Consider the following 57,671-nt stretch of genomic DNA (forward strand, 5'->3'; position numbering starts at 1 on the left):
CGGCGATCGTGCGCACCGAGGCCGCCCGGATCCCGTCCCGGCGGACCACGCGCCACAGCGCTTCGGCGATCTCCTCGCGGCGGGCGGCGTGGTCGACGATCTTCGGCATGTAGTCCTTTTTAGCACAGCTGTGTTAGCCTCGTTTTACAACACGGTCGTACTTAAAAACTCGGGAGGGGAACACCGTGCTGCTTGCTGTCATCGCCGCGTGTGAGATCGGGTTCTGGGTCCTGCTCGTCGCAGGCCTGGCGGCCCGCTACCTGCTCCGGCTGCCGAAGATCGGTCTGGTGCTCCTGGCCGGCGTGCCGCTGGTCGACGTCGTGATGCTGGTCGCGAGCGTCGTCGACATCCAGCGGGGAGCGGAGCCGTCGTTCAAGCACTCGCTGGCCGCGATCTTCATCGGCGTCAGCGTCGGCTTCGGCCACCAGACCTTGAAGTGGGCGGACAAGTGGGCCGCGCACTACATGGCAGGCGCCCCGCGTCCGGTCAAGCCGCCGAAGAAGGGTCCGGAGCGTGCCCGCCGGGAGCGCGCCGGCTGGTTCCGGCACCTGCTCGCGTACGTCGTCGCCGTCGGCATCATGATCGGCCTCGGCCTGCTCTCCGGCCGCGGGTACGACGCCGCGCTCGGGCCGGCCTGGACCTGGACGATCGTGCTGGTGATCGACGCGATCGTGTCCTTCAGCTACTCCTTCGAGGGCGACGAGGCGCCGGACCGGGAGAAGGAGTCCGTCTGAGGTCCCGGCGTACGCCTCGTGGTCGTCGTACATTGCGTTCATGACGACGACGGGGCGTATCTGGACCTGGCTGACCGTGACAGTGGTCCTGGCGGGCATCGTGATCCAGTTGCCGCTGTCGGCGCAGAACGAGGAGGGCTTCTTCTCCACCGCGCCCGAACGCCTGTTCAACGTGTTCGCGTACTTCACGATCCAGTCGAACCTGTTGCTCGGCGGTACGGTGCTCGTGCTCGCGCTGTGGCCGGACCGGATCCGGGGCGCGGTGTTCAAGACACTGCGGCTCAACGGTGTGCTGTGCATCGCGGTGACCGGCATCGTCTATCACGCGGTGCTGGCCGGGCTGGACGAGCTGAGCGGGTGGGCCTGGGTGTCGAACTTCCTGCTGCACACTGCCGCCCCGATTGCCGGTGTCCTCGGCTGGCTCTTGTTCGGGCCGCGTGGTCAGACCGACTGGCGGATCGTCGGGTGGTCGATCGTGTACCCGTTGCTGTGGCTCGCGTTCACGCTGATCCGCGGCGAGTTCGTGCACTTCTACCCGTACCCGTTCGTGAACGTCGACGAGCACGGGTACGGGCGGGTGCTACTGAACTGTCTGCTGGTGGCGGTACTGTTCCTGGCTCTGGCGGCGGGGGCGACCACCCTCGACCGCCGGTTGCGCCGGAAGACAACCGTCGAAAGGTAGACCCGTGCTGGTGACCTCGCGATCGTACGCCGAGTACGAAGCGATGTTCGACCTGGTGGAACTCCCCGAGTCCGTGCTCGACTGCTGTGCGGGCGGTGCCGGCTTCACGGCCGAGGCTGCCGCCCGTGGTGTGGACGCGATCGCCGCCGATCCGGCGTACGAGCTGGACCATGCCGAGCTCGTCGACAGCGTCCGGCGCAGCCTGCCGGCGACGTCGGGCATCGTCGACGAGCATGCGGGGAGCTTCGTCTGGCACTGGTACGGGTCGCCGGAGCGGAAGGACCAGTACCGGATCGAGGCGGCCGACCGGTTCCTGCAGGACGTCGAGGCGGCGCCGGAGCGGTACGTCGCCGCGGGCCTGCCGGACCTGCCGTTCGGGGATCGCCGGTTCGAGATGGTGCTGTGCTCACATCTGTTGTTCACCTGGTCCGGCAAGTACGACCGGGACTGGCACGAGGCCGCGTTGCGCGAGCTGATCAGGGTCAGCAACTCCGAGGTGCGGATCTTCCCGCTGGTGCAACAGGGTGCCGGGGCAACGATCCCGTGGCTGCCGGAACTGCTGGAGTCCCTCGACGGCGTCACCTACGAGATCCGCAAGGTGCCCTACGAGTTCCAGGTCGGCGCCGACCAGATGCTGGTCATCACGCGCAGCTGAACTCTGGTGCTTCCCACCCATCGCGCTCACGGATGAGTGCGCCACTGACCCGTCACGATGGGCGGGAAGCGGTCCAGTGGGCCGGACGAACGTGGGAGGACGGTCTACCGTCGCCCGCCCGGCCGGGTCCGGCTCAGCGCAGGTACTTACCGCAGACCGGCCATGGGGACGCGCCGCGCTGCGCGTAGAGCTTCTTCGCGCGCATCAGCTGCTCACCCGCGGAGGCCTTCGCCGGGTTGCCGGAGCCGCCGACGCTACGCCAGGTCCGCAGGTCGAACTGGAACAGCCCGTAGTAACCGGCCGGGTTCACAGCGCGCGGGTTGCCGCTGGACTCACAGTTCGCGACCTTCGCCCAGGCGCCGCTCAGGTTGGCCTTGCCGCTGCTCTTCGGGCGGTCCTCGGACCGGCTGGTCTTCGCCTTGCGCTCCGGCTTCGAGCTCTTCTTCGTCTCGGCCTTCTCGGCCTTCTTCTGGGTGGTCCGCGGCGCCGGGTCGGCGGCGGCCTTCTGCACCCCGTCGAGCGTGAGGGTCTGCCCGATCAGGATGAGGTTCGGGTCCTTCAGGTTGTTGATCCGGGCCAGCTCGTGCCAGTCGGCGCCGTTGGCCTGGGCGATCTCGGAGAGGGTGTCGCCGGACTTGACCTTGTAGTCGGTCGCGAACGCCGAAGCGGCGCCGGCGGCGGTGATACCGGCTCCCAGACCGGCGATGGAGATGGTTCGGGCCACCCGGCGAGTGCTTCGCCGGGCGCGCGCATGTCGGGCCTTGGACATCTGGAAAGCGCTCCTCGTGAGCTTGGGCATGGTGGAACGCACCGTGCAGGGGGAGGCACCCGGACGCGTCGCCGACCAGGTCACGGGACAGCGTCCGAATGGTCACGCCACGGTAACGACGCGACCTGAGTCATCCTGTGTGAGGATCGCCCGAAACGCAAGACCAATCCGTGATCTGCCCCGAAGTTTTTCCGGAGCCTGAACTTCCGAAAGCCCAACAACAGAACGGTTTCCGGGCCGCGACACGCCGAGCTGTACGCCTGGGAACCGATCAGTTTTTCAGCGCTTGAACCAGCGTTCCGGGACCAGTCGAACGGTCAGTTCGCGGATGGTCTCCCGGTCGTCCTCCGGCCACGACTCCCAGACCCCCCGGGCCCACTTGAGCAGTGCCGCTTCGACCTCGTCGACGCCGCCCGCGGTGAGCACGTCGTACGCCGTCACCTCGCCGACGCGGGCCGGCGGGACGAGGCGCGGCCAGTCGGCGTACGAGTTCGCCATGATCCCGTGCGCGGTGCGGACGTCGATGTTGCCCGAGCCGCGTTCGAAGAACATGTAGAGACCGTTCAGCGCGAACACCGGCCCGATCCGCGGCGCGGCCGGGGCGACGTGCTGTGCGCCGTACGCGTCGATCCGCAGCTGGTGCAGGTATCCGAGCCGGGCCGCGTGCTGCACCTCGAAGCCGAGCAGCTCCCCGGCGACCTCCGCGCACGCGCCGGACGCGTTGTACTTCGGCGTACCGGGCCACTGTGAAAGCGGCAGGACGGCGCCACAGCCGGGGCAGGTCGTGGATTCGTGCGTGCCATTCGGAGCGTTCACTCGTTGATCGAAACACGGGCAACCGCCGTCCGGCAGCTGGATTTCACCGCTGGGGGTGGTGCGGCGACAGACGGTGATGGGGGCAGAAGCGGTGATCCGAGTGGCTCTCGGCCATCGCGGCACGTTGGTGCGTGGTGCACTGGCCGCGGTGCTGGCAAGGGAGAACGACCTGGACGTGGTGGCCGAGCTGGACCGCTCGGAGGACGTCCTCCAGGTGGCGGGGCGACGTCCGGAGGTGTTCCTGCTCGACCCGCAGTTGCCCGGCCGGATCCGGATCGAGGAGCTCTGCCGCAAGCTCGCGGGGCGCGGCGTGCTGGTGCTGATCGACCATGAGGCGATCGCCGCGACCAGCTTGGCGCTGGTGAAGCAGGCGCCGCGGATCGGCCTGATCGCGACCGACGCGACGACCGAGCAACTGGTGCAGGCCGTGCGCGACGTCGCGAAGGGGCTGCCCGTGGTCGACGTCCGGCTGGCGGTGGCCGCGCTGAAGGCAGGCGACAACCCGCTCACCGACCGGGAGTGCGAAGTACTGCGCCAGGTCACCACCGGCGCGACCGCACAGGAGGTCGCCCGGACTCTCAGCCTGAGCGCGGGCACCGTGCGGAACTACTTGTCCAGGATCCTCGCCAAGACCGGCTCTCGGAGCCGGATCGAGGCGATCCGGAAGGCTCAGGACGCGGGCTGGATCTGAGGGCCGGGTGTCCAGTTGCCGTGCAGGTCGCGGTACATCCGGGACGTGCGCATCAACGTGGCGTGTGTCCCGAGGGTGGCCTTGTTGCCGTCGAGAACGAGGATCCGCCTGGCCCGCAGCGCCGAGCTGATCCGGTGCGCGATGACGACCAGCGTCCCCTCGCGCTTGGCGAAGGCTTCCTCGGCCTGGCGCTCGGCCTCCGCGTCGAGGAAGCAGGTCGCCTCGTCGAGCACGACGAGCGGCGCGGGCGACAGGTAGGCGCGGACCAGCGCGAGCAACTGCTTCTCGCCGGCGGAGAGCTCGCCCGGACGGACCGTGGCGTGCAGGCCGCCGAGACGTTCGACGAACTGCTCGGCGCCGACGGTCTTCGCGGCGAGCTCCAGCTGATGATCTGTTGCGTCAGGCAACAAATAGGCGAGGTTGTCGCGCACGGTGCCGCTGAAGACGTACGCCTCCTGCGGAATCAGGACCCGGGTCTGCGCGAGCCGCTCGACGCTGACATCGGCCGGCGGAACACCGCCGAGCTGCAAATGACCGTCGGTCGGAGTCAGCATGCCGCAGACCAGCCCGGCCAGCGTCGACTTGCCGATACCGCTAGGGCCGACGACGGCGAGGTGTTCGCCTTCGGGGATCGTGAGTTCGAGCTTGTCGAGCACGGGCTCGGCCTTGGGGCCGTACGCGAAGGTCAGTCCGCGCAGCCGGACCTGATAGCCATTGAGTACGTCGACGGTGCGCGGCGCGTCGGTCGGGGTCGACGTGTCGAGGATCCGGCCGAGCGTGATGACGTAGCGCAGACCGCTGTCGCCGAGGGCGTTCATCACCGTGTTCAGCGCCGGTTGGAGGCCGATCAGGACATAGGTCAGTCCGCCGAGCAACGTACCTGTGCTGACGCCGCGGCCCACCAACCACGGTCCGGTCGCGAGCAGGATCAGCAGCGGCAACCAGCCGCCCACGGCGAAGCACATCGTCCGTAGCGCGGAGACCTTCGCCAGTGCGCGTTCCGCTGCCGCATGCGCCTCGATCGGCACGCCGGCCAGCCATTCGGCGTACTCCTCGGTCCCGGAGGCGCTGATGTCGCGGACGCCGCCGAACACCATCCCGGCCGAGGCCGCGAGGTCCTCGTCCGCAGTCAGTGACGCACGCACGCGGTCCGCCGCCATCCCGAGCACCGCGAGCGACAACGCGAACCCCAGCAGGAACGGCGGTACGACGAAGGCGGCGACGAGCGGAGCGAGCGACAGCAACCCGGTCAGGACGCCGAACAGCGTGACCGCGAAACTGCGCAGCACGAGGACCAGGCCCGCGAACGTGTCCCGGACGATCTCGACCTGCCGGTTCAGACGGGCGACGGCGCCGTCGTCCGCGGTCCGGAGCGCGCCACCGACGACCCGCCGGACCAGATCGTCCCGCAACGGCTCGACCAGCTCCCCGAGCCGCCCGTACACCTGACGCGCGCCGGCCGCGCCCAGACCGGCGGTCGCGACCAGCCCGCCCAGCCAGGCGATTCCCTGCCACGCATGACCACCGAGAAAGCTGTCCGTCGCCCGCGCCACCGCGATCCCGTACACCGCCGTCGGCAGAATCTCCGGAACCGACCACCCGATCAACCCGACCGCGGCCCGCTTCCGCAGCGCAGCAGCGCCGTACGACAGCTCGCGTTTCACCCGAAAACGGCCCTGTACGACGTGTTGTGCCAGAGGTCGGCGTGGGGGGCGATGGCGCGGACCTGGCCGTGGTCGAGCCAGATGACCAGGTCGGCGCGGGCCGCGGTGGCCGGGCGGTGGGTGACGATCAGGCGGGTGCGGCGGTTCCGGTCCTCGGTGAGGGTGCGGCTGATCTGGCGCTCGGTGGCGGTGTCCAGGCTCGACGTGGCGTCGTCGAGGACCAGGAGCCGGCGGGCCGGCCAAGCCCGGGCCAGGCCGAGGCGCTGCCGTTCGCCGCCGGACATCGGTGCCTTGCGCAACGAAGTGAGGTACCCGTCGGGCAGCCGGCTGACGAAGTCGTGGGCATGTGTGGCACGGGCGGCCGCGAGCGTGCGGACCGGGCTGACCGCGTGCGGGTCGATCGCCTCGCCGATCGTCCGGCCGACCAGCTGCGGGCGCTCGAACGCACACCCGACCGCGCTCCGCAGCGCATGCCGGCTGACGGCCTGCAACGGTACGCCGTCCAGCGAGACCTGGCCGGTCGACGGATCCCGCAGCCGCGCCGCGACCGCCGCGAGCACGGACTTTCCGGCGCCGCTCGGGCCGACGACCGCGACCGTCAGGCCACCGGGGAGCTCGAGACTCACGTTGTCCAGCAGGACGTTCCCGTCGGCGACCACGCTGACACCGTCGAACGTCAGCTGCCCGGGGCCGGACGGCAGCGTCAACGTACCGTGCGCGACGGGCTCGACCGCGATCACCTCGGCGGACCGCCGGACGCCGGCCTTGGCGCGGGCGAGCTCGCCGAGCACGCTGGTCAGGTTGCCGAGACCGGCCCCGAGCACGGCGTACTGCGAGGCGGCGAACAGCTCTCCCGCGGTGATGTCGCCGCCGACGAGCTGGATGCCGCCGACGGCCAGGACCGCGACCAGGACGAGCGGGCCGACAACCGCGGCCTGCGCGCCGGAGCGGGCCAGGATCCGCCAGGTGACGACGCCGTTGCGGTGCAGCTCGGGCATCAGCCCGAGGATGCGGCGCTCCTCGCGCTCCGTCGTACCGGCGGCGGTGATCGTGCGGATGCCGGTGAGCGCCTCCGACAGCAGCGCGGCGATCCGGCCCTGGGTCTCCTGATACGCCAGGCTGACGTCGGCGGTCCGCTTGGCGAAGGTCCAGAGCACGAGGACCACGAGCAGGACGCCGCCGAAGAACGCGGCCGCCAGCCACGGGTCGATCACGGCCAGCAGGACGAGGCTGCCGAGCGGGGGAGCGACCGCCGCGATCGCGGTCACCGCGGCCGGCCCGGCCTGGGCGGCGTCGGTCGCATTGGCCGAGACGCGGGTGACGAGGTCGCCGGTCTCGAAGTCGCGCGTGCCGCCGGGGCCGCCGCGGACGACGTGCCGGACCAGCCGGTGGCGGAGCCAGGACGTGGTCTCGGCGACGCAGGCCGCGCCCGCGAACGCGTCGATGATGCTGGCCGCGATGCCGAGCCCGATGAGCGACGCCGCGACGACCAGCCAGCGCGGGTACCCGGCGCCGGCCACGATCGAGTCGACCGAACGCCCGAGGACCGCCGGAAGCGCGAGTGTGACGGCGCTGCCGATGAGCGCGTTGACCCCGATCAGCGGCAACCAGCCCCGCCCGCGCTTGGCCACCTCCTTGAAGGTGATCATCGGCGGAGACCGGTCTGGTCCGCGACGAACGCGAGCATGTCGGCGGCGAGGCTGATGCCGCCGGTGGTGTGCCCGGCGTCCGGCTCGAACCTCAGCAGGACCGGTCGACTGCCGGCCGTCGCGTGTTGCAGCGCCGCGCACAGTTTCCTTGCGTGCAAGGGATCCACGCGGGTGTCGTTCCCGAAGGCTGTCAGCAGGACGGCCGGGTACTTCACGCCGTCGGCGACGCGGTGGTACGGCGAGTAGGAGAGCAGGGTCTCGAAGTCGTCTGCGTCCTGCACCGTGCCGTACTCCGTGGTCCAGCGCTCGCCCAGCCCGGTGAGCTCGTAGCGGATCATGTCGGTCAGCGGGGCCGAGCAGACCGCGGCGGCGAACAGCTCTGGGCGTTGGGTGAGCGCGGCCGCCGTCAGCAGGCCGCCGTTGGACTCGCCGCAGATGGCGAGCTGGTCGGCGGTGGTCCAACCGTCGGCGATCAGGTGCTCGGCGGCGGCGATGAAGTCGTCGAAGACGTCCTGCTTGTGGTGGCGCGTTCCGGCGTGGTGCGAGCTGCCGTCGCCGCGAACGGTCGCCGTCACGAAGGTCCCGCCTGCTTCGACCCAGGCCAGCGTGAAGGCGGAGTACGCCGGCGTGAGCGACTGCCCGAATCCGCCGTATCCGTAGAGGATCGTCGGACGCGGCCCCGGCTCGCCGATCACCTGTAGCTCGACACCTGTTCTGGTCGTCAGCCGGCGCATCGTGGCTTCCCGCGCAGCGACGTCTCCAGTGGTGGTGCGGGTGCTCGCGTCGTAGCAGTAGACGGCCGGCGGCGTCACGCTGTCCGTGTAACTGAACCAGGCCCGGTTGCCGTGGGCCGTCAACGCACCCACTGACCCGCTGCCGGGGAGGTCCAGGATCGTTTGCAGCCGGCCGCTCTCCCGGTCGTGCACGGTGATCTCGTTGGTCGTGCTGACCAGGACCACGTCGTCGAGGATCGCCAGGCCGGTCAGCGGCTTGTCCGGGCGGAGGTAGTCGTGCCAGACCGTCGGCTCGGTCGGGTCGCCGACGCAGATCCGCCCGGCGGGCGAGTCCTGCGCGGTGACGACGTACAGACGGCCGTCCGGACCCACTGACATGATCGTCGTCGCGTCCTGCGGCAGATGCCGCGGCGGTGCGTCGGTGGTCAGGTCGGCGAGCCACACGTCGGTCGCGGTACAGATCGTCAGCCAGCGGCCGTCGGCGCTGATCTCCAGGCCGTACGACGCCTCCGCGGCGAGGACCGTGACGTCGTCGGGGTCACCCAGGCGGTGACGGCGCACCTGCCGCAAGCGCACGTAGTAGAAGGTGTTTCCGTCGGGGAGCCACGTGACGGGCGAGTAGCGGCAGCCGTCGATCGGCCCGTCGACCACCTGGCCGCTCGCGATGTCCAGGACGCTCAGCGACGAGCGCTCGTCACCGCCGCGGGACAGCTGGAACGCCAGCTTCGTGCCGTCCGGCGAGGGCTGCCAGGCGTCGAGCGTGGTCAGGCCGGTCGGGTCGAGCTGCTTCGGATCGATCAGCGGCGTCTCGTCGACGTACAGGACGGCGTGCTGCTGCCCGGCCGCGCGGCGCAGCGTGAAGCAGCGGTCTCCGCGCCAGTCGGGCGTGGACACGCTGCTGACGTCCGACAACCGCCGGACGTGGTTCTTCCAGCCGAACCGGCTGGTCAGCGACGCGGCGTACGTCAGCCAGAGCTCGTCCTGGTCCCGCAGCCATCGCTCGGTCTGCGCGGCCGTGGAGTCCTCGAGCCAGCGGTACGGATCCGCGACATCATTACCGTGCACCTGCTCCACGAGCGTCAGACGCTCGGCGCATGGATAAGACTGCACGGGTCGATCACCTCACTCCCCTTGTCCCACCAACACAACGAGCAGGCAGGCCCGGGGCTACAGGTCGGCCCTGGGTGGGTCACCACCCAGGGCCTCACTACCTGGCAATACAGGTGCCGTATCAGTGGCAGAGCAGCAGGCTCAGGTTGCTCGGGGTCTGCGAAGCGCAGCCCAGCACGGTCAGCGTGGAGCCGCCGTGGTGGTGGCCGCCGTGGCCGTAACCCGGGGTCTCCAGACCTTGAAGGTCGAGAAGTGCCATGTTTTTACACCTCCTTCGGTGCGGTTCGTCGGGATGGGGACTCGGACCACTGGGGAGGTCCGAGGAACGGGAGGGACACCGGCGCGTCGTGCAGCGCCGTGCCCAGGGCCAGCAGGACGCCGGCCGATCCGGTCGCCAGGTCCATCGAGAGACGGAGCAACTGGTTGCCCGGGAACGCGAGACCGCCCTCGAACGGCATCGCGTGCCAGCCGAGACCCTGCACCAGGTCGTCGACCTGGTCTTGGAGCGCGGCAGCAGCGAGGAGAATCCCGGCGCGGCCCATGAACAGCCCTGGCTGGACGTAGTAGTCGCAGTGGGTGACCCGCTTGAGCTCCTGCAGTTGCGCGCTCAGCTCGTCGGACGGACGGTGGCGCAGGTAGCGCTCGAGGACGAGTGCGATGCCGACGGATCCCTCTTCCAGGTAGGGGAGGGTTCGCCAGCCCTGGTTGACCTGGCGCATCCCGTCCTCGGTGAGCACGGTGCGCTTCAGGTCCTGCCGGATCGCGATCTCCGCGAGATCGAGCAGTCCGGTGTCACCGAGCTGCTCGAAGGCGTTCAGGAACAGCAGCGCCGGGCCGGACGAGCCGTACATCAGGCCGGCACGTGCGTGCTGCCCGCCGCTGATCTCCGGTACGTCGGTCTCCAGCCGGTCGGCGACCAGGTCGAGGACCCGGACCGCCTTCGCCCGGAGCGCCGGCTCGGTGTCGAAGTGCAGCAGGTTCAGGCCGATGCCGGCGAGGCCGGAGTGCAGCCCGAGCTCGCGGGAGCTCCAGTCGTCGGCGAGAGTGCGGTCGACCAGGTCCAGCGCGTCCTGCCGGTAGCCCAGCTCGTCGAGGACATGGGCGACGCCGTGCAGACCGTCGTACAGCCCGGGGCCCGTCGCGGTGCTGACGGCTTGCTTGCGCAGCCAGTCGTCGTACTCCGGGAAACGGCCGGCTCCGGTCTTGGCCAGCGCGTACAGGACGCCGGCCGCACCGGTCGCGAGGTCGATGCCGCCGCCGTCGCGGAACTGCGCGATGTCGCCGGGGAACAGCCGGTCGGTGCGCTCCGGTGTCGCGCTCGCGACGATCGCCTTGGTGAGCGCCTCACGTACGTCGGTCCAGCCGGCCCGGCCAGGGAGTGCGATGCCGTCCAGCTCGTTGGTCGCGTCGGCGCCGACGATCGTACGCACCGCGTCATCGAGGGTGTCGCGCGCCACGGGGAACGTCTCGGCGATCATGTCCGCGAGCTGGAACGCCTTACCAGGATGGAGATTCAGCAGGATCGTTGCCTGCGGCGCGTAGACGCCGAGCGCGATACAGGCCAGGGCATACCGGTCGACGTCGACGCCTTGCCGGTCCTGCGGAGCGGCGTACCCGGGATGGGCGAGCGTCGAGCGGGCCCGGTCCTCGGCCCTGGTCGCGACCTCGAAGTCGATCAGCGTGAGCTCGCCGTTCACGTCGAGGAGCAGGTTGTCCGGGTGCAGGTCGCAGAACACGACACCGCGCTCGTGCAACTGCCCGACGGCCTCGCCGACCTTGGCGATCATCGCGGTCGCCCACTCGGCGTACCTGGCCTTTTGGGCCTCGGTTGCGTCCGGGTGCGTCAGCGGATACCGCCGGACCAGCTCGCGTTGCAGTGACACCGAGTCGATGTGCTCCTGCACGAGGAAGTGGTGGTCGCCGAGCTGGAGGTAGTCGTGCGTCCTCGGTACGGCGTCCAGGCCGGCGAGCTGCTCGAGGATGTCGCGCTCGTGGGCGATCCGCGCGACCGCGTCCCGCCCGGACATGTCGAGCCCGGCGTACGGACGGCCCTCCTTGAGGACGACGCGGTCGCCGGTCTCGTTGTGGTGGCCGAGGTACACACCGCCGCCGTTGGAGAACTGGATGACGCCGTCGATCGTGTATGCGAGGTCGTTGGTGGTGACCGCGTTGCGTGCGTCGAGATGCGGCTGCAGGAAGTCAGGCAACTGGACCCACGGCGGCGTGACGAAGGTCGGGCCGCGATGGTCCGGCACGAGGGTGCCGTTGGCGTCCTCGATCGCGAGCACGCGCTCGCCGGTCGGCGAGAGGCAGTGCCTGCTGACGAAGGCGCCGTACCGCACGAACAGCGGGCCGTCGGCGTAGCGCAGATCGCTCAGGATGTAAGGGCCTTCGACGCCCTGGAGGACCTCGTTCAGCTCCTTCAGCACCAGCTCGAGCTGGGCCTCGTCGGTCGGGTAGATCGTCACCAGCTTGCCGCTCGACCCGCGGGGAGCGGCCTTGGAGTTGACCATCACCAGGACGGCCTCGTTGCGCAGGTACTTGAACGCGATGCCGCGCGGGACGCAGTACTCCCACACGGCGTCGAGCGTCCGCTCGACGTCCTGGAGCCGTGCCGAGACGTGAACCTTCCAGCCCTGCAGGGGGAGCTGGAGATTCTCCGGCGCGTAGTGCATCCACTGCTCGCCCGGCACGTGCCGCCACCCGCCTGGCACCGGCCGCTGGGTGATCGCGAAATCCGGATGCTGGGCACCACGGTTGGCCGGCGTCTCGTAGAACCGCCGATCCGCAAGGCAGTAGAACTCGTAGCTCTCGTGCATGACTGTCCGACCCCCCTTTCCGTTGGTGCCCGCCACATCTTGGGCGCCCGGAGCAGGATCGGCGTAGTGCACGATGTCATCACTCTCGTGTGAAGAACCCACACACTACGAGTGAGTAGGTAAACACTCTTCGTTACAGTACTGCGCACCGCGAGCGTGAATCGCCCCGTAACACCATGTCAATCCACGACAACCCCATCACGGCCCGTAACCTCAGCGGCTGTGCCTCGTGCGAGGTCGGTCCGCACGGCCTCGGCAGACATAGGCCGACGGCGTTTGACCCTGGCAAGCGTCGTGGTCGCTTGGCAGACTGGACTGCCCTGACCAGCACGCAGAACTGGGGACATGCGATGAAGGTCGATGGCGTTCGACTGCCAAGCGCTGCGCTCGACTACGAGTGGCACGTTCTGGATCACGACGACGAGGTGCACCGACTCGATCCGCGGCGTCCGGCTCTGGCCCTCTGCGGCCAACGATGGGTCGAGCCGTGGTGGGAAGCAGACTGGTCGCCGGACAACTATCCGCGGTGCAGCGGATGTCGGCGCATCAGATGCGCGCTGGACTACGAGTGGTTTGTTCTGGCGCACGACGACGTCGTCCATCAGTTGAATTCGAACAAGCCAGGACACGCACTGTGCGGTACCCCCCTGACGGCGCCTTGGTGGGAGGACGACTGGCGTCCGGCCAATTACCCGAGCTGTGACGCCTGTACTAGCAAGGCGCGACGCCTGAAGTCAGATGACGACGAGGCGCGCACTCCTGCGCTGTATGCGTCGCGACGAGTCGTTCGGCGGCTCCAGAACGCCAAGCCCATAACACCTGTGGTTCAGAAGAAGGCCAAGCGTCCCAAAGAGCTGACAACCGCCCAGCGCTGGCGCATGGCGGTCGAAGCCGACCGCCAGAGTTCGCGTTCCCAGCGGAGCGTCAGTATCAGGACTGTCAGCGGTGGACTGCCGAGCCTGGGCCGAAGACGTTGAAAGAGCGCGCGGAGCGCAGCTACCGGCTCTACACCGGATAGGTGTGGACCTCGGTGGCTTTGAGGGTGGTGTGGAGGGGTTGGCCGGGGGTGAGGTGGAGGTCGGCGACCGCGGCGGTGGTGATGTCGGCGAGGAGGTCGGCGGGGCCGGCGGGGGCCGCGTTCAGGCGGACGCGCACGGTGTGGGCGTGCTGCTCGATGCCGGTGACGACGGCGGGCCAGGTGTTGCGGGGGCTGCCGGACGGGTGCTCGGGGTACAAGCTGACGGCTGCGGGTGGGAAGGCCACGTGCACCGGACCGGTCGCCGGTTCGGCGAGGGTGATCATGCCGCCCTCTGTGAGGGTGACTGTGGTGCCGGATGCGTTGCCGCGGTAGAGGTTGAGGCCGACCAGTTGAGCTACGTAGTCGGTGCGCGGGCGATGGGCGACCTCGGTGGGCTTGCCTTCCTGGACGACCTGACCGTTCTCGATGATGATCAGGCGGTCGGCCAGGACCATGGCGTCCAGCGGGTCGTGCGTCACGAGCAGCGTGCGCCCTTCGAAGCGCCTAAGGTGCTGACCCAGTTCGGCGCGGACGTGCAGAGTCGTGCTCGCGTCCAGGGCGGCGAGCGGTTCGTCGAGCAAGAGGAGCTCAGGGTCCGTGGCCAGTGCTCGCGCCAGGGCGACCCGCTGAGCCTGGCCGCCGGACAGCGCGCGGGGACGAGTACGGGCGTACTGCGACAGGCCGACGGTGTCGAGCCAACGCGCAGCCTCCACCCGGGCGGTCTGTTTCTCGACACCGCGGGCGCGCAGTCCGAAGGCCACGTTCTCCAAGCAGCTCAAGTGGTTGAAGAGCAGATAGTCCTGGAACACGACCCCGATCGGCCGGCGGTCCGGCGTACGAAAGATGCCCGGCGGCTCGTCCCACACTGTGGAGTCCAGGGCGATACGGCCGCTGTCCAGCGCGAGCAGTCCGGCGATCGCACGCAGCGCTGTGGTCTTCCCAGCGCCGTTGGGCCCGAGCAGCGCGACGACCTCGCCCGGCTCGACCGTCAGGTCCAGCGCGAGACCGAAGGAGCCGCGGCGCACCCGTAGGTCGGCGTACAGGGTCACCGCAGTCCACCGATCCAGCGCTCGCGAAGAGAAGCCAGTACGACGACAGAAACGAGCAGGAGCACCAGACTCAGTACGACAGCCACGTCAGGGTCTGTCTCCAGCGCCAGGTACACGGCCAGCGGCATTGTGGTCGTACGGCCGGGGAAGTTGCCCGCGAACGTGATGGTGGCGCCGAACTCGCCCAGTGCGCGCGCCCAGCACAGAACCGTGCCGGCAACGATCCCTGGTGCGATCGAAGGAAGCGTGACGCGCCGGAAGGTGGTCCACCGTCCAGCACCGAGTGTTGCGGCTGCCTCCTCGTACCGCGGGTCGGCGGCACGCAGTGCGCCCTCGACGGAGATCACCAGGAACGGCATGGCCACGAACGCCTCGGCGACGACCACACCGGCGGTCGTGAACGGCAACGAGATGCCGAACCAGGCATCGAGGTGCTGACCGATCAGACCTCGCCGCCCGAGGACCAGCAGCAGCGCAACACCGCCGACCACTGGCGGCAGCACCAGTGGAACCGTCACCAACGCCCGGATCACGCTCCGGCCGGGCAGTCCGCCACGAGCGAGGAGCCATGCGAGCGGGACGCCCAGCAGCAAACACACAACAGTCGCAGCAGTCGCGCAGACCAATGACAGCCTCAGCGCCTGCCACACCTCAGCGCTGAACAGCTGCCCCGGCAGCGTCGACCAAGGGGCTTTGGCGAGCAGGCCGATCAACGGAACGACCAGGAACGCCAACCCGAGCAGTGCAGGCAGCAAGAGCACGAGAGGGACGCGCCCGCTCGTACTCCTGCTCCGACGACTCATGGCGCGTCGAAGCCCGCCGCGGTCAGCACGGCCTTGCCCTTGTCGGACAGCACATACTCCACGAAGGCCTTGGCCCCGTCCGGGTTCGGAGCCTCGGACAACGTGGCGATGGGGTACTCGTTGACGGCCTCCGCCGACTCCGGGAACTCGATGCCCTCGACCTTGTCCTTGGCGGACAGTACGTCGGTCTTGTACACGAGCGCCGCGTCGACCTCACCGAGACCGACCTTGGTGAGCGCCGCCTTCACGTCCTGCTCGAGGCTGTCGGGCTGTGCGGTGATCCCGACGGCCTTGAACACCTTCTCCGCAGCCGCTCCGCACGGGACCTGCGCGGCGCAGATCGCGATCTTCTTGTCCTTGTCCGCGAAGTCCTTGATCCCGGTGATCCCGCCCGGGTTGCCCTTCGGCACGGCGATCTCCAGCGTGTTCTTCACGAAGGTCGTCGGCGTGCCCTTGTCCTTCACGTCGTCCATGTTCTTCGGCGCCGCCGAGGCGAACACGTCCGCGGGCGCGCCCTCGTTGATCTGCTTCGCCAGCGCCGAGCTGCCCGCGAAGTTGAAGTGCACCTTCACGCCGGGGTGCGCGGCCTCGAAGTCCTTGCCGAGCTGGGTGAACGTGCCGGTCAGGGAAGCGGCGGCGAACACCTCGACGGTCCCGGACACCGTCGGCGTCGCCGAGTTGCCCGACGATGACGACGCGGCCGGAGTGTCCTCGCCGCACCCTGCCAGGGCGAGCGCGGCGACAGCGGCGAGGACGGCGAACGCGGTACGGCGGACCATCAGGCCTCCGGGATCTCGACGACGACATGGGTGGACTTGATGGAGGCGACGGCCACGACGCCGGGCTCCAGACCGAGCTCGTCCGCGGCCTCACGACTCATCAGCGAGACGACGCGGAAGGGCCCGGCCTGCATCTCGACCTGGGCCATCACGCCGTCCTTGAGAACCCGGGTGACGATGCCCCGCATCCGGTTCCGCGCCGAGGCCGCGGCCGTGTGACCCGGCTCCGGGGAGTCGGCCAGCTCCTGGGCGAACGCGGCGAGCGCCTGCCCGTCGACGGCCATCCGCCCGCTCGCCTGTTTCGACGCCAACCGGCCCTGCTCGATCCAGCGCCGCACCGTGTCGTCGCTGACGCCCAAGAGCGCGGCTGCCTCGCTGATCCGCAAATTCGGCACGAGAGAAAGCGTACCGCCGTAGATGCGGATTGATGCCAGCTTTTCCACAGTCAGAGAACGGTGACGGAAAGTAGCGGCGATTCCTCGTAAGTTAGAGGACATGAGCACATCGGCGATGCGGGACTACTTGGACGGGCCGCACAAGGCGGCGCGGGACGTCGTGCGGGCCGGCTTGGCCGCGCACGCCGACCTGGGTGAGCTGGCGGTGCGGCTGCCGCGCGACGAGTACCGGGACCGGATCCTGGACCTGTTGCTGGAGTCGGCCGCGGACGGGCTGCCCGGGCGCGGCTACCCGAAGGAGTACGGCGGAGAGGCGGACCTGGGCGGGTTCATCGCGGCCTTCGAGATGCTGGCCTTCGGTGACCTGTCGCTGATGGTCAAGGCCGGTGTGCAGTTCGGCCTGTTCGCCGGCGCGATCCTGCACCTCGGGACGAAGAGACATCACGAGCGATACCTGGCGGACGCGATCAGCGGGCGGCTGCTCGGCTGCTTCGCGATGACCGAGACCGGTCACGGGTCGAACGTGCAGGCCCTTGGGACGACGGCGACGTACGACGAGGCGACCGAGGAGTTCGTCGTGCACACGCCGACCGCGGCGGCGCGCAAGGACTACATCGGCAACGCGGCGCGCCATGGGCGGATGGCGGCCGTGTTCGCGCAGTTGGTCGTCGGCGGGCAGCGTCATGGGGTGCACTGCCTAATGGTGCCGATCCGGGGCGCGGACGGTTCGGCACTGCCGGGCGTGACGTTGTCGGACTGCGGTCCGAAGCTCGGGCTGAACGGCGTCGACAACGGGCGGATCGTCTTCGACCAGGTCCGCGTCCCGCGGGACGCCCTGCTCGACCGCTACGCCCAGGTCGATGCTGACAGCAACTACACCAGTGCGATCGAGAATCCGGACCGCCGGTTCTTCACGATGCTCGGCACGTTGGTGCAGGGCCGGGTCTCGGTCGGCGGCGCCGCGATCAACGCGAGCAAGGTCGCCCTGACGATCGCGATCAGGTATGCCGCGCAGCGGCGCCAGTTCGGCGCACCGGGAAGCGACGAGGAGGCGCTCCTGCTCGACTACCGGATGCATCAGCGCAGACTGCTGCCGCTGCTCGCGCGGACGTATGCGCTGCACTTCGCGCAGGCCGACCTGGTGGAGGAGTTCGTCCGGGTGTTCAGCGACGACCGGGACGAGCACGACCGGCGCGCCCTGGAGGCGCAGGCGGCCGGGACGAAGGCGCTCGGGACGTGGCATGCGACCGAGGCGATCCAGATGTGCCGGGAGGCCTGCGGCGGCGCGGGTTATCTGGCCGAGAACCGGTTGGCGACGCTGAAGGCGGACACCGATGTGTTCACCACCTTCGAGGGCGACAACACGGTCCTGCTGCAGCTGGTCGCGAAGGGCCTGTTGACGGACTACCGCGAGTCCTTCGGCAAGCTGGACCCATTAAGCACCGCGCGGTTCGTCGCCGCGCAGGCCGTGGAGATCGCAGTCGAGAAGGCGGCGCTGCGACCGTTGATCGAGCGGCTGCGCGACGCCGTACCGAATCGCAGCGACACCGCCGACCCCGACGCGGGGTTGCGCGACGACGCGTACCACTCGGGCCTGCTGCGGTTCCGGGAGGAGCACATGCTGTCCGGGGTGGCGCGGCGGTTGAAGGCGGGGATCGATGCGGGGGACGAGCCGTTCGACGTCTTCAACCGGTGCCAGGACCATGTGATCGCCGCCGGCCGCGCCCATGTGGACCGGGTCGTGCTCGAAGCGTTCCAGTCCGCGGTGCGGAATGCGCCGGACGAGATCCGGCCGCGCCTGCAGGAGCTGTACGACCTGCACGCGCTGGCCACGATCGAGGCGGAGCGTGCGTGGTATCTCGAGCACGGGCGGCTGTCGCCCGGCCGGTCGAAGGCGATCACCGCGCTGGTCAACGAGCTGTGCGCGGCCGTCCGGCCGGCGGCGGTGGAGCTCGTCGACGCGTTCGGAGTACCGGGCTCGGCAGTGGAGGTGCCCATGGTTGTACCGTCACAGCATGAGTGAGCCGATCGAACCCGCCTCGGCCGCCGAGGCCGCCCGTGAACTCGCCCGGGTGCTCCTGGAGCAGGCTGACGCTCTGGATCTGCACGACCTGCGGGCCACCGGCGCGATCGAGAACGTCCGGGTCCAGGCCCGGGCGCTCGCGGACGCCGTCCACGAACGAGGCTGGGGCGACATCTTCCTCGGGATCGACTCGTACGACCCCGACGAGCTGGACGACCTGCCGCTGGGACCGGACGACTTCGACGACCCGGCGGACTACCGGGAGATCGTCGAGGGCAGCCCGCTGGACGACCTCGAGGAGCTCGACGAGCCGCTGGTCCCGGAGAACGGGGTCCGGCTCAGCTACCAGGCGCGCTACGACTACGTGGTGACGGACCCGGACGCCTTCGTGCAGTACGTGCGCAGCCGCGCGGACGAGGCGCAGAACGACGAGGTCATCGACGACATCGAGGACGCGCAGTCGGCCTTCGAGCTGCTCTGCTACCTCGACGGGCTGGGCTCGAAGGAGTACGAGTCGTTCGGGCTCGTCCCGGGCGGCGGCGAGGAGTCGCACAAGGTCGTCCAGTTCTCCCTGTGGGACCTGGACCCGACGCGTCGCGACGACACCTACCCGTACTAGAAGGTCTGCACGCACCAGAAAGCTGCCCGCTGTACCGGTCCCCAGCAGCACCGGTACAGCAAGGCAGCCTCCAGAAAGAAACGCCGACCGTGCCGGGCGTTGGTCGCCACCTCACTGGCGACCAACACCCCACCGACACGGCCGGCGTCCTGCTGTTGCCCCGAGAGGGCAGTGGCCCGAAGGAGGGCGGACCCGCGTCTCATTCCGTGACCGGCAGGGGAGGTACAGTCCGGTCGCGGACGGGAGTGCTGCGGGAACCACCTGGACCTTGCGCCGGCGACCCGTCCGTCGCCGACAACTGAACGTTGTCACGGCGCCCGGCGTACCGGGAATCCTCGGGTTCAAACATTTGCATTGCCTTTGAAGTAAGCAACGCTCAGTAAAACTTCCTTCACTTTCCGTGCAGATGTTGCCTGCCGCAACAACTAACCAGTTGTCAAGACTCGTTGCTGGGCTGGACAAGCCGCCGGCCCGGCGAGTCGTCAGGCCAGTTCGAGCTCCGTGGCCGGGCGGGCAGGGACGTCACCGTACGTCGTGGTGCGCTGGCGCGCCGGGCGGCCGGCGGCGGTCGCCATCGCGGTCAGTTCGGCGATCGACTTGCGGCTGCCGTGCTTGGATCCGGCCATCCGGCTGATGGTCTCCTCCATCAGCGTGCCGCCGATGTCGTTGACGCCGCCGTTCAGGACGGCGACGCAGCCGTCGACGCCGAGCTTCACCCACGAGCACTGGATGTTGTCGATGCGGCCGTGCAGCATGATCCGCGCCATCGCGTGCACCGCGCGGTTCTCGTCGTACGTCGGGCCCGGCCGCGCCACGCCGGCCAGGTAGATCGGCGAGTTCTGGTGGATGAACGGCAGCAGGACGAACTCGGTGAAGCCGCCGGTCTCGTCCTGGACGGCGGCGATCGTGCGCAGGTGCTGGACCCAGTGGTGCGGCGCGTCGACGTGGCCGTACATCATCGTCGAGCTGGACGGCAGGCCGACCTTGTGCGCGGTGCTGATCACCTCGATCCAGCTTGCCGTCGGCAACTTTCCCTTGGTGAGGATCCAGCGGACGTCGTCGTCGAGGATCTCGGCCGCGGTGCCGGGGATGCTGTCCAGCCCGGCCTCCTTCACCGAGATCAGGAACTCCTCGATGGACAGACCGGTCCGCACCGAGCCGTTCACGATCTCCATCGGCGAGTAGGCGTGGACGTGCATGTCCGGCACCCGGTCCTTGACCGCGCGGACGAGATCGGCGTACGCCGTACCCGGCAGGTCCGGGTGGATACCGCCCTGCATGCAGACCTCGGTCGCGCCGATCACCCAGGCTTCCTCGGCGCGCTGGCCGACCTCGTCCATCGACAGCGAGTAGGCGTCGGCGTCGGTGCGTCGCTGCGCGAACGCGCAGAACCGGCAGCCGGTGTAGCAGACGTTGGTGAAGTTGATGTTCCGGTTCACGACATAGGTCACGTCGTCGCCGACCGTTGCCTTCCGCAAGTCGTCGGCGATCCGCGCGAGCTGGTCCAGCGCCGGCCCGGTCACAGTCATCAACGTCAACGCCTGCGCATCCGACAACCCCGCCGGGTCACGCTCAGCAGCGGCCAAGGCCGCCTTCACATCGGCAGCGATCCGCTCAGGTGCGGTCGAGCCAGGCACCTCGCCGATGCCTGGCGTGGTTGCCGGCGCTTCGGCGGCGCGGCGTTCGGCGACCTGTTCGCGGAGGACGTCCCAGTCGCCGTAGGCGGCGTCGAAGTCGGAGCGGGTCTCCGTGCGCCGGCCCTCGGTGTCGATCGCGGTGTGCAGGTCGGTGCGGCCGACGCTGTCCCACCCGCCGTCGGGCTCCTGCCACGGGAGACCAGCCGGCTTCGCGTCCTCGTTCGCCAGACCGGTGGCCGGGTCGACGAGCGCCTCGACGTGCGAGATCAGCCGCGGATCGAGCCAGGGCTCCCGCAGGTACTCCGGATGCGCGGTGAGCCGCTCGCGCAGCACGAACCCGGCATCGGCGGTCACCTTCGCGAGGTCGTCGATCTGCGGCCACGGCCGCTCCGGGTTCACGTGGTCGGGCGTCAGCGGCGAGACCCCGCCGAAGTCGTCAACACCCGCGTCCAGCAGCGCCCGGCACTCCGCCAGATCGACCAGGTTCGGCGGCGCCTGGACGCGAACCCGCGGCCCGAGCACGATCCGCGTCGCGGCGATCGCGGCCAGCCACTCGTCCAGCGGTACGTCGGCGTCGTTGCGCATCGCGGTGTCCGGCTTCACCCGGAAACCCTGGATGATCACTTCCTGGATGCCGTTGTACTGCCTGGCGATTTTCCGCAGCGCGAAGATCGAGTCGGAACGTTCCGTCAACGTTTCCCCGATGCCGATCAGCAGCCCGGTCGTGAACGGCACGTTCGAGCGCCCGGCGTCCTCGAGCACCCGGAGCCGGACCGCCGGGTCCTTGTCCGGCGATCCGAAGTGCGGCTGGCCCTTCTCCTCGAACAGCCGCCGTGACGTGGTCTCCAGCATCATCCCCATGCTCGGCGCGACCGGCTTCAACCGCTGCAGGTCCTGCCACGACATCACGCCCGGGTTCAGGTGCGGCAGCAGGCCGGTCTCCTCGAGGACCCGGATCGCCATCGCCCGGACGTAGTCGAGCGTGCTGTCGTACCCGGCCTCGTCGAGCCACGTCCGCGCCGCGTCCCACCGTTCTTCCGGTGCGTCGCCGAGCGTGAACAGCGCTTCCTTGCAGCCCAGTGCGGCACCCTGCCGCGCGATTTCCAGCACCTCGTCCGGCGACAGGTACGGCGCGTGCACCCGGCCGGGCGTGGTCGCGAACGTGCAGTAGTGACAGCGATCCCGGCACAGCCGCGTCAGCGGGATGAAGACCTTCTTCGAGAACGTGATGATCCCGGGCCGGCCGGCATCGGCCAGGCCCTGGTCGCGGACCCGGGCCGCGGTCGCCATCAGCGCGGTCAGTGCGTCACCGCTCGCGCCGAGCAGCACCTCCACCTCCGCCGGGTCGAGGGTCTTGCCGTCATCCGCGCGCTTCAGCGCGCGCCGCATCGCTGTCGTCAGTTCTGAGGGGGCCACGAGATCCGAGCCTAAGTCGCGGAAAACGCTGGATCCCGCGATTCCGGAGAGCAAAATCAATCCGTACGAACGTCCTGATAGTTTGCTGTTCGTGCAGGTCAGGCGGGGTGTCGACGGGCGCCGGGTGCGCGGTGAGCAGCGCCGCGGCGAGCTGCTCGCGGCGACGCTGACCGTGATCGAACGCGACGGAGTCGCAGGTGTGAGCCATCGCGCGGTGGCCGCCGTGGCGGACGTGTCGATTGCGTCGATCACCTATCACTTTCCGACACTGGACGACCTGCTGGTCGCCGCGTTGCAGTCGGCCGCCGAGGACCTCGCCGCCGAGCTGCACGGCCGCGGGAGCGAGCTGGGCGCGCGGCCGGCCGACGAGCTGGCCAGGCTGATCGAGCACAGCGTCGTACGGCGCCGTGGGCGGACTCTGGCGCTGTACGAGCTGTACCTGTTCGCGGCCCGGCGGCCGGATCTGCGGGAGACGGCCGGGGCGTGGTTGGAGCCGCTGACGGAAATCGCCCGCGCCTTCACGGCGGATCCGCAAAAGGCGAGACTCCTGGTGGCCGCGCTCGACGGTCTGCTGATGCAGGCCCTGATCGGTGCCCGCGACCTGGACCAGGCGGACGTCGCCGCGTTATTGGAGGTGCTGAGGTAGCCGGTGCCGAGTAGGGTCGCGAAGGAACTCGCCATCAGGGAGGTCCCTCGGTGTCAGAGCCACCAGTGCAGCCCTTGTTCGCGTCCGCGGTCCGCGCCGCCCGGAAACTGCAGGAACTCGGCGATCCGCTACCCGCCGACGCTGTCACCCAACTGTCCAAGCTCGAGAGCAGTTCGCTGAGCGAGGCCGAGCGCCGCAGCCAGCTCGAGACCCTACTGCGGCCGTTCGTCCTGGTGGACGTGTCGATCGACGAGCAGGGCATGGCGCTGAGCACGCCCGGTGCCGCGCCGCCACGCCTGGTCCAGCACGGCTGGCGGAGTTTCCTCGTACGGGTGGCGAATCCGCACCGCATCGAGGCTGAGCTGGCGACGTGGGACGGCGGCACGTACGGACTGATCGACCACCAGAGCCACTCGGCCCGGATCGCGCTGCACGACACGTTGACGGTCGTCCCGCGGATCAAGCACGCGTGGCTGGACACGAAGCTCGCCGCGCCCGGTGAACTGTCCGGCCTCGAGGTCGAGTACAAGGTCATCAGCCTCTACGCCCGCGACGACGGTGTTCGGTCGGGTGGAGTGATGCTGTTCGCGGCGGACGAGCACAACCACAGGAGTCTGAGCCGGTCGCCGCTGCGAATCGCCGGTCAGCGGACGGGCTTCGAGGTGCGCGAGTACGGCGCTTCGTTCGAGTTCGACTGCGCGCCGGCGCGAGAGATCCAGCTCGACATCCGCGAGCCCGACGGCCGCAGCTGTATGGCCGCGATCACCATCCAGGACGGGCAAGGTCGCTCGTACCCGTCGAAGGCGATGCGTCTGGCGCCGGACATGTTCTTCCACGAACACGTTTACCGGGCGACCGGCGAGGTGGTCCGGCTGCCCGAAGGCAAGTACCGGGTTTCCGCGATCCGCGGGCCCGAGTACCGGCCGGTGCTGCTGGACACCGAGGTCGGCACGGAAACAGACAGCATTCCGATCACACTCGACCGCTGGGTCGATCCGGCGAGCCGCGGGTACTACTCCGGCGACCCGCACATCCATGCCGGCGGATGCTCGCACTACAACGTCCCCAGCGAAGGCGTCACGCCCGAGACGATGATCCGGCATGTCCGCGGCGAAGGACTGTGGCTCGGCAGCGTGCTCACCTGGGCGCCGTGCTACTACCACCAGAAGCAGTTCTTCAGCGGTGAGTCGATCAGCCCGGCGGCCGATCTGGAGTACCCGGAGATGCAAGCCGCACAGGGCATGACGTGGACGCCCAGGCCGACGGACCGCGACGGCGAGAGCGCCCTGCGGTACGACGTCGAGGTATCAGGCTTTCCGTCCAGCCATTCCGGTCACGTGATCCTGCTCGGGCTGTCCGACCAGGACTACCCAGAGACGTCGCTGATCGAGGATTGGCCGTCGTGGAACCTGCCCGTCATGCGCTGGGGCAAGGCGCAGAACGCCCTGGTCGGGTACGCGCACTGCGGGCTCGGTCTGGCGGTCGGCACCGAAGAGCTGCCCAACTACGTCGTGCCGTCGTTCCAGAGCATCGGCTCGAACGAGATCGTCGTCGACGTACCGCTCGGGGCCGCCGACTTCCAGTGCGGCGCCGAGTTCGCGCCCGCGTCCGAGCTGAACATCTGGTACCACCTGCTGAGCGTCGGCTATCGCACGTTGATGCTCGGCGAGACCGACTACCCGTGCATCTACGACGAGGGCCCCGGAGTCGGCCGCACGTATGTGCGACTGACCGATCCGCCGTCGGGCCCGCAGGCGATCGAGGCCTGGATCGCCGGACTCCGCGAGAAAGCGTCCTACTTCGGTGACGGCCGCAGTCACGTCTTCGATCTGGTGGTCGACGGTGACGTCGGTCGCGAGCATCCGCTGGACGCGCCCGGGCAGGTGCGGGTCAGCGCGACCGTGGCCGCCTGGCTGCCCGAGCAGCCGCCGCCACCGCCGGCGGGGCGTCCGGCGTACAGCGCGCCGGTCGGCTGGCACCTCGAGCGCGCCCGGATCGGTACGTCGCGCTCGGTCGTCGTCGAGCTGGTGGTGAACGGCTTCGCGGTGGCGTCCCAGGAAGTGGTTGCCGACGGCACCGAGCAGGAGGTCGCCTTCGACGTGACGGTGGAACGCTCGTCCTGGCTGGCGTTGCGGATCCTGCGGAGCGTGCACACCCAGCCGGTCTTCCTCGAGGTCGGCGGCCAGCCGGTCCGGGCGTCACGCCGCAGCGCGCAGTGGCTGCACGACTGCGTCGACCAGCTGTGGAAGGCGAAGTCCGGGTTCATTCGGGAGAGCGAGCGGGACGCGGCGCGGCAGGCGTACGACGAGGCGCAGGCCGTCTACCTGTCACGGCTCGAGGAATGCGAGGTCGACTGATGACTCACCACGCACCTGCAATCGGGTGTTGCGGGCCGGTGGAGACCAACGCGCCGATCGCGGTCACGATCAATCCGGAGGCGCGGGTGAATGTTGCCCGCAGCGGCGCGCCGATCGGCACCTTGACGCCGGGTGAGTGGCACCCGATCGCCGTGACGGTCGTCAATGACGGCTTCGTCACCGGGCCGTTGGTTGTCGAGTCCGAACCGGTCAGCGGGCTCCAGCTCGAGGTGCCGGCACACGAGCTGACCGGGGAGCATCGACAAGAAACCGTGTTCCGGGTTCGGCTCGACGCGCCGACCGTGGTCGACGTGACACTGACCTTCCGGGCTCTCGGCGCGCTCGGCGGCCTGGCCAACCACAGCACCGTCGATCTGCTGCTGTCGGCCAGGTAGCGCCCGAGCTACCCGAGGTCGGGTGCTGGAGCCCGGGCGCGGCGGCGTCCGGGCCGGTTGGCTGGGTGCATGCTGAGGTTGTCTGTCGGGGCATTGCGGACCAGGTGGCAGCTGTTCGCCGGTGCGGTGGTCGCTGTCGCGCTCGGGGTCGGCTTGGTGCTGTCCGGGCTGCAGATGCTGGCTGCGACGGATCGGCCGGTGCTGCCCGCGGGGTTGTCGGCGTTCGAGCGGGCGAAGGTTCGCGAAGGGTACGTCGGAGCCGCGACGCTGCTCGGAATGTCGGTGATGCTGGCCGTTTTCCTGAGCGTTTTCATCGTGAGCACGACGTTCGGGTTCATGACCGTGCAACGGCGGCGCGAGTTCGGGCTGTTGCGGCTGGTCGGGGCGCAGCGCGGATACCTCTGTCTCATGGTCGTGACCGAGGCCGGCCTGCTCGGGGCCGTCGGCAGCGTGGCCGGGGTGCCGGTGGGGGTGCTGGCGACCTGGGCGCAGTCGTGGTTGCTCGTCCGGCTGGGGATGTTGCCGGAGTGGTTCGAGGCGCCCTGGGATCAGGGCCCGATGTGGGCGGCGATGATCGTCGGCGTCGGCACCGCGCTGGCCGGCGTGCTCGCCGCGGCCTGGCGGGCGTCGCGGTTCAACGCACTCGAGGCGATCGTCGAGGGACAGGCCGCGCGGCGGGTGATGACGCGATGGCGGTGGTTCTGGGGGTTGTCGGCCGCGTCCGGCACGGTGCTGCTGATGATCGCGGCGCAGGCGGCGCGGGATCTCGTGGCCGGACTGATGATCGGGCTGGTGGTGATGATCAGCGGGGCCGTGGCGCTGAGCCAGTTGAGCCCGGTCGTGGTCCCGCTGGCCGGCCGGCTGCCCGCGATGGTTGTCCGAGGCAACGTGATCGCCGACCTCGCGCGGGCCGGCGTGCTGCACGCCGTACGGCGGAGCGCGGCGACCGCGGCGCCGCTGATCGTGCTCGTCGGACTGGTCGTCGGGCTGTGGGGCACGTTCGGGTCGCTGGCGAAGGCGGTTGGGGTCGAGCAGCAGCGGTTGATCACGGCCGATGTCGTCGCGGATCACGCGGTGCCGCCGGGGCCTGGGATCACGGCCGCCTCGGTGCAGACCGCCGTACCGATCGCCGTCACACGTTTTCGGAAAACGGTGTACTCCGAGGCGATCGGGATCGACCCGGTGGCGTACCAGCAAACCCACGAACTGCGGCCGCGGAAGGGATCGCTGGACCGGCTGGCCGGACGGACGATCGCGATCGGGCCCGGAATGGCGGCCGAGGGCTACAAGCTGGGATCGACCCTCAAGGTTGCGCTGGGCAACAGAACGGTCGCGGTGAAGGTCGTCGCGATCATGCCCGAGACGCTCGACGTGAGCGAGAACTTCTTCATCCCGCGGGGGCTGCTGCCGGCCGGCGGCCGGACCGAGACCCTGGTGAAGCTCGCACCTGGCGCCATGATGGACGGCCAGACCGTCGAGCAATGGGCGCAGGCGCGCGGTGAGGCGCAGCAGCGGAGCAACTCCGGGCTGTTCGCCGCGCTCATGGGGCTGGCGGGGATCTTCACCGCGGTCGCGGTCGTCAACGCCGTGGTGATGTCGACGGCCGACCGGCGGCAGGAGTTCAGGTTGTCGCGGCTGGCCGGGCTGACACGAGGGCAGGTCGTGACGGTGGCCCTGGTGGAGTCGGTGACAGTCGTGGTGGTCGGCGTACTGCTTGGATCATTGGTCGCCGCGGCGGCACTCGCGGGGATCGCCGCAGGGCCTTACGGCCTGGCAGCGTTGGTGATTCCGTGGCAGTTGCTCGGCCTGATCTTCGTGTCGGCGTTGGCCGTTGTCGGGATCGCGGCAGCGCTCACTGCCTATCGCGCGACGTCTCGCCGGCTCGGCACATACTGAGCACGACGACATGGTGGAACGGGCGGATCAGGTTGTAGTAGAACCGCCCCGTGGGGCGCAGGAACTGCACCAGGGTGACGACCTTGAACGTGGCCGGCCGCTCGTTGTCGGTGATGAACGCGAGGTACCCGATCAGGTGGTTGTCGGTGACCTTCAGCAGCAGGTAGTGGTCTTCCTCGCCGCGCACGACGGTGAAGAACGCGTCTTTCTCGCCCGGCGTGAAACTCACAGTCTCGGGCCGCAGCCGTCGCGTGTCCGGGATCCCCGTCGTCTCGAGGCGAAGCACTGCCGCGACGGCCATCCGGACGGCGAACAGCCCCTTGATCCACAGCGGGCTGTGCCCCAGCGAGCCGGCGACGAACTCCCGCAGCGTGACGTCGCCGTGCGCCGTCTTCACGTCGATCTCGTCCACGACCGGCACCAGGTCGTCGAGTTCGTGCAGGGTGGTCGGCATGTGCACTCCTCTAGTCGATGAGGCGGAGGACCAGGTCGTAGATCTCCCGCAGGTCCTGCTTCCCGACCGGCGGCACCACCTGTTCGGTGCCGATCAGAATCAGGTACAGCAGCTGCGCGAACCGATCCGGGTCGACGTCCATGCCCAGCCCCCGGCACACCTTCTCCAGGTACGCCGTCCGCGCCTTGTCCACCCGCTCTTGTGCAGCCCGAACCTCAGGATCCTGCAGTGCCCACGCCCGGACGGCGATCTCGAGCGCAGCACTGTCCGGATCAGCCAGCACCAGCCGCAGCAGATGCCGAAGCTTCTCTCCGTCATCACGATCGCCTTCGACGGTGTCGATCAGCCGGGTCGTGTACTGCGCCTCGAAGTGCTCCAGCAACGCCGCCTTGTATCCGGAAGCGCCTTTGAAGTGGTGGTAGTACGACCCCTTCGTCACCCCCAGCGCACTGGTCAGCCGCTCGATGGTCACCGCCGGCGCCCCCTCGGCCGCCAGCAACTCGAGCCCGGCATCCAACCACTCGGTACGACTCAACACCGGAAAACCATACCATACCGTTTGGTATGTTCTCGCGACGCTTGGCCAGCCACGCGGGGCGTGCAAGGTCGACAGGTAGTGCACCGGTGAGACGCTGTACGCGCGGGCAGGTTCACGCTCAGGTGCACTACCTGAGGACCCGATACCTCCTGTCGACGTGCGCACGACGGCATCACCTGCGGCACCGACCATCTGCGTTCAACATGACGACCCCGCCGGAAGAAGGCTCCGGCGGGGTCGGGTTGAAGGGTCAGGCGTCGGCGGCGGTGAGGGCTTCGGCTTCCGACTTCGAGTGGGTGGTGGGGACGCGGAGGTGGGACAGGGGCTTCCAGCCGGTCGCGAGGACGGCGACGGCGAGCAGAACGGCGACGGCGCCGACGTAGAACGGGAGCTGGATGTTGAACTCCTCGCCGAGCTTGCCGGCCAGCCAAGGAGCGACCGCGCCGCCGGAGAAGCGGACGAAGGAGTACGCCGCGGACGCCGTACCGCGCTCGACCGGAGCGGCGGCCATCACGGCCTCGGTGATCAGCGTGTTGTTGATACCCAGGAACAGGCCCGCCACGATGACGCCGGCCGCGAGCACCGGCTTGTGGTGCGCGTACACGCCCATCACCGCGAGATCGGCGGCGAACAGCAGCAGCACGGTCATCGCCACCGGAAGGGTGCCGAACCGGCGCTGCAGCCGCGGCGCGACGAACACCGACGTGAACGCCAGGCAGATACCCCAGCCGAAGAAGATCAGCCCGATCTCGCGCGCCGACATCGCCAGCGGGAACGGGGTGAAGGCGAGCAGCGTGAAGAACCCGAAGTTGTACAGCAGTGCGGTGACCGCGACAGTTGCCAGTGACCGGTGGCGCAGTGCCTTCAACGGCTCGACGACCGACGTACGCCGTGCCTCCGGCGGCGATGCGGGCAGCAGGAAAGCGGTCGCGGCGAGCGCGATCGTCATCAGGACCGCGACGCCGAAGAACGGGCCGCGCCAGGAGATCGTGCCCAGTTCGCCGCCGACCAGCGGGCCGGCCGCGATGCCGACGCCGAGCGCGGCCTCGTAGAGGATGATCGCCTCGGCGACCGAGCCGGCCGCGGAGTTCACGATCGTGGCGAGCGCGGTCGCGATGAACAGCGCGTTGCCCAGTCCCCAGCCGGCCCGAAACGCGACGATCGCGCCGATGCTGTTGGACAGCCCGGCCAGTGCGCTGAAGACGACGATGATCGCCAGGCCGATGAGCAGGGTGCGCTTGGCGCCGATCCGGCTGGAGACCGCGCCGGTGATCAGCATCGCGACACCGATGACCGCCATGTAGCTGGTGAACAGCAGCGAGACCTGGGACGGGCTCGCGTGCAGCTGTTCGGCGATCGGCTTGAGGATCGGATCCACCAGGCCGATGCCCATGAACGCGATCACGCAGGCGAACGCGACCGCCCAGACGGACTTGGGCTGCTTCAGGAACGACGACGTGCTCACCGGGGCGTGGCCTCCGAAGGTTCGAGGGTGAGGAGCTTGTGGACGATGGCGACGGCGGCCTCCAGGGTGGTGAGGTCGTCGGCGGGGAGCTGGCGCAGGTGTGCGGCCAGCGCGGCTCCGGCCTGCCGCCGCGCACTGCGCAGCTCGGCGAGGCCGGCGTCGGTGAGGCTGATCAGGCTGGCGCGCGAGTCGGACGGGTCCTGGGCGCGCCGCACCCACCCCTGGTCCTCGAGCCGCTGCACCAGGTTGGACATGGTCGGCTGCGAACACCGATCGGCCTTGGCCAGTTCACTGATCCGCGCCTGCCCGAGCTCGTCCAGCCGCCCGAGCACCCGCATCGCGGCGTGCGGCAGCGTGTTCACGTTCCGGGTGGCGAGCCGCGACAGCCGCGTCGTCGCCACCACCAGGTCTTCCCCGAGGCCGGTCAGATCTCGTGTTGTCACAACCGCAAATATACATAGCAATGCTATGCATCTCCACGGAAGTGAACGAGATCACGCCGCGCCTGTTGTCGGGATTCGCCAGCTCCGAGCTGTCGGCCGCCCTACCCCCGGCTCAGGTGAAGACGTTGACGGCTCGGGCCACCACGAGGCCCACGACGGCCAGCGCGATCATCGACTGCAGGCCCATGGCCAGCTTGGCCCACAGCGCGAGCGGCATCACGTCGGTGGGGCTGAAGGCGATGGAGGTGGTCAGCGACAGGTAGAGGTAGTCGCCGAAGCCCGGGCGCCAGTTCGGCCGGGCGAGCTCCGGGCTGACCTGCTGCGTGAAGGCGAGGTCGAGGTACTGCGGCATCCGATGGGCGCGGTTGGCGGCGCCGCCGGCGTCGAGTTCCCAGTACAGCAGCGCGAACGAGAGCAGGTTCGACAACCACACGACGGCACCGGCGGCGAGCAGCTTGGTCGGTGAGTTGGTGATCGACCCGCCATGGATGAGCGCTGCGATCAGCCGTACGGTCGCCACCAGTGCGTCCAGCACGAGCAGCGTCACGACGGTGATCGACGCTCCACGCAAGAACGCCGACCGTTTGTCGATCCGCCCCGGATCCCGCACGATCAGGACCGTCAGCAGCAGGACCTCGACCACCGGTAGCACCCACGCCGGCAGCAGCCGTAGGTCCCTGGGCCGAACCAACGTCAACACCATCGCCAGCACCACGGCAGCCACACTCGGCCACCGCGGCTCCCCCCGAACAGGTCCCGAATCCCCACCCCCAAGACCACCCACCTCCACCACGGTACGCCCGCGGCCGGCGCGCGACGTCCTGTCACTCCGGCATCCGGTGGAGCGGCACCTTGACCAACCGGTCCGGCCAGATTGAATTACAGTGACGGCGTGCCGTACGACGAATTCCTCGAGCGCTACAAGGCGGCGCAGCGCGGCTGGCGGCTCGGTGCCGTCGACGCAGCTGAAGCGCTCACGGCGCTGCGTGGCGTCGTACCGGAGATCGAGGACGCACGGCTGCGGCAGACCGCGGAGTTCCTGATCGAGCGGTGGGCGGCGCAGTTGTCGCCCGACGCCCGGGAGCGGATGGAGCGTGCCCAACGGATCGCCGCCGAGGCGGAGCTGGACGCGGGCGACGCGCGCGAGCGGGTGGCCCGGCTCGAGCAGGGGATCCGTGGCATCACGGCCGTCTCGCGCGAGACGCGCGACGAGTTCGAGCAGCACGCCCTCCTCGCGTTGAACGAGCCGTTGGCCCAGCTCGCGAGCAGCTGGCGAGCGGACGTCGGCGATTGAGGATGCCACTGCGACAACCCGCCACGTTCGACGAGTTCATGCGGCTGCAGCACGTGGGCGCGGTGAACGTCAGCGGCGCCGACCACTCGAGCTGGAACGGGACGTGGGAGGTGCAGCCCTACAAGCTGACCGACGACGGCCTGCGGGTGCTCGGCTCGGCGGGCTGGGATCACGTCATCCGGTACGACGAGGAGCGGGTCCTGCGGCCGCTGCGGCAGATGTTCCTGCATGCCGGGCAGTTGCAGGACGATGCGACGTTGTTGCGGTACCGAGAGGCGCTCGCCGTGGTGTACCACGAGAACCTGCACCTGCTCGCCGGACGCGGCACCGAGCACGCGGACGCGGAACAGGACTTCCGCATCGCGGCGGTGCGGGCGCTCGAGGAAGGCGTGACCGAGAGCTACGGCCACGAGACCTTGGACGATTACGTCGACGAGTTCCAGCTCGATCTCGTGGCCCCGGGGATCAAGAACGTGGTCGGGTTCCCCGCCTACGAGCGGTTCACTCCCGCGGCCGAGACGCTGGCCTACGAACTCGGCGGGCTCGACAACGCCGATCGTCTCGAGATGCTGCGGCGGATGGCGATCGTCAACGCGACCGGCAAGTGGGCCGTCGCGACCGGCGTCATCGCCGACCGTTACGGCCTCGGCGACCCGCGCTTCGCCCAGGAGCGCGGGATCGCCGAGCGCCGGATCACGAACGCGATGTGGAATCACTTCGGGAAGCTCCCCGACCTGTCCGGCCTCGGGTCCCACCTGATCTTCAGCCGGTCCTGCGCGATCGGCCAGAAGGCGTTCGAGGAGGGCCGGGCCGTCGCCGGGCAGTACTTCGCCAGGAGCGTGTCGTTCGGCGGTGTCGCGTCGCCCGGTCGGGCGACGTCCGGCTGGGGCAGCTACTCGGCCCGCGGCGGCCCGCCGTACTCCGGCACTCGGCGGCCCGTGCGGCCCGTGGGTCCCGAGCGCCGGCCTTGAACCACCTGAATCAGGGACCTGGGGACCGCCCTAGGGACACACCCTAGGGCGGGTGACGGCGCGATCGCGGACCGTGAAGAACACCAGTACCGACAACGGAAGTGGTGGTCCGAATGCCCGTTTCGAACGTGAGCGCCGTGACGATGCCCGACGGAGCGATCTACGGCTACATCTGCGGGGAGGGGTGCCTGTGGCGCTACCACGCCAACGGCAAGGAGGACGGCGGCAAGGGCGTCCGGACGAAGCTCACCACCGACCATGCCACGCCGGACTCCTCTCGTCCGGTCCAGGTCGCGGTCAACCGCGCCGAGGGGATGGACCAGGTCCGGCACGTCTTCTACCGCCAGCCGCGGACCGACAACATCTGGTACGCCGAGGACGGTCATCCCGACGGGCTGGACGGCAAGCTCTCCGTCCGGCAGTTGACACTCGGCGAGAACCCGATCCAGGTACGGCGGACCTTCGGCCTGGTCGCGCTCGCCGACGGCCTGCTGCTCGTCGGCGCCGCACCGAACGAGCAGGCCGCGCTGCGGATCGTCGCCATCCCGTGGACCGCGCTCGCCCAGCAGACCTGGATGAAAGGCGTGCGGGTTTCCACCGTCCCGTTGCCGCTCTCGACGGACTCCGGCGCCGGGAGCCTCGACGAGGACGGCTGCGAGGTGTGCTGCGACGTGATCCTGCCGGCGGGTGACGGCGATCCCACCCTGGTGCTGATCGCCAAACGCAAGGATCGCGACACCTGGCGGCTGGGCTGCTGGCTGGCACCGATCGGCGATGCCCTGACGGTCGGCCCGCTGACCGAGCACCTGCAGCACTGGACCGGCAAAGAGATCAGCTTCCCCAAGATCCAGGTCCTGCCGGACAACACCGCGCTGGCCTACTACATCGACGAGCAGGGCAAGGCGCAGTGGTACACGAACACCAACGCCGGGCTGCTCGGCTACACCGACCCCGACAACCCGGCCAACGACGTCGTACCGCAGTACTGGTTGCAGGGCTGGGATCTGGCCGACTCGCTGGCCGTCATCAACCAGCTGAGCAAGGGCAAGAACAAGCACATCCACTACGGCGGCAACGCCTCGCAGCTGGTGATCCGCTCGGAGCCCGTCGAGGAGTCGCCCGGCAAGCTCAACCCGGCTCGCACCGATGCCGCGATCCCGATGTACGCCGGCCTGCTCTTCTACAACTGGAACGGCCAGATCAACGAGATCTGGTCCACCCAGTTGTGGCGCAAGCTGACCCGCACGGCCCGCCCGGTGGTGCCGGGCAAGCAACTGCTGGTCGGCATCATCGAGGGCCCGCCACCGATCCCGAACGAGAACCTCAACATGAAGGACAAGTGGGACCCGCTGCGCTACTTCAACGGCCCCGGCTACTCCCAGTCCGTGTTCGCGGGTTCACGGACCGAGGAGGACGGGTTCGACATCAGCTGGTCGGTCGGCACCGTGGTGACCGGGTCGGTCAAGGGCACCCTCGGCTTCAACGCGTTCGCCCTCAGCGCCAAGGCCTGGGCGAAGGCCGAGTTCTCCCTGCAAGCCGCGTACAAGGGTGCCTACAGCCGCACCACCACCCAACAGTCCGTCGCGACCATCACGGCCGGCTCCGAGATCGAGGGCGACGGATCGGACGGCAACCGGTACGCCGTCCAGCCGGCCGGCGTACTGGTCTTCCAGACCGCCGACTGGACCGCCTACCAGTACTCCTACCTGGACCACCAGGGCAACGTGGCGGACGGCTCGCTCACGAGCACCGAGATCGACCCGACCAACGTCTCGCTCGAAGCGGTGCCGTACCTGATGAACCCGTCGATCGACCCGATCCCCGGCCGGCTGTCCAGCTACGTGCTGACCCAGGACGAGCACAAGGCGCTCGAACACGACTCCAAGATCGACCTCGGCGACGGTACCGGGTACCTGACCGGCGCCTGGGGTTACGACACCAAGACCGTTGCGACCTTCGCGACGACCGACACCCGCAGCATCAAGCACGGCTTCAAGGCCGGACTGGACCTGCTGCTCAGCGCCGGGGCGGAGGCCGAGCTGTTCGGCAACAAGGCCGAGGCGTCGATCGGCGGCGGGCTCAAGACGGAGCTGGAGATGAGCTGGACCAGCAAGGACGCCAACGGCATCTCGGTCGGCAGCGAGGTCTGGCTGCGGGGCAACTCCGAGGCGCCCGACGCGTTCACCAGCTACAGCTATCGCGTCTACCTGCTGAAGGAGAGTTCTCAATGGGCCTCCGACCTGCGCAAGGGACTCATCACCGAGGACTGGCCGGCCAACCACGACGAGCGGGTTCAGCAGCAGCACCTGCTGGAGATGATCGACGCGCGGTCCGAGCCGTGGAAGCTGTGCTACTCGGTCTCGGACGCCTCCTTCAACCCGGCTACTCCGACCACCGAACCGATCACGGTCCGTGATCACAGCTCCGTAACTTCTGGCTGATCGCGGGCGCCGTCGTGACGGCCGGTCCGGATAATCGCAGCAAGCGATTGACCCTCCGGTCCGGCCGTCGCGGCGATCGATCAAGGTCGCCCTCCTGGAGTCGAGGCGCCTATGAGTTCCGGTTCTGCCACGGAGCACGACTTCGTCGGACGGGCCACGGAACTCGCCAAGCTCGGAGAGCTGGCCGCCAAGGTGCGCGCTGGCCAGCACCAGACCGCCGTGCTGCGCGGAGCCGCGGGAATCGGCAAGTCGGGGCTGATCCGCCGGTTCGTCGCCACCCTGCCGGACTTCGCCGTCCTGGTCGCGACGGGCGACCCGGCCGAGCAGATGCTGCAGCTGGGGGTGGTCGACCAGTTGCTGACCCGGGTGCCCGCCGACCTCCGGCTCCGGACGCCGTCGCTGGGTGCCGGTCTTCCCCCGGAGGCCAACCCGATCGCGGTCGGCAGCCAGTTCCTCGACCTGATCGGTGAGTTGCAGCAGCGATCACCGATCGCGCTGGTCGTCGACGACCTGCAGTGGTCCGACCGGGCCTCCCAGCAGACGTTGCGCTACCTGCTCCGCCGGATGTGGTCCGAACAGCTCCTGGTGGTCCTCGCCGGGCGCTCCGCCGAGCCGGAGGTCGAGCAGTTGGTCCACGGGATCCCCACCGATCTACGGCTGGAGCTGACCGGGCTGGAGCTGGTCGATGTCGCCGACCTGGCCCGAACGGTCTGCGGCACCCGGCTGCCGACCGGTGCCGCTCGGCGACTGCACTCCTACACCGGTGGTCACCCGCTGCTCCTGCACACGCTGCTGACCGAGCTCTTCTCGCAACGCTTCACCACCTCCGACTGGTGGCTGGCCGTGCCGCCGTCGGTCAGCTCCGCAGTCCAGCGCGCGCTGGACAAGCTCCCGGAGGCGTCACGCTCGCTGCTCGAAGCACTCGCGGTCCTGGGCGGCCGTCCCGCTCTCGCCCAGGTCGCGGAAGTCGCCGGTCTCGATGCCGCGCCCGAGGCACTCGGCCCGGCGATCGAGGCCGGCCTGGCCACCTGGTACCCGGCAGAGCCTGCCTGCCCGGTCGCTATCAGCCACGACCTGCAACGCGAGACGATCTATGCCGCACTCGATCCGGTCCGCCGGTACCGGCTGCACCAGCGCGCCGCGGCGACTGTGGACCACATGCTCGCCTGGCGGCACCGAGTCGCGGCGTTGAGCTCGCCTGACCCCGCGCTGGCGGCCGAGCTCGAGCAGGCCGCCGGCCACGAAGCCGAGCAGGGCCATTACGGCACCTCGGCCACCCTGCTGAGCTGGGCAGCCGATGTGACTTCTTGCCGCCGGCAGCGTGAGCGGCTTTTCCTCACCTCGATGATCCACCTGATGTTCAGCGCGACCCGCGGCCGGGCCAGGAAGGACTACGAGCGGGCCGTTCGCTGCCCCGATTCCGCCCTGCGATCGCTGGCGCTGGGGCTGTGCGAGCTCTACCTGGTCGGTGAGCGCGGTCTGGCCGAGCAACACCTGACGGAGGCCTACGAAGTCGCCGGCAGCGCGGGGATGCCCTGCTGGATCCGTGGTTCGGCCGCTTCCGGTCTGGCCACCATCTGCGCCTGGCGTGGCGACCTCGACGAGTCGTTGCGCTATGCGGGCGTCACCCTCCAGGCGTGCGGCGTACCGTCTCCCCAGCGCGACTACATGCAGTGCCTGCTGGCGGTACTGCGCGTACGGCGTGACGGGCTGGCCGCCGGACTGGGCGAGCTCGCGTTCCTGTCCGGGCACGCCTCGGACGTCGCCAACCACGAGCTGGAGTCGCTGGCATGCCGCGGCGCGATCAGGGCCCAGCTGGGCTTGGCCGACGAGGCACGCGCGGACCTTGCCGAGGTGGTCAGGCGCCAGCTGACCGGCGTACCGATGCTGTCCGGGGTTCAGCCGCACTGCTATCTCGCCGCGGTGCAGTATCAGTGCGGCGACTGGGACGAGAGCGTGCAGACCATGCGGGGCGCCTCGCTGCTCGCCGATGACGACGAGCCGTTGATGAACGAGGTACTGCGCTACCTGGCGACTTCCCTGGTTCCCTCGGCCCGCGGCCACTGGCAGATCGCCGAAGATCTGGTACGCCGGGCCGCAACGGCCGCCCAGCGCATCGGCGGTCCACAAGACCTCCGGTACGCCGCGATCGCGGCCGGCCTGCTCTGCCAGGCGCGAGACGACAACGACGGCATCCTGCGTGCCCTTGACTCGGTGCCCGGCCTGCGATCACCCGGCGACGGACTGCACGAGTGGTGGAGCTTGTGGTGGGGCCCGCTGCTGGTCGACGCCCTGCAGCACAGCGGGCAACTTGCCGAGGCAGCCCAGCAGTTGTCGAGTCTGCGGACCAGAGCTCGGGGGATGGACATCATGGGCAGCACGGTCGCCCGGCTGTCCGCTCGCCAGTTGGAGGCCGAGGGCAAGGTTTTCGAGGCTGTCGAACGCACAGACGACTACCTGGCCACCCTCGTCGAGGCACGCCCGCGACTGGCCGACGGCCGGCTCTTCCATACCCACGGCCTCCAGTTGCTCTCACTCGGAAAGACCACCTCGGCCACCCACTGGCTGACGGCGGCCGAGGCCTGCTTCACAGCGCTGGGCGCCTCGCCCTACCGTCTCCGGGCGGCGACCCAGCTTGCCGGGCTGACCGGTAGCGGCGCGACCGGACTGACCGAGCGGGAGCAGAAGGTCGTCGACCTGGTCAACCGGAGTCTCACCAACCGCGAGATCGCCGACCGGCTGCACGTGACGCCGAAGACGGTCGAGTACCACCTGCGCAACATCTTCGCCAAGCTCGGCGTCAGCTCCCGGCGGGACCTCCGCACACCTCGCTAGCCACTCGGGGGGATGTTCTGGTTCAGGTGGAACAGATTCGTGGGGTCGTAGGTGTTCTTCACGGCAACGAGCCGGTCGTAGGTTGCCGTCGGGTAGGACGCCCGGACGATCTCCTCGTTCGTCTCGCCGGTGAAGTTCACGTACGACGCCGAGTCCGGGCCGAGCGCTGCCGCGGACGAGCGAGCCCACCGGACCGCCTCGTCGTACCCGTTCGCATCCGGCGTCCTGGCGACGACGTTGAGGATGTACTCGCGGTCCCGCGTGCCGAACGCGGTGGCGTCCGCCGGCACCCGGCCCATCGCGCCGCCGAGATGGTGGATGTGGAGTTCGGAGACGCCGTTCGGCACCTGGGCGTGCGCCGTGACGAGCGCGTCGACAGTCGTCGGCCCGAGATCGTGGAAGAAGGCCGAGCGGAAGTAGTTCCGCATGCCGCGCGGGAACAGCGGATCGAGCAGCGTCTGCATCGCGGTGTACGGCATCGGTCCGAACAGGTCGGCCACCACCGGCGCCAGCTCACGGAAGGGCCTCGTCGCCGCGTCCCCGTCCTCGGTTCGCCCCGAATACATGCCGAGTACGGCGACGATCGGCTTGCCGTGCACCTCCGCCGGCAGGAACGGCAGCGGTGGCGCGGTGGTCAGGTTGAGTGCCAGCGACAACTCGTCCGGTGCGGATCCCGCCGCCGCACCGAAGCCGCGCAGTACCTCGGCCACCTGGTCGCCCGGGTAGAAGACCAGGCCGGCGTGAACCGTCGGACCGACCTCGTGGGCCGTGAACTCGAACGATGTGACCACTCCGAAGTTGCCGCCGCCACCCCGCAACGCCCAGAGCAGTTCCGGATTCTCGTCCGTACTCGTGTGCAGGTACCGGCCGTCCGCCGTGACGACATCGGCCCCGACGAGGTTGTCGCACGCGAGTCCGGCGCGGCGGACCAGCCAGCCGATCCCACCGCCCAGCGTGAAGCCGGCGACCCCTGTCGTCGACACCAGACCGCCCGTGACCGCGAGCCCGAAGGCCTGCGCCTCCGCGTCGACGTCTCCCCACACGCACCCGCCCTGCGCGACGATCCGGCGCCGGTCCGGGTCGATCCGTACGGCGTTCATCGGCGACAGGTCGATCACCAGGCCGCCGTCGGTCGTGGAGAAGCCGGGGATGCTGTGCCCGCCGCCCCGCACGGCCGGCGCCAACCCCTCGCTCCGCGCGAACTCCACCGCCCTGATGACGTCGGCCACGCCGCGGCAGCGCACGATCAGCGCGGGATTCTTGTCATGCGCGGCGTTCCAGATCGACCGCGCCTCGTCGTACGACGGATCGGTCGGCCGGATCAGCTCGCCACGAAGTCCCTCGGCGAACTCACCGAGCGTGGCCTCCCCGAGTGCGTCCTGCCGGGCTTGCGTTGTGGTCATTTCCGCTCCTAGTTGTCCTACCAGGCTCTCCTGGACGGGAACGACGCTAGGAAGGCCGCCTTCGCAACGACTTAGCGTGGCTTAGCCGGCTATCAGCGCGTGCTGTCAGCCATGCAACAGGGCGGCGACGCGGGCGGTGCCGATGCGGCAACCCAGCTTCCCGAAGAGCTCGGATGCCACTCGGAGGTGTCCGTCGGCTGCCTGAGCGTCACCGTCGTCCGCGGCCAGCTCGGCGGCGACCAGCCGGCCCCAGGCCTCGAGTCGCAAGTAGCCCTGCGGCCGGAAGGCCTCGACGACCTGTTCGGACAGCACTCGAGCGGCGCGACGTTCGCCGGCGAAGAGCTCGACAACGACCAGGTTCAGCAACGCGCCCGCGGCCGCCGGCCGGTCGTCGACCGCGTCGCCGCGGTCGAGGGAGATCCGTGCGAGGCGTCGTCCGGCTCTGGGGTCACCGGCCGCCGCGGCCAGCAGTCCGAGGTTGGCCAGCGTCAGATTCTCACCACGCCTGTCGCCGAGCTGCTCACGAATCCGCAACGCGTCACGAAGATGCTGCTCGGCCGGTTCGAACAGTCCCAGGTCGCGTTCGATGCAGCCCTGGTGGTTGAGTGCATGGCCGAGCCCGGCCCCGTCGCCGATTCCGGCGAACGTGTCGACCGAGCGTCGTACGGCGTCGAGCGCGCCGTCCAGGTCGCCCGCCAGCCGCTGCGCGTCGGCGTACGCGGACAGGGCGTAGCCGCGGGCCCGCACGGCACCGACCCGGCGGCCGAGCAGGAACGTCTCCTCGAACACCGGGACCATCGCCCCGCCGACCGGCGCGAGGGGCAGACACATCGTCACCGCCGGGAAGAAGGGCGCAGCCGTCGTATCGATCAGCTCCAGTCGCCGCAGGCATTCAGCGAATCGTTGTTGCGCGGGCACGACGTCCTCACGGAACAACGCGACCATCGCGGCCAGCCCTTGGGCGGTGGCGGCGACTGGTGCGGATCCGAGGGCGTCGGCCTGTACGAGCGCCTGCGCGGCGGTCTGTTCGATCTCGTCGAGGTCGCCGCTACCCAGCAGCAGTGTGCCGCGCAGTACCCCCGTGTACACGACGTCGGTGGGATCGCCGGACTGTTCGGCGACCGCAACGGCCTGGTCTCCGAGGCCCGGCAATCTGTCGCTCAAACCGCTCCGGGCGTCGAGGACCGCGAGTGCGAAGATCGCCCGCGCCCGTTCCCGGGACGGTTCGACGGCCACCGCGAGAATGCGTTCGAGCCAGCCCGCTCCCTCGGCGAAGTGTCCCCGCGCCAGCCAGTACTGAGCCAGGTTCACGCCGAGCAGCAAGGCCCGCTCGCGATCGTTGCGGAGCGCCCATCCGAGCGCGGCACGGAGGTTGTCGTGATCGAGATCGAGCAGCTGTGGACGTTCGACGACGACGCCGGCGCGTTCCGGGTCCTGGTTCAGGGTCAGTTCCAGGAAGTGCCGGCAGTGTGCGGTCTCCAGCTGATCGACCTCCCGGGCGGCAACGAGCCGCTCCCGGGCGAACTGCTGAATGGTCTCCAGGAGGCGATAGCGCGAGCGAGGACCGTCATGATCGACCAGCAGCAGGGACTTGTCGACCAGGCGGCCGAGGCAGTCCAGCACGTCCGTCGCCGGAAGGCGCTCGTCCGCGCACACGCGCTCCGCCGAAGGGAGCGCGAAGCTGCCGGCGAAGACCGCGAGCCGGCGCAGCAGTACCTGCTCGTCGTTCGACAGCAAGGCATGACTCCACTCGAGCGCGGCTCGCAGCGTCGCGTGCCGAGTGAGCTCACCCGGTCGGCCGAGCAGCGCCAGCGCGTCACTCAAGCGCTCCGCGATCTCCGCCGGCTCCAGGTGCGAGGCACGAGCAGCCGCCAGTTCGAGCGCGAGCGGGATTCCGTCGAGGCAGCGACAGATCTCCACCACGGCCGTGGCGTTGTCCGCGTCGAGGACGAAGCCGGGGCGTACGGCCTGGGCTCGCTCGACGAACAGTCGCGCCGAAGCCAACGTCCCGAGGCGGGCCACGTCCGCGGCGTCGCCGGCCTCGGGCAGTTCGAGTGAGGGCACCCGGAAGGTCACCTCGCCCTCGGCGTGCAGAGGTTCCCGGCTTGTCGCCAGCACGCTGACTCCGGGGCAACCGCGCAGCAGAGCGCCCGCCAGTCCGGAACAGGCGGCGAGCAGATGTTCGCAGTTGTCGAGCACCAGCAGCAGATTGCGAGGGGCGAGGCGGGTGAGCAAGGTCCGCAGGGAATCCGAGCCGGCCGCCGGATCCAGCCCCAGTGCGGCGGCAACGGTGTCGGCGACCAGGTGCGGATCCGCCACCGGTACCAGGTCCGCGATCCAGATCCCGTCCGCGTACGAGTCGAGCAGTCTGCGCGCGGCCTCCTCCGCCAGCCGCGTCTTGCCGGCACCGCCGACCCCGGTGAGCGTGACCAGCCTGCCGCGCTCGAGCAGGCGATGGACATCCGCGATCTCGCGCTCGCGGCCGACGAAGCTCGTCAGCCCCGGCGCGAGGTTGTGCCGGGGCGTCGTGACGGGCTCCTCCGTGCTCCCGGCAAGCAGGTCGCGGTACAGCCGCTGCGTCTCCGGATCAGGGTCGGAGCCGTACGTCGTACGCAGGTCACCGCGCAGCCGTTCGTACTGCGCCAGCGCCTCTGACAGCCGGCCCGTAGCCGCATGCCGCCGCATCAGGCTTCGAACGCCGTGCTCGTGCAGCGGGTCGATGGCGAGTGCGCGCTGCAGCGCATCGAGCGCCTCCACCTCGGAACTGCTCGCCGCGGCCGCGTCCGCGAAGTCGACGAGCAGATCGCAGAAGGCCTCCCGCAGTTCTTCCCGCGGCCGCGCGGCCCAGTCCTCGAACCGGTCCTCGGGCAGCAGATCGCCGGTGTAGGCGGCAACTGCCGCCCGAAGCTCGGCGAGGTCGCCACTGGTTCGGCCCGCGGCCGCCAGTCGTTCGAAAGTTCGCACGTCGACCTCGACGAGTCCGTCCGATCGCAGCGCGATGACGTCGTCGCGCAGCTCCAGCCAACCGGTGCTCGACTCGTCACCGGCGAGCACCCGCCGAGCGACGTGCAACGCTTGGTGCAGGTTGTTCATCGCGGACGCCGGGGGCCGATCCGGCCACAGCGCCTCGACCAGTGCGTCCCGGTGCAACCGCTGCTCGCGGGCGAGCGCCAGGATCTTCACGAGCGTCCGGGCCTTCCGCAACCGCCAGCCCCCGCTGTCCAGGGGCACGCCCGCCCGCTCCACGCCGAATCCGCCGAGCAACCGAATCCACACAACGCCCTCCCCCGACGAGGGTAGATCCCCGAACGAGGGTCAGCGGGCCGGCGGGCGGATCACGCAGGCGAGAGCGATCGCCGCCAGGACGCCGAAGGGGATGGCCTGGAGCTCCTGGAAGGCGATCAGTTTGTAGAGGGTGAAGTAGATGATCCAGGTGGCGTAGAGGATGACGGCCGGGCGTCCGAGGCGGTGGCCTCGGAGGTGGGCGACGGCTGCCACCAGGCCGATGAGGCTGAGGAACTCGTACGCAACCACGAAGCTCACCCCGATCCCGTCCCAGCCCTCCAGGCCGGTGAAGTAGATCGCCCCGTATCCGCCGACCGCCGCGATCAGCGCAACCAGCACCGACGCGACAACCGCCGCGGGCCGCCGATGGCCGGTGGTGGAATCGGCGGTGGGGCCGGTGGTGAGGTCGGTGGTGGTGCCAGTGGTGCCGGGTGTGGTTGTCACGGTGTCTCCTTGGTAGAAGTTGATGCGCTCCACGGTCCCGGCCGGTGCGTCCCGGCGGGCAGGGGTGGGCATCACGTTCCGGCTCGGGACTTCTTGTCCCGTGACGCCGGGACACCTCGGCGGCGATGATGCCTTCATGGGGGTAGTTCCCGGAATACTCGCGATTCTCGCCGGACTGTTCGGCGCCGGCGTCCACGCGGTCAACGCCGCCGCGGGCCGCGCGATGGGGCCGTCGTTCTGGTTGATGGAGCTCGCGGCCGCGGTCGCGTACGGGCTCACGGCCCTGCTCCTGCGCTCACCCGGCGCCCACCGGATCCAGTTCGTGCTGGGAGCGATTGCGCTCACCCAAGGTCTCGCACTGCTCGGCAGCGAGCTCGGGGCGCTCACCGGCGACAACTGGACGACCTGGCTGGGTGCCTGGCTCTGGGCGCCCGGGTACGTCGCGATCGCCGTACTGCTCCCGGTGCTGCTGCCGGACGGCCGCGCGCGGTCCCGGCTCGCGCTCCTGGTGAACCTCGCCGCAGCTGCCGCGATCACGCTCGTCTGGGCGCTCACGCCGTACGACTCCCAAGACTTCCCTGAGGCCCTCCGCGGTGCGACGAACCCACTCGCCGTCGCGGCCGTCGGCGGCCCGATCGCCGGTGCGGTCACCGGCTTACTGCTTCTCGTCGCGATCCTGCTGGGCCTCGTCTCATTGGCCACCAGGTGGCGAGCGGCCGCGGATCTCGAGCGACAGCAGCTCAAATGGGTCCTTGTCGGGTATGCCTGCACGCTCGTCCTGTTCGGGATCGCGAGGTTGCTCCCGGCCGCCGCGACCGGTCCGGTCGCGGCTCTCGCGATGCTCCCACTGCCGATCGCGATCGGGATCGCGGTGCTGCGCCACGGCTTGTGGGATGTGGACGTCGTCATCTCGCGAGCACTGGTGTACGGCGGTCTGTCGTCGCTCGTGGTCGCCCTGTATGCCGGCACCGTGTGGCTGGTCGGCGATGGACTCGGCACCACGACCGGTACGCCGATCCTCGCGACAACCGTGGTTGCGCTGGCCGCGTTGCCCCTGCGTTCCTGGCTTCAGCGGCACGTCAATCGCCTGGTGCACGGCGATGTCGAGGAGCCGTACGCCGTACTCACGCGACTGGGCCGGCGACTGGCGGCGGCCACCACACCCGACGACCTGACCGAACGGGTCCTGCCGTCGGTGGTCGAGCGGGTGGCGCGGTCGCTGCGGGCAGCGCGTGCGACGCTCGAGCTGCGGGACGGATCGGTGACGTCGTACGGCGACGGCTCGAGTGGGGGCACGACCGTCGAGCTGATGTACGCCGGTGAGTCGCTCGGTGAGCTCACGGTCGCGCGGTCGTCGGAGTTCGACCGGCACGAGCTGCGCGCTCTCGACGAACTCGCCGTGCAGGCCGCCGTCGCGGCGCACACCGTCCTGCTGGCCCGCGAGGCGCAGCGTGCGCGCGAGGCCGTCGTGGTCGCGCGGGAGGAGGAACGGCGACGGCTCCGCCGCGACCTCCACGACGGCGTGGGGCCGTCGCTGGCCGCTCTCGCTCTGCACCTGGAGACCGCGCGTGACCTCGCGGCGGACGATCCGGAAGCCGCCCGGCAGCTGCTCGATCGCCTGGTGCCGCGGCTGAACGCGGCGGTCGCGGACGTCCGGGCGTTGGTGCACGAGCTCCGGCCGCCGATGCTGGACGAGCTCGGGCTGGCGGCCGCGGTGCGCGCGTTGGGGAACCGGTTGTCCACAGGTACGACCAAGGTGCGGGTGACCGCGGACGAGATCCCGGGACTGCCTGCCGCTGTTGAAGTCGCGGCGTACCACATCGCTGGTGAGGCGACCGGCAACGCGGTCCGGCATGCTGGTGCGGGGACCGTTGCCGTCCGGGTGTGCGACGCGGACGAGTGCGTGCGGATCGAGGTCGCCGACGACGGTCGCGGGCTGCCCGATCGACCGCGAGTGGGCGTCGGTACGGCGTCGATGCGCGAGCGGGCCGAGGAACTCGGCGGTCAGCTGCAGATCGAATCCGGCCCGTTCGGTACGACGGTGACCGCGCTGCTGCCGAAGGAGGCGGTATGACGGTGCGAGTGCTGGTGGTCGACGACCACCCGTTGTACCGCGAGGGCCTTGTCACCGCGATCTCGACCATGCCGGGAAAGGAAGTGGTCGGTGAGGCGGCGGACGGTGAGCAGGCGGTCCGGCTTGCCGAGGAGCTGGAACCGGATGTCGTGGTGATGGATCTGCACATGCCGGTGCTGAACGGCGTGGAGGCGACCCGGCGGGTGACGCAGCGGCATCCGAACATCGCCGTACTCGTGCTGACGATGCTGGAGAACGACGAGTCGGTCTTCGCCGCTGTCCGGGCCGGTGCGCGTGGATATCTGCTGAAGGGAGCCGACCGGGCCCAGATCGGGCGGGCGCTGGACGGGGTGGCGCACGGCGAGGCGGTGTTCTCGTCGGCGATCGCCGGTCGGGTGCTGGCGTACTTCGCCGCCGGCCGGCCGGGGCCGGAAGTCGCGCCGTTCCCCGAGTTGACCGATCGCGAGCGTGAGATCCTCGACCTGGTCGCCCGAGGCTTGACGAACGCCGCGATCGCGCGCCAGTTGGTCGTCAGTGACAAGACGGTCCGCAATCACGTCTCCAACATCTTCACCAAACTCCACGTCGCCGGCCGCGCCGAAGCCGTGGCCCGCGCCCGCGACGCCGGCCTCGGAAGCCAGGGGTTCGGCTGATCGCGCCGTACCCGGTTCGCCACCGAGGTCAGCGTTCGACCGGGCTGCCGCCTGAGGTTCGGAAGCGGGCCAGGGGGATCGGGCCTCGGTGCAGGACGTGAGGGATATCGGCCCACGGATAAAGGGGCTCCGTGGGGTTGAGGTTGCGGAGACGGTCGAGGGCCCGGTCGGACGGTGTCGAGAGGGCGGCCGCGGCCTCGGGGGTGTACGGCAGGAAGTCCTCGGGTGGTTGCGGGCGGAGTTCGGGGTCGTGGCGTTTCAGCAGGATGCAGGTGTTGGCGGGGTCGAGCAGGGCGGCGTCGATCGTCCAGTAGTCAATGACGACGGGGCCGATCCGGCCGGACTGCTGGAGTGCGGCGAAGATCGGGGCCGGGTGGACGGGGGAGAGGAACACGACGTCGGCCCAGCAGCAGCCGAGCGGGTAGACCGGGTTCTCGAGGGTCTCCAGCCGGGCGGCGTATTTGCCGAGCTCGCGCGCGTAGATGTCGGGGTAGTGCGTCCGTAACTGGTTGAGCGGCAGGATGTCGTCACCGTGGATGTCACCCGCGGCCTTGTAGAGAAGAGTCGTCATACACGAAAGCCTCCGCACACGGGAATCCGTGCCGGAGGCTCTGCACACATTCTAAGGGATCCCCATGGTCAAAGCGATCCTCGGCAGCACGGTGTTCTTCTTCGCTGCCCCCTGTGTCGTCGCGGGAGTGCTGCCGTGGTGGGTCAGTGGCTGGGCCGCGCCGCGGTTCTGGCCGGGGTTCGTGATCGTGGCCGCGGGTGCGTTCGTCGTACTGCGAGCGTTCGTGCGCTTCGTCCGCGAAGGGCGGGGCACGCCGGCCCCGGTCGCGCCGACCGAGGAGCTCGTGGTCGGCGGCGACTACCGGTTCGTGCGGAACCCGATGTACGTCGGCGTGGTCGCGGCGATCCTCGGGCAGGCGCTCGTGTTCCTCGACTGGCGGGTGCTGGCGTATGGCGTCCTCGCCTGGGCCGTGATGGCGTCGTTCGTCCGGTGGTACGAGGAGCCGGCGCTGCGGGCGCGGTACGGCCGCCGGTACGAGGAGTACTGCCGGACCGTCCCGGCCTGGATCCCGCGGCGCCGCTAGGCGGGCAACCTGCACGGCTGCAAAGTTGCAGGGAATAATTGTTTGCAGTGACTGCAAGTTTGTCCGTAGCCTTGACGGCGTGATGCACGTCGAGGGTGGGTTGCGGGAGCGCAAGAAGCAGCAGACGCGGGCGGCTCTGGCCGAGGCCGCGCTGCGGCTGGCGCTGGAGAAGGGGCCCGACCAGGTGACGGTCGAGGAGATCGCCGAGGCGGCCGACGTCTCGGTGCGGACCTTCTTCAACTACTTCCCGCACAAGGAGCACGCGATCCTCGCGCGCAATCCCGAGCAGCTCGAGGCGGCGCTGGAGCGGCTGCGGACGGCCCCGGCCGGCGAGTCGCCGCTGACCACGATGTGGTTCATCGTCCACGAGGTCCTGCGGGACCTGGAGAGCGACGGCCAGCTGTCGCGCCGCGGCGAGCTGATCATGAGCTCACCGAGCCTGCTGTACCAGCTGATGCTGTCGAGTATCGACGACGAGCGGCAGCTGACGGCCGCACTCCGCGAGCGGATGGGCGAACCGGCCGGGTCGATCCGGCCGGCGCTGATCGTCAGCGCCGCCGGCACCGCCTGCCGGGTCGCGGTGGAGCTGCACAAGACCGCCCCGGACCGGCCGATCCGCGACCTGCTCGACGAAGGCTTCCAACTACTTGCCCGAGGCACCGATCCCGACTTCGGGCCGGATCACCACCAGAAAGGTCACTCATGACGACGACCTCGTCATCCACACCGGAACCCGTGGCTGAGGTCAGCACCGCAACGACACTCACGCCGCGGCAGACCATCCAGGCCATCTCCGGCCTGATGATGGGCATGTTCGTGGCGATCCTGGCCGGCACCGTGGTGTCGACCGCGTTGCCGCGGATCATTCACGACCTGGGGGCGAGTCAGTCGTCGTACACCTGGGTCGTCACGCTCGAGCTGCTGACGATGACGGCCACCGTGCCGTTGTGGGGCAAGCTCGCCGACCTCTACAACAACAAGCTGCTCGTCCAGCTGTCGCTGGGCTTCTTCGTGATCGGCTCCCTGGTGGCCGGCTTCGCGCCGAACATCGAGGTGCTGCTCGGCAGCCGCGTCCTCCAGGGCCTCGGCGCCGGCGGTCTGACCGCGCTGGTGCAGATCGTGATGGCGGCGATCATCCCGCCGCGCGAGCTCGGCCGGTACTCCGGCATCTTCGGCGCGATCTTCGCGTCGGCGACCGTCGGCGGGCCGCTGCTCGGCGGTTTCCTGGTCGACTCGCCGCTCGGCTGGCGGGCCTGCTTCCTGGTCGGCGTGCCGTTCGTGCTCGCCGCGATCGTGCTGCTGCAGCGCACGCTGAAGCTGCCGACCGTCCGCCGGGACGTGAAGATCGACTGGTGGGGCGCGGTGCTGATCATGGGCGGCGTGAGCACGCTGCTCGTCTGGTCCTCGTTCGCCGGCAACAAGTTCGAGTGGGTCTCCGGGTGGAGCTTCGGGCTGGTTGCGGTCGCGCTGGTCGCGCTCGCGGCGGCCGTCCTGGTCGAGCGCCGGCACCCGGAGCCGACCATCCCGATGGACCTGTTCCGCAACCGCACGGTGACGCTGGCCATCGTCGCCAGCGCGCTCGTCGGTGTCGCGATGTTCGGCGGCTCGGTGTTCCTGGCGCAGTACTTCCAGATCGCCCAGGGCTACACGCCGACCAAGGCCGGCCTGATGAGCCTGCCGCTGATCCTCGGCATGATGGTCGCGTCCACGATCGCCGGCGCGCTGATCACGAAATACGGCCGCTGGAAGATCTACCTGGTCGTCGGCAGTGTGCTGCTGCCGATCGGGCTGGCGCTGTTCGGCACGATCGACGCGCACACCTCGAAGTACATGCTGTGGAGCTTCATGCTCGTCCTCGGCGTCGGCATCGGCCTGGTGATGCAGAACCTGGTCCTCGCCGCGCAGAACGACGTACCGGCGCGGGAGCTGGGCGCGGCGACGTCCGCGGTCAGCTTCTTCCGGAGCATGGGCGGCACGATCGGCGTCAGCGTCCTGGGTGCGATCCTGGCGAACAAGGTCACCGAGACGCTGAACCCGGGCGGCGCCTCGTCCGGCGCCGGCAACGCGGTGCCGAACATCGCCGAGCTGCCGCCGGAGATCCGGACGATCGTCGAGAACGCGTACGGCGCGGCGACCGCGGACCTGTTCATGATGTCGGTCCCGTTCGCGGTGCTGGCCCTGGTCGCGGTCCTGTTCATCAAGGAGAAGGCCCTGCTCACCACCTCCGGCGCCGAGCGCCGCGCGCAAGAGGAGCCTGACATCCTGGATGCATGATCGTCGCATTCAGCATCAGCCCGTCAGCAGGTGACGAGACCGGAGGCGTGAGCGAAGCGGTGGCCGAGGCCGTCCGTGTCGTTCGCGCCTCCGGTCTTCCCAACGAGACCAACGCGATGTTCACGAACATCGAAGGCGAGTGGGACGAGGTCATGGCGGTGGTGAAGCAGGCGGTGGACGCGGTCGCGGCCGTCTCGCCCCGGGTCAGCCTGGTACTCAAGGCGGACATCCGCCCCGGCTACACCGGCCAGCTCGCCGCGAAGGTGGAGCGGATCGAGCAGGCGTTAGGCGACTGAGTTCAGGGCCGCGAAGACCTGGTCGTGGCGGTTCTCCCGCTCGGCGTCGCGGAGGAAGTGGACGCGGTTGACGAGGATCTCCTCGGCGTCCGGGTGGTCCTCGAGTAGCTGGATCGTTTCGTCGGCGTACTCGGCCAGCGGCATCGCGCGCTCGTCGTTCTCCTGGTTGAGGAGGGCGGTCTGTACGGCGGGCGGGACCAACTCGATCACCTGGAGCGGCAGTTGGTGGCGGAGGCTCTGTGTGTAGCTGTGGACGGCCGCCTTGGTGGCGCTGTACGTCGGGGTCATCGCCAGCGGCACGAAGGCCAGACCTGAGGAGACCGTCATGATCACCGCGTCCTGTTGCTGAAGCAGGTGCGGCGTGAAGGCCGTGACCGTGCGGATGGTGCCCAGCAGGTTGGTGGTGATCGTCTGCTCGGCCGTCGCCAGATCGTGGTCGCGGAGGTCCTCGACCTGCATGATGCCGGCCATGGTGATCAGCACGTTCAGGTTCGGGTGCTTGGTCATGACAGTCTCGTAGGCCGCGGTGATCGACGCCGGGTCCGCGACGTCGAGCTCGACGCCCTCGATGCCGTCCTCGGCAGTGATCTTGTCGAGCAGGTCCTTGCGGCGGCCGGTGATGATCACGGTGTTGCCGAGGTCGCGGAACCGGCGGGCGAGTTCGAGACCGATACCCGACGTACCGCCGGTGAGGAAGATCGTGTTTCCTGTTGTTCTCATGGCTCCAGCGTGGAAGCGGATGCCGCGGGCAACCAGGCTGCGGTCAGCCACTGCTCGGCAAGCAGTGGTTAACCGCCGGGGCCCGTGGACACTGGAGACATGGAGTACGCCGACCTGTCCGATTTCCTGCGCAAACGCCGCGAGGCCCTGCAGCCCGAAGACGTCGGGATGCCCCGTGGGCGCCGCCGCCGTACGCCGGGGTTGCGCCGCGAGGAGGTCGCGGCGCTGGCGTCGATGTCGGCCGACTATTACAGCCGGCTCGAGGGCGGACGCGGCCCGCAGCCGTCGGTCGAGATGCTCGGGGCGATCGCGCGGGCGCTGCGCCTGACGCTGGAGGAGCGCGACCACCTGTTCCTGCTGGCCGGTCACGGTACGCCGCCGCGCGCGACACGGGCCTGCCACGTCGACCCCGGCATGCTGCGGATCCTGGATCGACTGCACGACACACCCGCGCTGCTGCTGAACCGGTGCGGCGAGGTCGTCGCGCAGACGCCGGCCCACGTCGCGTTCGCCGGCGAGCTGACCAACTTCGACGGGATGGAGCGCAGCGAGGTCTACCGCTGGTTCGTGCATCCGGAGACGCGGGCGCTGTACGCCGAACCCGAGCTGTCGACGCACAGCCGCCTGCTGGTCTCGATGCTCCGAACGGTCGCGACGATCGACGGCCCGAAGTCGTACGCCGCCTCGATCGTCCGCGCGCTGCGCAAGCTCAGCCCGGAGTTCTCCGAGATCTGGGACGCGCACGAGGTGGTCGTCGCGCACAGCCGGACCAAGCGGTTCCGGCATCCGGTCGTCGGTGAGCTGGAGCTGTACTGCGAGCTGATCGACAACCGGGACCAGCAGCAGACGCTGATCGTGTTCACCCCGGAGCCGGGGAGCGAGAGCGCCGAGAAGCTGCGCTTGCTGGGCGTTCTGGGCAGCCAGGCGATGAGCTCTGGACAGGGCTTTGATCGGGAGTTAATTTAAGGACTGAAATTTCAGAAGGTTCTGACGGAAAGGTCCGCCCCCATGCTTTCCGATCGATTTCGCCTGTCCGCATTCCTGCTCGCCCTGGTGCTGCTGATCAGCGGCCTGACCTCGACCGCGGTCGCCGGAGTCCAGGCGACCTTCAAGGTGCTCGCCTTCTACAGCGGGACCTGGGACGCCGCCCACATCGACTTCGAGAAAGAGGCCAACCAGCGTTTTCCGGAGCTCGGAGCGCAGAACGGCTTCACCTACACCGCGACGAACAACTGGGACCAGCTCAACAACCTGAGCGCCGCGCAGTACCAGGTGGTGATGTTCCTCGACGACTCGCCGCACACCGACGCGCAGCGCAACGGGTTCAAGAACTACCTGGACAACGGCGGCGCGTTCTTCGGCTTCCACGTCGCGGCGTACAACGACGCGAGCGGCGGCTGGCCGTGGTTCAACAACACGCTGCTCGGCACCGGCCGGTTCCAGTCCAACACCTGGGGCCCGACCGCGGTCACGTTGCGGACCGAGAACCGCTCGCACCCCGCGCTGGTGAACACCGGCGCGACGTTCCGCTCCTCGGTGAGTGAGTGGTACAGCTGGCAGAACGACCTGCGGAACAACCCGGACATCCAGATCCTGGCCTCGATCGACGCCTCCAGCTTCCCGGTCGGCACCGACCCGAACCAGTCCTGGTACAGCGGCTACTACCCGATCATCTGGACCAACAAGAACTACAAGATGATCTACGCGAACTTCGGCCACAACGCGATGAACTACGAGACCAACACCCGGCTCTCGTCGACCTTCGACAGCCCGGCGCAGAACCAGTTCATGATGGACGCGCTGAAGTGGCTGGGCGGGGCCGGTACGACGCCGCCGGCCGACCAGCCGTCGCCGACCTCGTGGTACTCGATTGCGAACAAGGCCAACGGGAAATGCGTCGACGCCCGCGCGGCCGGGACCGCCAACGGCACCGTGATCCAGCAGTACACCTGCAACGGCACGCAGGCGCAGCAGTTCCAGTTCCAGCCGACGTCCAGCGGTTTCACGCGGGTCAACAACCGCAATGACGCCACCAAGGTGATCGACGTGACCGGGGTTTCGGCGGCGGACAACGCGGGGCTGCAGCTGTGGACGTACGGCGGCGGAAACAACCAGCAGTGGCAGGCCGTTTCCGAAGGCGGCGGCTATTTCCACTTCGTCAGCCGGCTCAGCAGCAAGTGCCTGACCGTCCCCAACGGCTCGGCCGCCGACAGCACCCAACTCGTCCAACTCACCTGCAACGGAGGAACTGCTCAGTCTTTCCAGCTGACGACAGCCTGAGCTGCGGTTAGATTGCGGCGCATGAGAATCCTGCGTGTGGCCGCTTTGGCGGCAGGAGGTCTGTTGTTGATGGGTCAGGTCGTGCCCGCCCAGGCTCACGGCGGATCGTCGTACCGCTGGGAGCTGACACCGACCGGGACCACGGCGCAGTTCCGTGGACTCGCGGCGGTCAGCAAGGACGTCGCCTGGGTGGGCGGGTCGGGCGGGACCGTGCTGCGGACGGTCGACGGCGGGAAACACTGGCAGAACGTCAGCCCGGCCGGCGCCGAAGCGCTGCAGTTCCGCGATGTCGAGGCGTTCGACGCGCGGCGCGCGGTCGCGTTGACGATCGGGACCGGCGAGGACTCCCGGGTGTACCGCACGGCCGACGGCGGAAAGACCTGGACGGAAACGTTCCGGAACACGGACGCGAACGCGTTCTACGACTGCATCGCGTTCAACGACGACAAGCACGGCCTGGCGTTGAGCGACCCGGTGGACGGAAAGTTCCGGATCGCCGCGACGTCCGACGGCGGGAAGTCCTGGACCGTGCAGCCGGGCGACGGGATGCCGGCCGCGCTCGCCGGCGAGTTCGCGTTCGCGGCGAGTGGCACCTGCCTGGTCGCCGGGCACGGCCGGACGGCGTGGTTCGCGAGCGGCGGCGGTGACCGGCCGCGGGTGTTCCGGACCATCGACGGCGGCAGGCACTGGACGGTCGCGGACTCGCCGATGGCCAGCGGCGCAGCGGCCGGCATCTTCAGCCTTGCGTTCCGGAACAGCTTGTTCGGCGTCGCGGTCGGTGGTGACTTCCTGAAGCCGACCGAGGCCGTGAAGGCCGCGTCCGTCACCTCCGACGGTGGCCGGACCTGGCAGCTGGTGCCGGCGGACAAGGCGCCGAAGGGCTACCGGAGCGGGTCGCACTTCGTCCCGTGGTCGCCGACGACCGTGCTCGCGGTCGGCCCGTCCGGGAGCGACGTCAGCTTCGACGGCGGCCGCAGCTGGAAGCAGTTCTACGACGGCAGCTTCGACAGCGTCGAATGCGCCGGCCACGGCGTCAACGCGGGCTGCTGGGCCTCCGGCGCGAACGGAGCCGTCGGCCGGCTCGTGCATTGAGCCGGAACGCCGCACGACGGCCGTGATGGCGTCCCCGGCGCCTCCCCGGAACGGCCATCTCAGGGGTCAACCCCGCAGATCGCCGGTTGACCCCGTGCATACCGGGGGGCAAAGCGGCAACGGGGAGGGTTGACCCCTCAGATGGTGCTGCGCGGCGGTGGGTGCTCGCCGGCGCGCTGCACCCTGACGTCGGTCGAGGTCACGAACGCGACCAGCACGTCGCGGTGCCTTCCAGCTCCGCGCTCAGCGGTCCGCGGGCGCCCTCTCACGTTCAGACCGGCGACACCCGCTCGTCGCGCGGGTGTCGCCGGTTTTCCGGAAGGATGTGGTCATGCGTAAATTGCTGACCGTTCTCGCCGGACTGCTGATGGTGGTCCCCACCGTTGCCGCGGCTCAGCCCGACGCGGGTCGTCCGGGCCGGCCGCTGACCGTCATGACGTACAACATCCACCACGGCGCCGGGATCGACGGCGTCCTCGATCTCGAGCGGATCGCCGCCCTGATCGAGCAGTCCGGGGCCGACGTGATCGGGTTGCAGGAGGTCGACCGGCATTGGGCCGAGCGGAGCAACTGGGTCGACCAGCCGGCCTGGTTCGCGCAGCGGCTGAAGATGCACTACGCGTACGCCGCCAACCTCGACCTGCCGCCGCTGAACCCGGGTGAGCCGCGGCGTCAGTACGGCACTGCGATCCTGTCGAAGTACCCGATCCAGGACTTCGAGAACACCCTTCTGCCGCTCTACCCGACCGGCGAGCAGCGCGGTCTGGCCGTGGCGGACATCACGGTGCGCGGCGCCAAGCTGCGGTTCGCGAACACGCACCTGACCAGCAACAACAACGCCGAACGGCTCGAGCAGGCGCAGCAGGTGGTCGAGCTGCTCAGCGGCTCCGAAACCCCGACGCTGCTCGTCGGCGACCTGAACGCGACGCCCGAGAAGCCCGAGATCAAGACGCTGACCGCGGTGTACGCCGACACCTGGGACGAGGTCGGCAGCGGCCCCGGCTACACGATCGAGGCGGACAACCCGACCAAGCGGATCGACTTCCAGCTGCACAGCGCAGGCCTGCGCCCGACGAAGGCCGCCGTCCCCGTGACGCCGGCCTCGGACCACCTGCCGGTGGTCGCCTCGTTCGTCCTGAGCTGAACCCAGCAGCTCGCAGAAACGCCCCTCCGGCGCCGGCCGGAGGGGCGTTTTCGTGCGCTCACCTGCGGATTCGCGGAATTACAAGCTTGTAGTTTGTCAAGTCGACACACGGGTGAAACAAAGATACTTGTGTGAAAGCTGTTCCCAATGGGGCTACAGGCAACTAGTGTCACGTATGTGGTCCAGGAGGACCAAAAGTTCACGAACCCTGGGGAAGGGGTTCGTGACCGGCGGAAGGAACCATCCCGATGCGGACGCCCCTCAGGGCCACGTCCGGCGAGCGGGTCACGAGTGCTGGGAAGACCGGCAGGGCAGGCAAGGTGCTGCTCTCCGGGGTGCTCGCGATCTGCTTGGCCGGTGCCATGGCCGTGCCCACCCTCCCGGCCGAGGCCGCCAAGCCGAAGCCGCCGGTGATTCCGTCCAAGGCCGCCGTCGAGCGTGCCAAGCAGGCCGCCGCCTCCAAGGCCGCTCAGGTCGGCGCGATCGAGCGCCAGCTCGCCGCCGCGGCCGCGCGGCTGGAGCAACTCGGCGTCCAGTCCGGCATCGCCGACGAGGCGTACAACGGCGCCGTCTACCGGCTGCAGCAGGCCAAGGCCGAGGCGGCCGCCGCCGCGGCCCGGGCCGCCGAGGCCCAGAAGACGCTGGCCGCCCAGCGGCAGCAGATCGGCCGCTTCGCCGCCGCGTCGTACCAGGGCGGCGGTGACGTCGCGAAGCTCGCTCCGCTCTTCACCGCGGAGGGCCCGCAGGAGCTGCTCGACTCGGCCGGCACCGCGCATTCGGTGTCGGCGGCGATGCAGGGCTCGTACCTGCGGTTCACCGCCACCGAGGTGATGACGAACCTGTTCAAGGTGCAGGCCGACCAGGCCGTCGTGAAGGTGAAGAAGGCGACCGACGAGGCGGCCAAGGCGAAGAAGGCGGCCGAGGCCGCGGAGGCCGCGCAGTCCGCGGCGGTGACCGCGATCGGCGTCCAGCGCAAGCAGTCGATCGCGCAGCTCGCCACCCTGCAGAACATCTCGGTCCAGGTCGCCGCCCAGCGGCAGCGCGGGCTCGAGGAGCTCGCCCGGCAGCGCGCCGCCGAGCTGGCCGCGCGCAAGGCCGCCGAGCTGAAGCGCCGGATCGCCGCCCGGGAGGCCGCCGAGCGGCGCCGGGAGGCGGCCGAGGCGGCCCGCGAGGCCGCGGAGAAGGCCCGCGAGGAGCGCGAGCAGCAGAAGCAGAACCAGGACAGCGGCAAGAAGAACCCGCCGAAGCGCCACAAGCCGACCCCGCCGCGCGACAACAACGGCGGCAACGACGGCGGCAACGACGGCGGCAACGACGGCGGCAACGACGGCGGCAGCCACGGCACGCGGAAGGGCGCGCAGGCCGCGATCGACTTCGCGATGCGGCAGCTCGGCGACATGTACCTGTGGGGCGCGACCGGCCCGAACCGGTGGGACTGCTCCGGGCTGACGCAGGGTGCGTGGGAGCAGGCCGGCGTCCAGCTGCCGCACTACAGCGTCGCGCAGTACGAACAGATCCGGCACATCGACGAGGACGAGCTGCGGCCCGGCGACCTGATCTTCTGGTCGCTGGACCCCAACGACCCGGGCACCATCCACCACGTCGCGATGTACCTCGGCAACGGGCGGATGATCCACGCGCCGCGGACCGGCAAGCCGGTGCAGATCGACAGCGTGTACTACTGGGAGCCCCCGGACTTCTTCGGTCGCCCCTGATCCAGCGGTCCCCGGCAACGGCGCGTTGCCGGGGACGCTCCTTTCCTAGGCCAGCCGGTGTCCGCCGTCGGCGTGCAGAACGGTGCCGGTGATGAAACCATTGCGCAGCAGGGCGATGATCGCCGCGGCGATATCCTGGGTCCGGCCGATCCGGCCGACCGGGAGGCGGGCCGCCATCGCGGCCAGGGTTTCCGGCGCCGCGTCGCCGGCGACGTCCTGCCAGATCGGGGTGTCGACCCAGCCGGGTGAGACCACGTTGACGCGCAACGGCGCGAGTTCGACCGCGAGCGCCGCGGCCAGCGATGCCAGTGCGCCGTTGAGTGCCGCGAGCAACGAAGCCCTGGGGCCCGGCCGGTACGCCGCGATGCCCGAGGTGAACACGATCGAGCCGCCGGGTTCGAGCAGCGGCGCGCCGTGCTTGGCGAGCAGCAGCGGTCCGAGCAGCTTGGAGTCGACCGCGGAGCGGGCCGCGCGGACGTCGTACGCCGCGATCGGCTGGTAGGCGCCGCCGACGTCGGCGGCCGTGCTGACGATGTGGCTGACCGTGCCGGTGACGGCGAAGAGCCGCTCGATGTCCTGCTCGACGCCGACGTCCATGGCGACGGTGCGGACGCCGAGCTCCCGGCGTACGTCGGCGAGCTTGTCCGCCGATCGCCCGGCGACGGTGACTTCGCTGCCCTGGGCAACGAGTTCGGCGGCGAGGGCGCGGCCCATACCGGAGCTTCCGCCGACGATCACGACGTGTTCCCGCAACTGTTTCTCCTTCGGTGGTTGACGATTCGAGCCAACCACCAGGTGAGTCAGTCCGCCACGTCGTGTTGCCTAACGACCGTTAGGCCGGGACTAACGGTCATCGCCCGGAGCACGGGATTGGTCGAGTCGGTGCGCCACACGGCGGCGTACCGGGCGATCATCGGCCGGCCCGCGAGCGGTCGCCAGACGATGTCCGGCGTGGCGGCGCGGCGGGAGCCGAGGCTGATCGCGGAGCGCCGGACGAGCAGGGCCGACCGCAGCTGCGAGTGGCTCATGCTGATGTCGCTCAGCCGTACGCCGGTGCCGATCCGGCGGAGCGCGTCGTCGTAGAACTCGGGCGCGGCGGCGCGCGGGATCCAGATCAGCTCGAGCCCTGCCAGGTCGTCGAGCGTCAGTTCGGGTTCGGTGGCGAGCGGATGGGTCGCGGTCAGCAGGACGCCGAGCTCTTCGTCGGCGAGCTGCTCCGATGTCATGGCCGGCGGCAACGTCACCGGTGCGCGGACCAGGCCGAGGTCGATCTCGCCGGCGCCGAGCATCCGGAGCTGGTCGGTGGTGGTGCCGGCCTCCAGCGTGACCGTGCCGGCCGGAAAGCGTTCGGCGGCGAGCTGTTCGAGGGCGGCCGGGAGCCAGCCGGGGATTCCGTTCAG

General features: G+C 69.5%; 51 protein-coding genes (2 of these 51 cut by a window edge). 26 read left to right on the forward strand and 25 right to left on the reverse strand.

Annotation, left to right across the window (positions count from 1 at the left end):
* A protein-coding gene (locus ACWEOO_RS16350) for a TetR/AcrR family transcriptional regulator (protein ID WP_452143654.1) crosses the window boundary here: on the reverse strand, positions 1–109 show its 5' end (the start). Its footprint begins 497 nt before the window's first position; 109 of the gene's 606 nt are visible here — the first part of the coding sequence; the start codon lies at positions 107–109; the stop codon falls past the left edge of the window.
* A gap of 76 nt (positions 110–185) precedes the next feature.
* Between ACWEOO_RS16350 and ACWEOO_RS16355 the strand changes: the two genes are divergently transcribed.
* The 3 genes from ACWEOO_RS16355 to ACWEOO_RS16365 are packed head-to-tail and all read left to right on the forward strand — an operon-like array spanning position 186 to position 2,071.
* Positions 186–734 carry a 2TM domain-containing protein gene (locus ACWEOO_RS16355; protein WP_452143655.1) on the forward strand — a complete coding sequence of 183 codons (549 nt, stop codon included), beginning with the start codon at positions 186–188 and terminating at the stop codon, positions 732–734.
* A gap of 40 nt (positions 735–774) precedes the next feature.
* The gene (locus ACWEOO_RS16360) at positions 775–1,416 is read left to right on the forward strand and encodes a Pr6Pr family membrane protein (protein WP_452143656.1); all 642 of its coding nucleotides are present in this window, start codon (positions 775–777) and stop codon (positions 1,414–1,416) included.
* Between the two features lie 10 nt (positions 1,417–1,426).
* A complete protein-coding gene (locus ACWEOO_RS16365; protein WP_452143657.1) occupies positions 1,427–2,071 on the forward strand; it encodes a class I SAM-dependent methyltransferase in 645 nt (214 codons plus the stop codon).
* Positions 2,072–2,204: 133 nt separating this feature from the next.
* Here ACWEOO_RS16365 and ACWEOO_RS16370 read toward each other — a convergent pair whose 3' ends face one another.
* Together ACWEOO_RS16370 and ACWEOO_RS16375 are read right to left on the reverse strand one after the other, a co-directional pair.
* A complete protein-coding gene (locus ACWEOO_RS16370) occupies positions 2,205–2,795 on the reverse strand; it encodes a transglycosylase family protein (RefSeq protein ID WP_363712452.1) in 591 nt (196 codons plus the stop codon).
* 324 nt (positions 2,796–3,119) lie between these two features.
* Positions 3,120–3,656, reverse strand: a complete 537-nt coding sequence (locus ACWEOO_RS16375; protein ID WP_452143658.1) for a DUF5946 family protein — start codon at positions 3,654–3,656, stop codon at positions 3,120–3,122.
* A gap of 91 nt (positions 3,657–3,747) precedes the next feature.
* Between ACWEOO_RS16375 and ACWEOO_RS16380 the strand changes: the two genes are divergently transcribed.
* Positions 3,748–4,347, forward strand: coding sequence for a response regulator transcription factor (locus tag ACWEOO_RS16380; RefSeq protein ID WP_452143659.1), 600 nt, complete (start codon positions 3,748–3,750; stop codon positions 4,345–4,347).
* Here the strand turns inward: ACWEOO_RS16380 and ACWEOO_RS16385 are convergent.
* The 5 genes from ACWEOO_RS16385 to lanKC all read right to left on the reverse strand — a co-directional run bounded on the left by ACWEOO_RS16385 (position 4,326) and on the right by lanKC (position 12,323).
* Positions 4,326–6,011 carry an ATP-binding cassette domain-containing protein gene (locus tag ACWEOO_RS16385; protein ID WP_452143660.1) on the reverse strand — a complete coding sequence of 562 codons (1,686 nt, stop codon included), beginning with the start codon at positions 6,009–6,011 and terminating at the stop codon, positions 4,326–4,328. The genes ACWEOO_RS16380 and ACWEOO_RS16385 overlap by 22 nt on opposite strands.
* Complete coding sequence (locus ACWEOO_RS16390) at positions 6,008–7,660, reverse strand: ABC transporter ATP-binding protein (RefSeq protein WP_452143661.1); 1,653 nt, start codon at positions 7,658–7,660, stop codon at positions 6,008–6,010. The genes ACWEOO_RS16385 and ACWEOO_RS16390 overlap by 4 nt, the downstream gene beginning before the upstream one ends.
* The gene (locus tag ACWEOO_RS16395; protein ID WP_452143662.1) at positions 7,657–9,504 is read right to left on the reverse strand and encodes a prolyl oligopeptidase family serine peptidase; all 1,848 of its coding nucleotides are present in this window, start codon (positions 9,502–9,504) and stop codon (positions 7,657–7,659) included. The genes ACWEOO_RS16390 and ACWEOO_RS16395 overlap by 4 nt, the downstream gene beginning before the upstream one ends.
* Positions 9,505–9,625: 121 nt before the next feature.
* Positions 9,626–9,763 (reverse strand): SapB/AmfS family lanthipeptide, encoded by a 138-nt coding sequence (locus ACWEOO_RS16400; protein WP_130387812.1) that lies wholly within the window; start codon positions 9,761–9,763, stop codon positions 9,626–9,628.
* A 4-nt stretch (positions 9,764–9,767) separates the two neighbouring features.
* Positions 9,768–12,323 carry a class III lanthionine synthetase LanKC gene (lanKC, locus tag ACWEOO_RS16405; protein WP_452143663.1) on the reverse strand — a complete coding sequence of 852 codons (2,556 nt, stop codon included), beginning with the start codon at positions 12,321–12,323 and terminating at the stop codon, positions 9,768–9,770.
* A 350-nt stretch (positions 12,324–12,673) separates the two neighbouring features.
* On the opposite strand from lanKC, the gene ACWEOO_RS16410 reads away from it, so the two are divergent.
* Positions 12,674–13,300 carry a hypothetical protein gene (locus tag ACWEOO_RS16410; RefSeq protein WP_452143664.1) on the forward strand — a complete coding sequence of 209 codons (627 nt, stop codon included), beginning with the start codon at positions 12,674–12,676 and terminating at the stop codon, positions 13,298–13,300.
* A 28-nt stretch (positions 13,301–13,328) separates the two neighbouring features.
* Here ACWEOO_RS16410 and ACWEOO_RS16415 read toward each other — a convergent pair whose 3' ends face one another.
* From ACWEOO_RS16415 to ACWEOO_RS16430, 4 genes are read right to left on the reverse strand one after another with little or no spacing between them, the layout of a single operon-like run.
* Positions 13,329–14,390, reverse strand: a complete 1,062-nt coding sequence (locus tag ACWEOO_RS16415) for an ABC transporter ATP-binding protein (protein ID WP_452143665.1) — start codon at positions 14,388–14,390, stop codon at positions 13,329–13,331.
* On the reverse strand, positions 14,387–15,193 hold the full coding sequence (gene modB / locus ACWEOO_RS16420; protein ID WP_452143666.1) for a molybdate ABC transporter permease subunit: 807 nt from the start codon (positions 15,191–15,193) through the stop codon (positions 14,387–14,389). The genes ACWEOO_RS16415 and modB overlap by 4 nt, the downstream gene beginning before the upstream one ends.
* Positions 15,190–15,972 (reverse strand): molybdate ABC transporter substrate-binding protein, encoded by a 783-nt coding sequence (modA, locus tag ACWEOO_RS16425; protein WP_452143667.1) that lies wholly within the window; start codon positions 15,970–15,972, stop codon positions 15,190–15,192. The genes modB and modA overlap by 4 nt, the downstream gene beginning before the upstream one ends.
* Positions 15,972–16,367 carry a TOBE domain-containing protein gene (locus ACWEOO_RS16430; protein WP_359931786.1) on the reverse strand — a complete coding sequence of 132 codons (396 nt, stop codon included), beginning with the start codon at positions 16,365–16,367 and terminating at the stop codon, positions 15,972–15,974. Before ACWEOO_RS16430 ends, modA begins: the two co-directional genes overlap by 1 nt.
* 100 nt (positions 16,368–16,467) lie before the next feature.
* Between ACWEOO_RS16430 and ACWEOO_RS16435 the strand changes: the two genes are divergently transcribed.
* Complete coding sequence (locus tag ACWEOO_RS16435; protein WP_452143668.1) at positions 16,468–18,390, forward strand: acyl-CoA dehydrogenase family protein; 1,923 nt, start codon at positions 16,468–16,470, stop codon at positions 18,388–18,390.
* Positions 18,383–19,009, forward strand: coding sequence for a hypothetical protein (locus tag ACWEOO_RS16440; RefSeq protein WP_452143669.1), 627 nt, complete (start codon positions 18,383–18,385; stop codon positions 19,007–19,009). Before ACWEOO_RS16435 ends, ACWEOO_RS16440 begins: the two co-directional genes overlap by 8 nt.
* A 482-nt stretch (positions 19,010–19,491) precedes the next feature.
* Here ACWEOO_RS16440 and ACWEOO_RS16445 read toward each other — a convergent pair whose 3' ends face one another.
* Positions 19,492–22,035 carry a bifunctional FO biosynthesis protein CofGH gene (locus ACWEOO_RS16445; protein WP_452143771.1) on the reverse strand — a complete coding sequence of 848 codons (2,544 nt, stop codon included), beginning with the start codon at positions 22,033–22,035 and terminating at the stop codon, positions 19,492–19,494.
* Positions 22,036–22,153: 118 nt separating this feature from the next.
* On the opposite strand from ACWEOO_RS16445, the gene ACWEOO_RS16450 reads away from it, so the two are divergent.
* From ACWEOO_RS16450 to ACWEOO_RS16465, 4 genes are all read left to right on the forward strand, one after another.
* Complete coding sequence (locus ACWEOO_RS16450) at positions 22,154–22,708, forward strand: TetR/AcrR family transcriptional regulator (RefSeq protein WP_363712481.1); 555 nt, start codon at positions 22,154–22,156, stop codon at positions 22,706–22,708.
* 50 nt (positions 22,709–22,758) lie between these two features.
* Positions 22,759–25,065 carry a CehA/McbA family metallohydrolase gene (locus ACWEOO_RS16455; protein ID WP_452143670.1) on the forward strand — a complete coding sequence of 769 codons (2,307 nt, stop codon included), beginning with the start codon at positions 22,759–22,761 and terminating at the stop codon, positions 25,063–25,065.
* Between the two features lie 38 nt (positions 25,066–25,103).
* Positions 25,104–25,460, forward strand: a complete 357-nt coding sequence (locus ACWEOO_RS16460; RefSeq protein WP_359931810.1) for a hypothetical protein — start codon at positions 25,104–25,106, stop codon at positions 25,458–25,460.
* A 69-nt stretch (positions 25,461–25,529) separates the two neighbouring features.
* On the forward strand, positions 25,530–27,356 hold the full coding sequence (locus ACWEOO_RS16465; protein WP_452143671.1) for an ABC transporter permease: 1,827 nt from the start codon (positions 25,530–25,532) through the stop codon (positions 27,354–27,356).
* Here ACWEOO_RS16465 and ACWEOO_RS16470 read toward each other — a convergent pair.
* The 5 genes from ACWEOO_RS16470 to ACWEOO_RS16490 all read right to left on the reverse strand — a co-directional run bounded on the left by ACWEOO_RS16470 (position 27,313) and on the right by ACWEOO_RS16490 (position 30,947).
* Complete coding sequence (locus tag ACWEOO_RS16470) at positions 27,313–27,810, reverse strand: DUF2867 domain-containing protein (RefSeq protein ID WP_452143672.1); 498 nt, start codon at positions 27,808–27,810, stop codon at positions 27,313–27,315. The genes ACWEOO_RS16465 and ACWEOO_RS16470 overlap by 44 nt on opposite strands.
* 10 nt (positions 27,811–27,820) lie before the next feature.
* Positions 27,821–28,348 (reverse strand): TetR/AcrR family transcriptional regulator, encoded by a 528-nt coding sequence (locus ACWEOO_RS16475; RefSeq protein WP_452143673.1) that lies wholly within the window; start codon positions 28,346–28,348, stop codon positions 27,821–27,823.
* A gap of 250 nt (positions 28,349–28,598) precedes the next feature.
* Positions 28,599–29,813, reverse strand: a complete 1,215-nt coding sequence (locus ACWEOO_RS16480; RefSeq protein WP_452143674.1) for an MFS transporter — start codon at positions 29,811–29,813, stop codon at positions 28,599–28,601.
* Complete coding sequence (locus ACWEOO_RS16485) at positions 29,810–30,256, reverse strand: MarR family winged helix-turn-helix transcriptional regulator (protein WP_452143675.1); 447 nt, start codon at positions 30,254–30,256, stop codon at positions 29,810–29,812. The genes ACWEOO_RS16480 and ACWEOO_RS16485 overlap by 4 nt, the downstream gene beginning before the upstream one ends.
* A 112-nt stretch (positions 30,257–30,368) precedes the next feature.
* Complete coding sequence (locus ACWEOO_RS16490) at positions 30,369–30,947, reverse strand: hypothetical protein (protein WP_452143676.1); 579 nt, start codon at positions 30,945–30,947, stop codon at positions 30,369–30,371.
* A gap of 201 nt (positions 30,948–31,148) precedes the next feature.
* On the opposite strand from ACWEOO_RS16490, the gene ACWEOO_RS16495 reads away from it, so the two are divergent.
* From ACWEOO_RS16495 to ACWEOO_RS16510, 4 genes are all read left to right on the forward strand, one after another.
* The gene (locus ACWEOO_RS16495) at positions 31,149–31,550 is read left to right on the forward strand and encodes a hypothetical protein (RefSeq protein WP_452143677.1); all 402 of its coding nucleotides are present in this window, start codon (positions 31,149–31,151) and stop codon (positions 31,548–31,550) included.
* Positions 31,551–31,552: 2 nt separating this feature from the next.
* Positions 31,553–32,521: a hypothetical protein gene (locus ACWEOO_RS16500; RefSeq protein WP_452143678.1), complete on the forward strand. Its 969-nt coding sequence runs from the start codon at positions 31,553–31,555 to the stop codon at positions 32,519–32,521.
* A 113-nt stretch (positions 32,522–32,634) separates the two neighbouring features.
* On the forward strand, positions 32,635–34,962 hold the full coding sequence (locus ACWEOO_RS16505) for a hypothetical protein (RefSeq protein WP_452143679.1): 2,328 nt from the start codon (positions 32,635–32,637) through the stop codon (positions 34,960–34,962).
* A gap of 111 nt (positions 34,963–35,073) precedes the next feature.
* Positions 35,074–37,797: an AAA family ATPase gene (locus tag ACWEOO_RS16510; RefSeq protein ID WP_452143680.1), complete on the forward strand. Its 2,724-nt coding sequence runs from the start codon at positions 35,074–35,076 to the stop codon at positions 37,795–37,797.
* Here the strand turns inward: ACWEOO_RS16510 and ACWEOO_RS16515 are convergent.
* From ACWEOO_RS16515 to ACWEOO_RS16525, 3 genes are all read right to left on the reverse strand, one after another.
* The gene (locus tag ACWEOO_RS16515; RefSeq protein WP_452143681.1) at positions 37,794–39,200 is read right to left on the reverse strand and encodes an FAD-binding oxidoreductase; all 1,407 of its coding nucleotides are present in this window, start codon (positions 39,198–39,200) and stop codon (positions 37,794–37,796) included. The genes ACWEOO_RS16510 and ACWEOO_RS16515 overlap by 4 nt on opposite strands.
* Positions 39,201–39,305: 105 nt before the next feature.
* Positions 39,306–42,476 carry an ATP-binding protein gene (locus tag ACWEOO_RS16520; protein ID WP_452143682.1) on the reverse strand — a complete coding sequence of 1,057 codons (3,171 nt, stop codon included), beginning with the start codon at positions 42,474–42,476 and terminating at the stop codon, positions 39,306–39,308.
* A gap of 39 nt (positions 42,477–42,515) precedes the next feature.
* Positions 42,516–42,929, reverse strand: coding sequence for a hypothetical protein (locus tag ACWEOO_RS16525; protein ID WP_452143683.1), 414 nt, complete (start codon positions 42,927–42,929; stop codon positions 42,516–42,518).
* Between the two features lie 136 nt (positions 42,930–43,065).
* Here ACWEOO_RS16525 and ACWEOO_RS16530 point away from each other — a divergent pair, with 136 nt between their 5' ends.
* Positions 43,066–45,003, forward strand: a complete 1,938-nt coding sequence (locus ACWEOO_RS16530; protein WP_452143684.1) for a sensor histidine kinase — start codon at positions 43,066–43,068, stop codon at positions 45,001–45,003.
* Complete coding sequence (locus ACWEOO_RS16535) at positions 45,000–45,656, forward strand: response regulator (protein ID WP_452143685.1); 657 nt, start codon at positions 45,000–45,002, stop codon at positions 45,654–45,656. Before ACWEOO_RS16530 ends, ACWEOO_RS16535 begins: the two co-directional genes overlap by 4 nt.
* A gap of 28 nt (positions 45,657–45,684) precedes the next feature.
* Here ACWEOO_RS16535 and ACWEOO_RS16540 read toward each other — a convergent pair whose 3' ends face one another.
* Complete coding sequence (locus tag ACWEOO_RS16540) at positions 45,685–46,227, reverse strand: hypothetical protein (protein WP_452143686.1); 543 nt, start codon at positions 46,225–46,227, stop codon at positions 45,685–45,687.
* 64 nt (positions 46,228–46,291) lie between these two features.
* Between ACWEOO_RS16540 and ACWEOO_RS16545 the strand changes: the two genes are divergently transcribed.
* The 4 genes from ACWEOO_RS16545 (at position 46,292) to ACWEOO_RS16560 (ending at position 49,320) form a co-directional block, all read left to right on the forward strand.
* On the forward strand, positions 46,292–46,750 hold the full coding sequence (locus ACWEOO_RS16545; RefSeq protein ID WP_452143687.1) for a methyltransferase family protein: 459 nt from the start codon (positions 46,292–46,294) through the stop codon (positions 46,748–46,750).
* An 82-nt stretch (positions 46,751–46,832) separates the two neighbouring features.
* Positions 46,833–47,456 carry a TetR family transcriptional regulator gene (locus tag ACWEOO_RS16550; protein WP_452143772.1) on the forward strand — a complete coding sequence of 208 codons (624 nt, stop codon included), beginning with the start codon at positions 46,833–46,835 and terminating at the stop codon, positions 47,454–47,456.
* Between the two features lie 29 nt (positions 47,457–47,485).
* Positions 47,486–49,024: an MDR family MFS transporter gene (locus ACWEOO_RS16555; RefSeq protein WP_452143688.1), complete on the forward strand. Its 1,539-nt coding sequence runs from the start codon at positions 47,486–47,488 to the stop codon at positions 49,022–49,024.
* A complete protein-coding gene (locus ACWEOO_RS16560) occupies positions 49,021–49,320 on the forward strand; it encodes a thiamine-binding protein (protein ID WP_130384977.1) in 300 nt (99 codons plus the stop codon). The genes ACWEOO_RS16555 and ACWEOO_RS16560 overlap by 4 nt, the downstream gene beginning before the upstream one ends.
* Here the strand turns inward: ACWEOO_RS16560 and ACWEOO_RS16565 are convergent.
* Positions 49,309–50,040 carry an SDR family oxidoreductase gene (locus tag ACWEOO_RS16565; protein ID WP_452143689.1) on the reverse strand — a complete coding sequence of 244 codons (732 nt, stop codon included), beginning with the start codon at positions 50,038–50,040 and terminating at the stop codon, positions 49,309–49,311. The genes ACWEOO_RS16560 and ACWEOO_RS16565 overlap by 12 nt on opposite strands.
* 99 nt (positions 50,041–50,139) lie before the next feature.
* On the opposite strand from ACWEOO_RS16565, the gene ACWEOO_RS16570 reads away from it, so the two are divergent.
* The 5 genes from ACWEOO_RS16570 (at position 50,140) to ACWEOO_RS16590 (ending at position 56,271) form a co-directional block, all read left to right on the forward strand.
* Entirely contained in the window at positions 50,140–51,006 is an 867-nt protein-coding gene (locus ACWEOO_RS16570; RefSeq protein ID WP_452143690.1) for a helix-turn-helix transcriptional regulator, read from the forward strand.
* A 42-nt stretch (positions 51,007–51,048) separates the two neighbouring features.
* The gene (locus ACWEOO_RS16575; RefSeq protein WP_452143691.1) at positions 51,049–52,320 is read left to right on the forward strand and encodes a ThuA domain-containing protein; all 1,272 of its coding nucleotides are present in this window, start codon (positions 51,049–51,051) and stop codon (positions 52,318–52,320) included.
* A gap of 21 nt (positions 52,321–52,341) precedes the next feature.
* Positions 52,342–53,412, forward strand: coding sequence for a WD40/YVTN/BNR-like repeat-containing protein (locus tag ACWEOO_RS16580; RefSeq protein WP_452143692.1), 1,071 nt, complete (start codon positions 52,342–52,344; stop codon positions 53,410–53,412).
* 331 nt (positions 53,413–53,743) lie between these two features.
* Positions 53,744–54,556, forward strand: a complete 813-nt coding sequence (locus tag ACWEOO_RS16585; protein ID WP_452143693.1) for an endonuclease/exonuclease/phosphatase family protein — start codon at positions 53,744–53,746, stop codon at positions 54,554–54,556.
* 248 nt (positions 54,557–54,804) lie between these two features.
* On the forward strand, positions 54,805–56,271 hold the full coding sequence (locus ACWEOO_RS16590) for a C40 family peptidase (RefSeq protein ID WP_452143694.1): 1,467 nt from the start codon (positions 54,805–54,807) through the stop codon (positions 56,269–56,271).
* Positions 56,272–56,316: 45 nt separating this feature from the next.
* On the opposite strand, the gene ACWEOO_RS16595 is transcribed toward ACWEOO_RS16590, so the two are convergent.
* The gene (locus ACWEOO_RS16595; RefSeq protein ID WP_452143695.1) at positions 56,317–57,024 is read right to left on the reverse strand and encodes an SDR family oxidoreductase; all 708 of its coding nucleotides are present in this window, start codon (positions 57,022–57,024) and stop codon (positions 56,317–56,319) included.
* Between the two features lie 47 nt (positions 57,025–57,071).
* Positions 57,072–57,671: the 3' portion of a LysR family transcriptional regulator gene (locus ACWEOO_RS16600; RefSeq protein WP_452143696.1), read on the reverse strand. 291 nt of this gene lie beyond the right edge of the window; the window shows 600 of its 891 coding nt (coding positions 292–891); its start codon lies off the right edge, out of view; its stop codon occupies positions 57,072–57,074.

It is taken from the genome of Kribbella sp. NPDC004138 (genome assembly GCF_053603655.1).

Coding starts and splice junctions, on each gene's coding strand:
- ACWEOO_RS16360 (WP_452143656.1), top strand. CDS start 775: ATGACGACGACGGGGCGTATCTGGACCTGGCTGACCGTGACAGTGGTC.
- ACWEOO_RS16390 (WP_452143661.1), bottom strand. CDS start 7,660: ATGATCACCTTCAAGGAGGTGGCCAAGCGCGGGCGGGGCTGGTTGCCG.
- ACWEOO_RS16400 (WP_130387812.1), bottom strand. CDS start 9,763: ATGGCACTTCTCGACCTTCAAGGTCTGGAGACCCCGGGTTACGGCCAC.
- lanKC (WP_452143663.1), bottom strand. CDS start 12,323: ATGCACGAGAGCTACGAGTTCTACTGCCTTGCGGATCGGCGGTTCTAC.
- ACWEOO_RS16410 (WP_452143664.1), top strand. CDS start 12,674: ATGAAGGTCGATGGCGTTCGACTGCCAAGCGCTGCGCTCGACTACGAG.
- modB (WP_452143666.1), bottom strand. CDS start 15,193: ATGAGTCGTCGGAGCAGGAGTACGAGCGGGCGCGTCCCTCTCGTGCTC.
- modA (WP_452143667.1), bottom strand. CDS start 15,972: ATGGTCCGCCGTACCGCGTTCGCCGTCCTCGCCGCTGTCGCCGCGCTC.
- ACWEOO_RS16435 (WP_452143668.1), top strand. CDS start 16,468: ATGAGCACATCGGCGATGCGGGACTACTTGGACGGGCCGCACAAGGCG.
- ACWEOO_RS16440 (WP_452143669.1), top strand. CDS start 18,383: ATGAGTGAGCCGATCGAACCCGCCTCGGCCGCCGAGGCCGCCCGTGAA.
- ACWEOO_RS16445 (WP_452143771.1), bottom strand. CDS start 22,035: ATGCGGCGCGCGCTGAAGCGCGCGGATGACGGCAAGACCCTCGACCCG.
- ACWEOO_RS16465 (WP_452143671.1), top strand. CDS start 25,530: ATGCTGAGGTTGTCTGTCGGGGCATTGCGGACCAGGTGGCAGCTGTTC.
- ACWEOO_RS16470 (WP_452143672.1), bottom strand. CDS start 27,810: ATGCCGACCACCCTGCACGAACTCGACGACCTGGTGCCGGTCGTGGAC.
- ACWEOO_RS16500 (WP_452143678.1), top strand. CDS start 31,553: ATGCCACTGCGACAACCCGCCACGTTCGACGAGTTCATGCGGCTGCAG.
- ACWEOO_RS16505 (WP_452143679.1), top strand. CDS start 32,635: ATGCCCGTTTCGAACGTGAGCGCCGTGACGATGCCCGACGGAGCGATC.
- ACWEOO_RS16510 (WP_452143680.1), top strand. CDS start 35,074: ATGAGTTCCGGTTCTGCCACGGAGCACGACTTCGTCGGACGGGCCACG.
- ACWEOO_RS16515 (WP_452143681.1), bottom strand. CDS start 39,200: ATGACCACAACGCAAGCCCGGCAGGACGCACTCGGGGAGGCCACGCTC.
- ACWEOO_RS16530 (WP_452143684.1), top strand. CDS start 43,066: ATGGGGGTAGTTCCCGGAATACTCGCGATTCTCGCCGGACTGTTCGGC.
- ACWEOO_RS16535 (WP_452143685.1), top strand. CDS start 45,000: ATGACGGTGCGAGTGCTGGTGGTCGACGACCACCCGTTGTACCGCGAG.
- ACWEOO_RS16540 (WP_452143686.1), bottom strand. CDS start 46,227: ATGACGACTCTTCTCTACAAGGCCGCGGGTGACATCCACGGTGACGAC.
- ACWEOO_RS16545 (WP_452143687.1), top strand. CDS start 46,292: ATGGTCAAAGCGATCCTCGGCAGCACGGTGTTCTTCTTCGCTGCCCCC.
- ACWEOO_RS16550 (WP_452143772.1), top strand. CDS start 46,833: ATGCACGTCGAGGGTGGGTTGCGGGAGCGCAAGAAGCAGCAGACGCGG.
- ACWEOO_RS16560 (WP_130384977.1), top strand. CDS start 49,021: ATGATCGTCGCATTCAGCATCAGCCCGTCAGCAGGTGACGAGACCGGA.
- ACWEOO_RS16565 (WP_452143689.1), bottom strand. CDS start 50,040: ATGAGAACAACAGGAAACACGATCTTCCTCACCGGCGGTACGTCGGGT.
- ACWEOO_RS16570 (WP_452143690.1), top strand. CDS start 50,140: ATGGAGTACGCCGACCTGTCCGATTTCCTGCGCAAACGCCGCGAGGCC.
- ACWEOO_RS16575 (WP_452143691.1), top strand. CDS start 51,049: ATGCTTTCCGATCGATTTCGCCTGTCCGCATTCCTGCTCGCCCTGGTG.
- ACWEOO_RS16580 (WP_452143692.1), top strand. CDS start 52,342: ATGAGAATCCTGCGTGTGGCCGCTTTGGCGGCAGGAGGTCTGTTGTTG.
- ACWEOO_RS16585 (WP_452143693.1), top strand. CDS start 53,744: ATGCGTAAATTGCTGACCGTTCTCGCCGGACTGCTGATGGTGGTCCCC.
- ACWEOO_RS16590 (WP_452143694.1), top strand. CDS start 54,805: ATGCGGACGCCCCTCAGGGCCACGTCCGGCGAGCGGGTCACGAGTGCT.